The 50278-nt window shown below is 36.2% G+C and carries 47 protein-coding genes and 2 pseudogenes (1 of these 49 running past the window's edge); 17 read left to right on the top strand and 32 right to left on the bottom strand.

The window, feature by feature from the left end; translation table 11 throughout:
- Window positions 1–213: 213 nt before the first annotated feature.
- From CS063_RS12120 to CS063_RS12100, 5 genes are all read left to right on the top strand, one after another.
- The gene (locus CS063_RS12120) at window positions 214–1248 is read left to right on the top strand and encodes an L-threonylcarbamoyladenylate synthase (RefSeq protein ID WP_099449970.1); all 1035 of its coding nucleotides are present in this window, start codon (window positions 214–216) and stop codon (window positions 1246–1248) included.
- Between the two features lie 65 nt (window positions 1249–1313).
- Complete coding sequence (rpiB, locus tag CS063_RS12115) at window positions 1314–1742, top strand: ribose 5-phosphate isomerase B (protein ID WP_099449969.1); 429 nt, start codon at window positions 1314–1316, stop codon at window positions 1740–1742.
- A 53-nt stretch (window positions 1743–1795) separates the two neighbouring features.
- Window positions 1796–2425, top strand: coding sequence for a uracil phosphoribosyltransferase (upp, locus tag CS063_RS12110; protein WP_099449968.1), 630 nt, complete (start codon window positions 1796–1798; stop codon window positions 2423–2425).
- A gap of 189 nt (window positions 2426–2614) precedes the next feature.
- Entirely contained in the window at window positions 2615–3667 is a 1053-nt protein-coding gene (locus tag CS063_RS12105) for a glycosyltransferase family 4 protein (RefSeq protein ID WP_308415498.1), read from the top strand.
- A gap of 117 nt (window positions 3668–3784) precedes the next feature.
- Window positions 3785–4780 carry a zinc dependent phospholipase C family protein gene (locus tag CS063_RS12100; RefSeq protein ID WP_099449967.1) on the top strand — a complete coding sequence of 332 codons (996 nt, stop codon included), beginning with the start codon at window positions 3785–3787 and terminating at the stop codon, window positions 4778–4780.
- A gap of 311 nt (window positions 4781–5091) precedes the next feature.
- Here CS063_RS12100 and CS063_RS12090 read toward each other — a convergent pair whose 3' ends face one another.
- From CS063_RS12090 to CS063_RS12080, 3 genes are all read right to left on the bottom strand, one after another.
- Entirely contained in the window at window positions 5092–7380 is a 2289-nt protein-coding gene (locus tag CS063_RS12090; protein WP_099449965.1) for a hydratase, read from the bottom strand.
- Between the two features lie 353 nt (window positions 7381–7733).
- Window positions 7734–9221, bottom strand: a complete 1488-nt coding sequence (locus CS063_RS12085; RefSeq protein WP_099449964.1) for a GTP pyrophosphokinase — start codon at window positions 9219–9221, stop codon at window positions 7734–7736.
- 103 nt (window positions 9222–9324) lie between these two features.
- Window positions 9325–9588, bottom strand: coding sequence for an AbrB/MazE/SpoVT family DNA-binding domain-containing protein (locus tag CS063_RS12080; protein ID WP_099449963.1), 264 nt, complete (start codon window positions 9586–9588; stop codon window positions 9325–9327).
- A 325-nt stretch (window positions 9589–9913) separates the two neighbouring features.
- Here CS063_RS12080 and CS063_RS12075 point away from each other — a divergent pair, with 325 nt between their 5' ends.
- The 3 genes from CS063_RS12075 (at window position 9914) to CS063_RS12065 (ending at window position 11835) form a co-directional block, all read left to right on the top strand.
- The gene (locus tag CS063_RS12075; RefSeq protein ID WP_099449962.1) at window positions 9914–10492 is read left to right on the top strand and encodes a nucleoside recognition protein; all 579 of its coding nucleotides are present in this window, start codon (window positions 9914–9916) and stop codon (window positions 10490–10492) included.
- Between the two features lie 2 nt (window positions 10493–10494).
- Entirely contained in the window at window positions 10495–11028 is a 534-nt protein-coding gene (locus CS063_RS12070; protein WP_099449961.1) for a spore maturation protein, read from the top strand.
- Window positions 11029–11091: 63 nt separating this feature from the next.
- Entirely contained in the window at window positions 11092–11835 is a 744-nt protein-coding gene (locus CS063_RS12065) for an MORN repeat-containing protein (RefSeq protein WP_099449960.1), read from the top strand.
- 188 nt (window positions 11836–12023) lie between these two features.
- On the opposite strand, the gene CS063_RS12060 is transcribed toward CS063_RS12065, so the two are convergent.
- Together CS063_RS12060 and CS063_RS12055 are read right to left on the bottom strand one after the other, a co-directional pair.
- The gene (locus tag CS063_RS12060) at window positions 12024–13091 is read right to left on the bottom strand and encodes an HD-GYP domain-containing protein (protein ID WP_099449959.1); all 1068 of its coding nucleotides are present in this window, start codon (window positions 13089–13091) and stop codon (window positions 12024–12026) included.
- Between the two features lie 101 nt (window positions 13092–13192).
- Complete coding sequence (locus tag CS063_RS12055; RefSeq protein WP_099449958.1) at window positions 13193–14239, bottom strand: YkvI family membrane protein; 1047 nt, start codon at window positions 14237–14239, stop codon at window positions 13193–13195.
- Window positions 14240–14421: 182 nt separating this feature from the next.
- Here CS063_RS12055 and CS063_RS12050 point away from each other — a divergent pair, with 182 nt between their 5' ends.
- Window positions 14422–14646 carry a hypothetical protein gene (locus CS063_RS12050; protein ID WP_099449957.1) on the top strand — a complete coding sequence of 75 codons (225 nt, stop codon included), beginning with the start codon at window positions 14422–14424 and terminating at the stop codon, window positions 14644–14646.
- A 103-nt stretch (window positions 14647–14749) separates the two neighbouring features.
- Window positions 14750–15130 carry a hypothetical protein gene (locus tag CS063_RS12045; RefSeq protein WP_099449956.1) on the top strand — a complete coding sequence of 127 codons (381 nt, stop codon included), beginning with the start codon at window positions 14750–14752 and terminating at the stop codon, window positions 15128–15130.
- A gap of 69 nt (window positions 15131–15199) precedes the next feature.
- On the opposite strand, the gene CS063_RS12040 is transcribed toward CS063_RS12045, so the two are convergent.
- Complete coding sequence (locus tag CS063_RS12040; protein WP_099449955.1) at window positions 15200–16240, bottom strand: HD-GYP domain-containing protein; 1041 nt, start codon at window positions 16238–16240, stop codon at window positions 15200–15202.
- Between the two features lie 375 nt (window positions 16241–16615).
- Between CS063_RS12040 and asnB the strand changes: the two genes are divergently transcribed.
- The gene (gene asnB, locus CS063_RS12035; RefSeq protein WP_099449954.1) at window positions 16616–18457 is read left to right on the top strand and encodes an asparagine synthase (glutamine-hydrolyzing); all 1842 of its coding nucleotides are present in this window, start codon (window positions 16616–16618) and stop codon (window positions 18455–18457) included.
- 32 nt (window positions 18458–18489) lie between these two features.
- On the opposite strand, the gene CS063_RS12030 is transcribed toward asnB, so the two are convergent.
- The 13 genes and pseudogenes from CS063_RS12030 to CS063_RS11975 all read right to left on the bottom strand — a co-directional run bounded on the left by CS063_RS12030 (window position 18490) and on the right by CS063_RS11975 (window position 29469).
- Entirely contained in the window at window positions 18490–19749 is a 1260-nt protein-coding gene (locus CS063_RS12030; protein WP_099449953.1) for a UDP-N-acetylglucosamine 1-carboxyvinyltransferase, read from the bottom strand.
- 88 nt (window positions 19750–19837) lie between these two features.
- Entirely contained in the window at window positions 19838–20752 is a 915-nt protein-coding gene (locus tag CS063_RS12025; protein ID WP_099449952.1) for a hypothetical protein, read from the bottom strand.
- An 84-nt stretch (window positions 20753–20836) separates the two neighbouring features.
- Window positions 20837–22198 carry a hypothetical protein gene (locus CS063_RS12020; RefSeq protein WP_099449951.1) on the bottom strand — a complete coding sequence of 454 codons (1362 nt, stop codon included), beginning with the start codon at window positions 22196–22198 and terminating at the stop codon, window positions 20837–20839.
- A gap of 19 nt (window positions 22199–22217) precedes the next feature.
- Window positions 22218–22760, bottom strand: coding sequence for a hypothetical protein (locus CS063_RS12015; protein WP_099449950.1), 543 nt, complete (start codon window positions 22758–22760; stop codon window positions 22218–22220).
- A gap of 120 nt (window positions 22761–22880) precedes the next feature.
- Window positions 22881–23207: pseudogene (locus CS063_RS18230) on the bottom strand (sensor histidine kinase); the annotation flags it as partial.
- 165 nt (window positions 23208–23372) lie between these two features.
- Window positions 23373–24068, bottom strand: a pseudogene (locus CS063_RS18225) (histidine kinase dimerization/phospho-acceptor domain-containing protein); the annotation flags it as partial.
- Window positions 24069–24654: 586 nt separating this feature from the next.
- Window positions 24655–25347 (bottom strand): response regulator, encoded by a 693-nt coding sequence (locus CS063_RS12005; RefSeq protein WP_099449948.1) that lies wholly within the window; start codon window positions 25345–25347, stop codon window positions 24655–24657.
- A 31-nt stretch (window positions 25348–25378) separates the two neighbouring features.
- Window positions 25379–26164: a LysM peptidoglycan-binding domain-containing protein gene (locus CS063_RS12000; protein WP_099449947.1), complete on the bottom strand. Its 786-nt coding sequence runs from the start codon at window positions 26162–26164 to the stop codon at window positions 25379–25381.
- Window positions 26165–26250: 86 nt separating this feature from the next.
- On the bottom strand, window positions 26251–28191 hold the full coding sequence (locus tag CS063_RS11995; RefSeq protein ID WP_099449946.1) for an S-layer homology domain-containing protein: 1941 nt from the start codon (window positions 28189–28191) through the stop codon (window positions 26251–26253).
- A gap of 105 nt (window positions 28192–28296) precedes the next feature.
- Window positions 28297–28437 (bottom strand): YvrJ family protein, encoded by a 141-nt coding sequence (locus CS063_RS11990; protein WP_099449945.1) that lies wholly within the window; start codon window positions 28435–28437, stop codon window positions 28297–28299.
- Window positions 28438–28509: 72 nt separating this feature from the next.
- Entirely contained in the window at window positions 28510–28734 is a 225-nt protein-coding gene (locus tag CS063_RS11985) for a DUF2922 domain-containing protein (protein WP_099449944.1), read from the bottom strand.
- A gap of 35 nt (window positions 28735–28769) precedes the next feature.
- Entirely contained in the window at window positions 28770–28964 is a 195-nt protein-coding gene (locus tag CS063_RS11980; protein ID WP_099449943.1) for a DUF1659 domain-containing protein, read from the bottom strand.
- Between the two features lie 25 nt (window positions 28965–28989).
- Window positions 28990–29469, bottom strand: a complete 480-nt coding sequence (locus CS063_RS11975) for a sigma-70 family RNA polymerase sigma factor (protein WP_180270779.1) — start codon at window positions 29467–29469, stop codon at window positions 28990–28992.
- 264 nt (window positions 29470–29733) lie between these two features.
- Here CS063_RS11975 and CS063_RS11970 point away from each other — a divergent pair, with 264 nt between their 5' ends.
- Window positions 29734–30201 carry a hypothetical protein gene (locus CS063_RS11970; RefSeq protein ID WP_099449941.1) on the top strand — a complete coding sequence of 156 codons (468 nt, stop codon included), beginning with the start codon at window positions 29734–29736 and terminating at the stop codon, window positions 30199–30201.
- 301 nt (window positions 30202–30502) lie between these two features.
- Here the strand turns inward: CS063_RS11970 and CS063_RS11965 are convergent, their stop codons facing one another.
- Window positions 30503–30712, bottom strand: coding sequence for a hypothetical protein (locus CS063_RS11965; RefSeq protein ID WP_099449940.1), 210 nt, complete (start codon window positions 30710–30712; stop codon window positions 30503–30505).
- A 295-nt stretch (window positions 30713–31007) separates the two neighbouring features.
- Between CS063_RS11965 and CS063_RS11960 the strand changes: the two genes are divergently transcribed.
- The 5 genes from CS063_RS11960 to CS063_RS11940 all read left to right on the top strand — a co-directional run bounded on the left by CS063_RS11960 (window position 31008) and on the right by CS063_RS11940 (window position 40279).
- Window positions 31008–32882, top strand: a complete 1875-nt coding sequence (locus CS063_RS11960; protein ID WP_099449939.1) for a polysaccharide biosynthesis protein — start codon at window positions 31008–31010, stop codon at window positions 32880–32882.
- A gap of 195 nt (window positions 32883–33077) precedes the next feature.
- Window positions 33078–34535: a hypothetical protein gene (locus CS063_RS11955; RefSeq protein WP_099449938.1), complete on the top strand. Its 1458-nt coding sequence runs from the start codon at window positions 33078–33080 to the stop codon at window positions 34533–34535.
- Window positions 34532–35953, top strand: coding sequence for an NAD(P)/FAD-dependent oxidoreductase (locus tag CS063_RS11950; protein WP_099449937.1), 1422 nt, complete (start codon window positions 34532–34534; stop codon window positions 35951–35953). The genes CS063_RS11955 and CS063_RS11950 overlap by 4 nt, the downstream gene beginning before the upstream one ends.
- Window positions 35954–37402, top strand: a complete 1449-nt coding sequence (locus tag CS063_RS11945; protein WP_099449936.1) for an ArnT family glycosyltransferase — start codon at window positions 35954–35956, stop codon at window positions 37400–37402.
- 84 nt (window positions 37403–37486) lie between these two features.
- On the top strand, window positions 37487–40279 hold the full coding sequence (locus CS063_RS11940) for a stalk domain-containing protein (protein WP_099449935.1): 2793 nt from the start codon (window positions 37487–37489) through the stop codon (window positions 40277–40279).
- Between the two features lie 100 nt (window positions 40280–40379).
- Here the strand turns inward: CS063_RS11940 and CS063_RS11935 are convergent, their stop codons facing one another.
- The 12 genes from CS063_RS11935 to CS063_RS11880 form a co-directional block, all read right to left on the bottom strand.
- Window positions 40380–40817, bottom strand: coding sequence for a HEPN domain-containing protein (locus CS063_RS11935; RefSeq protein ID WP_180270778.1), 438 nt, complete (start codon window positions 40815–40817; stop codon window positions 40380–40382).
- Window positions 40804–41187 (bottom strand): nucleotidyltransferase domain-containing protein, encoded by a 384-nt coding sequence (locus tag CS063_RS11930; protein ID WP_099449933.1) that lies wholly within the window; start codon window positions 41185–41187, stop codon window positions 40804–40806. The genes CS063_RS11935 and CS063_RS11930 overlap by 14 nt, the downstream gene beginning before the upstream one ends.
- A gap of 11 nt (window positions 41188–41198) precedes the next feature.
- Window positions 41199–41519, bottom strand: a complete 321-nt coding sequence (locus CS063_RS11925) for a nucleotidyltransferase family protein (protein WP_180270777.1) — start codon at window positions 41517–41519, stop codon at window positions 41199–41201.
- Window positions 41520–41667: 148 nt separating this feature from the next.
- Entirely contained in the window at window positions 41668–42714 is a 1047-nt protein-coding gene (gene rfbB, locus CS063_RS11920; RefSeq protein WP_099449931.1) for a dTDP-glucose 4,6-dehydratase, read from the bottom strand.
- A gap of 6 nt (window positions 42715–42720) precedes the next feature.
- Window positions 42721–43593: a glucose-1-phosphate thymidylyltransferase RfbA gene (rfbA, locus tag CS063_RS11915; RefSeq protein ID WP_099449930.1), complete on the bottom strand. Its 873-nt coding sequence runs from the start codon at window positions 43591–43593 to the stop codon at window positions 42721–42723.
- A gap of 13 nt (window positions 43594–43606) precedes the next feature.
- A complete protein-coding gene (gene rffA / locus CS063_RS11910; protein ID WP_099449929.1) occupies window positions 43607–44743 on the bottom strand; it encodes a dTDP-4-amino-4,6-dideoxygalactose transaminase in 1137 nt (378 codons plus the stop codon).
- Between the two features lie 29 nt (window positions 44744–44772).
- Complete coding sequence (locus CS063_RS18220; RefSeq protein WP_099449928.1) at window positions 44773–45108, bottom strand: EamA family transporter; 336 nt, start codon at window positions 45106–45108, stop codon at window positions 44773–44775.
- Window positions 45101–45445: an EamA family transporter gene (locus tag CS063_RS11900; protein ID WP_099449927.1), complete on the bottom strand. Its 345-nt coding sequence runs from the start codon at window positions 45443–45445 to the stop codon at window positions 45101–45103. Before CS063_RS11900 ends, CS063_RS18220 begins: the two co-directional genes overlap by 8 nt.
- On the bottom strand, window positions 45442–46413 hold the full coding sequence (locus tag CS063_RS11895) for a glycosyltransferase family 2 protein (protein WP_099449926.1): 972 nt from the start codon (window positions 46411–46413) through the stop codon (window positions 45442–45444). The genes CS063_RS11900 and CS063_RS11895 overlap by 4 nt, the downstream gene beginning before the upstream one ends.
- A gap of 539 nt (window positions 46414–46952) precedes the next feature.
- Window positions 46953–47834, bottom strand: a complete 882-nt coding sequence (locus CS063_RS11890; protein ID WP_099449925.1) for a methionyl-tRNA formyltransferase — start codon at window positions 47832–47834, stop codon at window positions 46953–46955.
- A 254-nt stretch (window positions 47835–48088) separates the two neighbouring features.
- Window positions 48089–49303, bottom strand: coding sequence for a hypothetical protein (locus CS063_RS11885; protein ID WP_099449924.1), 1215 nt, complete (start codon window positions 49301–49303; stop codon window positions 48089–48091).
- A gap of 96 nt (window positions 49304–49399) precedes the next feature.
- Window positions 49400–50278, bottom strand: partial view of a glucosyltransferase domain-containing protein gene (locus tag CS063_RS11880; protein WP_099449923.1) — the end only. 969 nt of this gene lie beyond the right edge of the window; only the last 879 of its 1848 coding nucleotides appear in the window; its start codon lies beyond the right edge, outside the window; its stop codon occupies window positions 49400–49402.

Here is a 50278-nt window from a genome sequence, read left to right as displayed (position 1 = left end):
TCCTGTAGAATATAGGCTCAGTCTCTTGGCAGCATAAAATAATTGCGTAGCAGTTAAAAACTACTACGCAAAAAAGTCTAACTTATTGGGGTCACATCATTCAAATACTAGACTTTTTTTTATTGTTTTTTTAGGGATTTTGTTATCTTTAAGCTCTCTTTGTGTTATACTATAGGGTAGATTAACGACACGAACAACAAATAGGAGATGAACATGAATACGCTTATCTTTTCTTCCTCAGAAGATTTATCTCAAGCTGCTCACATTCTGAGGGCTGGTGGTTTAGTGGCTGTTCCTACAGAAACTGTTTATGGTTTAGCTGCTAATGCATTTGACTCTCAAGCAGTTACTCATATTTTTAAAGCAAAAGGGCGTCCGAATGACAATCCTCTTATTATACATATTGCTAGTCTTCATATGTTGGAGGATTTAGTAACAGAGATTTCTCCTGTGGCAAAGCAACTCATAGATGCTTTTTGGCCTGGACCTCTTACCCTTATTTTTAAAGCAAGTCCTAAAGTACCGAAAGCTGTGACCTGTGGTTTAGATACAGTAGCTATTCGCTTTCCTTCTCACCCCGTTATAAAAGAACTTATTAAAGCTTCTGGTCTTCCCTTGGCTGCTCCTAGTGCCAATACCTCCGGCAAGCCTAGCCCAACTAATGCAAGGCGTGTTATAGAGGATTTAGAAGGGAAAATTGAAGCCATCATTGACGGTGGAGAGTGTGAAGTAGGCCTCGAGTCCACAGTAGTAGATACAACCTGTTTACCCCCTACTATTTTAAGACCAGGTGGTATTACCTTGGAGATGCTTAAAGAAATCCTTCCTGATGTGACTGTTGATCCTGCTATTTTAAACTCACTTAAAATCAATGAGCTTCCCAAGGCACCAGGCATGAAATACACTCACTACTCCCCTAATGCAGAGGTCATTATTATAGAGGGTGAACTTAACAAGGTGATTCCAAGGATGCAACACCTTTGTCTCGAAGCGCAAAAGGCTGGCAAACGTGTAGGCATCTTGGCCACTGATGAAACAAAAGCACTTTTTAAGGCCGATGTGATTTTAAGTGTAGGGACAATGAGCCAATTAAGCACCATTGCTGCTCATCTTTTTGAAACACTTAGGCATTTTGATGATGAAAAAGTAGATATCATCTATTCCCTTTCCTTTCCTAAATCGGGCATGGGAGGGGCTATTATGAATCGTCTTGAGAAATCAGCAGGACATCATATCATAAAGGTTTAAATAGACAAGTGGTTAGTAAGGCTTTATAATAAGCTAGGTATAATTTATAATTTGGAGGATACACAATGATAGCTATTGCTAGTGACCATGGTGGTTTTGCACTAAAACAAGAGATTATTGCCTATTTAAAGGCACAAAATTTAGCATTTAAGGACTTCGGTTGTTATAATGAAGACGCTGTAGATTACCCAGACTATGCCAAGGCTGTAGCCCACTCTATTCTTGATGGAGAGTGTGAAAAGGGTATTTTAATTTGCGGTACAGGAATTGGTATTTCCATTGCTGCCAATAAAATAAAAGGGATTCGTTGCGCCCTTTGTCATGATGTTTTCTCAGCCGAAGCTACTCGTCTTCATAATGATGCCAATATCATTGCTATGGGTGGTCGTGTTATCGGGCCTTCTCATGCAGTAAAGGTTGTAGATACCTTCTTAAACACAGCCTTTTCAAATGATGAAAGGCATAAGAGAAGAATTACTAAAATCGAAGATTAACCCCTACCTTTTACACGAATAACAAATAACTATACACTAGGAGGATATGAAGTATGAGTAAAGTATTTATTATGGATCACCCACTTATTCAACACAAGGTTTCGCGTCTAAGATGTACCGACACAGGTTCTAAAGAATTCCGTGAACTTGTAAGAGAGATTGCACAGCTTATGTGCTATGAAGCAACACGTGATCTTCCACTTGAAGACTTTGAATTAGAAACTCCTGTTGCTAAAACAATTGGGAAACGTATTGCTGGTAAAAATTTAAGTATTGTACCTATTTTACGTGCTGGTCTTGGTATGGTAGATGGTATGCTTGATTTAGTACCAACTGCTAAAGTAGGACACATTGGTTTATATAGAGATCCTGAAACTCTTAAACCTGTTGAATACTACTGCAAGCTTCCTCAAGATGTAGCAGAAAGAGAATTCTTCGTACTCGATCCAATGCTTGCTACAGGTGGTTCTGCTGTGGCTGCTATCCAGTTCATCAAAGATAGAGGTGCTAAAAGCATTAACTTCCTTTGCTTAATTGCTGCACCAGAAGGTCTTAAAACACTTCAAGAAGCACATCCTGATGTCAATATTTATGTAGCTGCACTTGATGAAAAATTAAATGACCATGCCTATATTATTCCAGGTCTTGGTGATGCTGGTGATCGTTTATTCGGTACGAAATAACATATCAATAAACTACTTCACTTAAACAGCCTAGAGTCCTCTCTTTAAATGAGAGAGGCTTCTAGGCAACTTAACTATTATTATGTAATTTTTGACAACACTACTTACTTATTTATAGTATATTAATAGACTATGAGTATAAAATATAAGTATTAAGTAGTATTTTACATATCTTAAGGAGATGAAAATATGGGCGGCTATATGGCTCTATACCTCATTGCTTTTGTATTGGCATTTCTAATTGCATTTTTCACTACTCCTTTGGCAAAAAAAGTAGCCTTTAAAGTAGGTGCCATTGCTAAACCTCGCAAACGTGATATGCACAAAAAACCGATTCCTCGTATGGGAGGTATTGCTATCTTTTTAGGTTTCATGATTACTTATTTAGTAGTGATAAAGTATATGCCTATTATTGATACCAAACAAAACATAGGAATCATCGTTGGGTCTTTCATTATCTTTTTTCTAGGTTTCTTTGATGATATTTATGAGCTTAATGCTAAGTTAAAATTTTTAATTCAGATAGCAGCTGCTAGTATTGTTGCACTTTGTGGTATTCGTATTAATTTTATATCTATTCCTTTTTTAGGAGATAGTTTCTTTTCTACCACTGTGTTCTCTATACCTGCAACAGTTATTTGGATTGTAGGCATCACCAATGCTGTTAACTTAATTGATGGACTAGACGGACTTGCTGCAGGCGTTTCTTCCATTGCAGCACTTAGTCTTATGGCCCTATCCATTTCTACTGGTTATGTACCTGCCGTAGTTCTTACAGCTACTTTAGCAGGAGCTTGTATTGGATTTTTACCTTATAATTTTAATCCTGCTTCTATATTTATGGGAGATACAGGCTCTACTTTTTTAGGCTTTACTTTAGCAGTAACTTCTATATTAGGATTATTAAAAGGTTATACGATGGCAACGATTTTTATTGCTGTACTTGTTTTAGGGCTTCCTATCTTTGATACAGCCTTTGCCATTATCAGAAGATTCCTTGCTGGAAAGCCTATTATGTCACCTGATAGGGGACACTTACATCATCGTTTAGTCGATAAGGGTTATTCTCAAAAGCAAGCCGTTGTTACTTTATATGGCATAAGTGGCATACTCGGTTTATCTGCTATTGCTTTTTTTAATCGCAGTATTAAATTTGTTTTTATTGTCTTTTTGATGATGGGATTTTTGCTGTATTTTAATATGAAAGCCATGTCAAGTCATGATAAAAACAATGAAAATTAATTTAGCCAAAAACTCCTGTTAAAAGGGGTTTTTTTTTATTAAAAACTCACCCTATTTTTAAAAAACACATAGTGCTATACTGAAAATAGTTAGTTAAAAATAAAGGAGCTTTTTAGGATGCCAGATATTATTACTCATTACCTTTTTGGTTTAAATACTACTCAAAATCTCAAACATTCCCCCCTTCATACCATCATTAAAGAACACCCAGATTTATTTTTTATAGGACTTCAAGGACCTGACTTTATGTACTATGCGTTGCAAAGACAAAAGTTGGTTTACTCCCATATTGGTTTAAAAATGCATACTGAAAAAACAGGCGAATTCATTATTTCTGCTTTATCACACCTTAAAAGGTATGAAGTTACTTCTAAAGAGTTTAATGAGCTCCTAAGCTATATGAGTGGTTTTTTATGCCACTACATACTGGACTCTATGGCACATCCTTATATCTTTTATTTAGGAGGCTACTATCTAGAAGATACTCCTGAAACCAAAAAGTATGAAGGTCTTCACAAAAAAATAGAATTAGCTATTGATACGATTCTTCTGGAACAACGTCTTTCTAAAAAAGCGCATCAATTTAATATAAATAAATATATTTTATCACGTGCTCATTTACCTAGTTCTCTTCTCACTCTATATGATGAGACATTGTTTTTACTCTATGGTATTAATAACGGTGGAGCTATCTTCAAAAAGTCCTACGAAGACACAAGGCTTTACTATAGGCTCACTTCCGATAGCCTAGGAGCTAAAAAAACGCTTCTTTCTTCAACCCGTTTTCTTCTTCCTAAAGCTGTCGCAAATCATGTCCATTATTTTTCTTACTATAATTGTGTCGATCCTCTCATTGATTATCTTAATAGTAGTAAAAGGGTTTGGCTTCATCCTGTAACCGGTAACGTTTATACCTTTAGCTTTCACGATATTCTAAGAAATGCTACTAAAAAAAGTATTACCTTACTTCAGGCAACCTATGACTTTGTAAATTCCACTTTATCTTACCAAGAATTCAAAGAGCTTCTTCCTAATCTTTCTTACCTAACCGGTCTACCTACAACAGACACGCGCCCCATGAAATACGTTAGCACAGAGTGGAATCATTTATAACCAGAAAAGGAGGTATAGAACGAATGTTAAACATTCGCTCTATACCTCCTTTTCTTCCTCGTGCGGGAGGATATGGAATCCTCCCCTACCTTTTCTACCCCTTGCGGGAGGATATGGAATCCTCCCCTACCTTTCTCCCCTTTGCGGGGGGATATGGAATCCTCCCCTACCTTTCTCCCCTTTGCGGGGGGATATGGAATCCTCCCCTACCTTTTATCCCTCTTGCGGGAGGATATGGAATCCTCCCCTACCTTTTGCCTCCGTAGGGGACGATTCTATATCGTCCGCAAGGAGCCAAACTCATTATAAACCTATTCGTTTTTGTAGTAGTTAATAAGGCAACCTGCTAAAATGATTTGCCTTTCATCATCTGTTAAATCAGCAAGCATTAAGTTAAAACATTTGATTTCCTCACCTATTACATAGGCTTCAATGGTTGCTACTTTATTTTGAACGGCTGCTTTAATATTAGGGATAAACAAGAAATCTCCCTCTTTGAAAACCAATTCCTCTTCAAGCACAAAAGGTATCATTCCCCAGTTAATGAGGTTAGAACGGTAACGCTTTGTTGCATACTCTCTTGCAATATTAGCCCATCCACCAAGTACTTTTTGACAAGATGCTGCTTGTTCTCTTGCTGAACCATCTCCTGGCTTTACAGCAAAAAGGGTACTACCGATACCTGTTGTCATAGGATCAATATTTTCAAAACCCTTAATCCCTTTAATAGCTTCAAAGGCTGCCTTTACACGCTCATCTACAGCTGTTGGATCTTCTCCATTTAAACGAGCTGTTTCTGCTTTTTGGATTTCTTTTGCCTTGGCTACATAATCTGGTACACGACGTGAAAGTGTAAACTCTGCCAGTTTAAGCGGATTTGAACGATAGCTTGATGTTTCACCTGATGGGATTAACTCATCTGTTGTGGTCACTGCATCATGGATTTCTGCTACTACTTGAAGCACAAGATGATCTGTGAGGTATGACATTTGAGGCCAGTCTGTGATATTAGGTCCAAATTTAAGTGCTTCCTCTGGCTGAGGTTTGCCCACCCCATCATAGCAACGTGTTTTATAAATTTCACTATTAAAGTAATATTTAGGTTTTGTAAATGTGACATCAATATCTGTCGCTGCTGTAAGCACGCCTCCATTTAAAGAGGTTGCTGCAATACTACGTGCATCCATGAGAGCAACAGCAGCAAGTTGCCCATCACTTGGTTTAGAGCCTTCACGGTTAGGGAAGTTACGTGTTGAATGGCGAATGCTCAGACCATTATTAGGAGGTACATCCCCTGCACCAAAGCATGGCCCACAGAAAGCTGTACGGATGGTTGCACCTGCTGCCATGAGACTTGTAATAGCACCATTCTCTACAAGACTCATAAAGGTTGGTTGGCTAGAAGGGTATACGCTTAGTGCATATTCATTAGCTCCAATTGTATGACCCTTTAAAATATCTGCTGCATCACAAATATTATCAAAGGTACCACCTGCACATCCTGCAATGACACCTTGTTGCACTAGAAGTTTACCATTTTTGATTTTATCTCTTAAAGTAAAGTTCACCTTAGTAAACTGCTCCTTAGCTTGTTTTTCTACTGACGCTAAAATATCCTCTAAATTCGCATTTAATTCTTCGATCGTATAAGTATTACTTGGATGGAATGGAAGGGCAATCATTGGTTTTATTTGTGATAAGTCTACCAAAATAGCTCCATCATAGTAAGCTACTTTACCTGGCTTCAATTCTTTATAAGCTTCCTTGCGTCCATGTGCTTCGAAATATGCTTCTACTTTTTCATCTGTTTCCCAAATAGAAGAGAGACAAGTCGTTTCTGTGGTCATAACATCAATACCATTACGGTACTCTACGCCCAGATTAGCAATGCCATCTCCCACAAATTCCATTACTTTATTTTTAACATAACCATTCTTAAATACTTTTCCAATAATGGCAAGAGCAACGTCTTGTGGACCTACACCTTTTTGTACCTTGCCAGTAAGGTAAACAGCTACTACACCAGGACGATTCACATCATAGGTCTTGCAAAGTAATTGCTTAGCAAGCTCACCGCCACCTTCTCCAATTGCCATCGTTCCAAGTGCCCCATAACGTGTATGGCTATCCGAACCCAAAATCATCTTACCACAGCCGCTCATCATCTCACGCATATATTGGTGTATAACAGCTTGGTGTGCTGGCACATAGATGCCACCATATTTTTTAGCAGCTGAAAGACCAAACATGTGGTCATCTTCATTGATTGTCCCACCTACTGCACATAAGCTATTGTGACAGTTCGTTAGTACATAAGGAATTGGAAATTCTTTAAGTCCACTCGCTCTAGCCGTTTGGATAATCCCTACATATGTAATATCATGAGAAGCCATCGCATCAAATTTAATCTTAAGCTTATCCATATTATCCGAAGTATTGTGTGCCTCTAAAATACCATAAGCTATAGTCTCACGTATTGCTTCTTCTTTTTTAACCTCTTTCCCACACTTTTGAGCAATAGCTTTACTAGCCTCTCTATGATCCTCTACCAGTTCTCTGCCGTTAACTAGATATACCCCACCATCATAACATTTAATCACAACTTTCCCTCCTAATCATTTATAACCTTTTATATTTTTACCACTATTCTACACAGTTATATATTATAACATATTATTCTTTCTACTCCTATACAGCATTTACATTTTCCCCTCCCACCCCATCCACCATCCCACCATCCCCCTCGTAGGGGAGGATTCCATATCCTCCCGTTCTTTATATTCTATATCCCGTCCATAGAGCGGGCAGATATGGAATCTGCCCCTACGGAGATTATATTCGATGGGATGTGCGTGAGAATATGAAAATGGGCAAATATGGGGGTTTGGACAGATATGGGATATAAAAATGGGCAGATATGGAATCTGAAAACGGGCAGATATGGAATCTGCCCCTACGGGATTTTGTAGATGTATTTGAGGAGGCCTTTGGGGATGTCGATGGTTGAATGGCTACGCCTTACATGTTCTAGGAAATCTAAAACCTTATCAGGAGATATCTCCACATCAAATAAAGATAAAAGCCGCAATTCTAAAAGCTCTATATAAATACTTTTTTCTCTTTCCCATTGCTCAAAAGTAATGATATTTCTATACATGGTATCAATAATGCTGTTAATAATCTTTAATACTTGCTCTACATTGTTTTCATACAGGAGTTGCACTGAGTTAATCTGAACAAAAATTTGGGCATACCTCAGCATAAGCGTCTTAATCATCTCACTGGTTTCTTCTTGTGTGAAATTACTACTTATCTTATTAACGGTTATTCGGTCTATTAAATTATCCGTATAATAATGAACAAACGTTTCAAAATCACCCACATTATCTGAAGGTTCTATTTGAAAAAGAACCGTAAAAAATACACTCCACTGAAATTCCTCATTCATATTATTCTTTATATGAGAACCAATAATCTTCGACAGTTCATTTTTAAATACAGGCTCACGTTCAAAAATAATCTGCTTTTTAAAGTCAATATTTTTCTGCTCAATTTGCTTAATACGCTCAAGTCCTAAAAGAAGGTTTCCACTGTATTTATCTATCCCCTCTTTATGAGTGTCCCTGAGTACATATTTTACAATGGCTTCACAGGACTTTCTAAAATCCACTAGTACACCTATACTCTCTTTCATATGGCCTGCAAACACATCATAAATAATTTTAGAGATAAGCTTCTCTAGCTGCTCCTCACGTTCCTCAAACTGGGTTGTATCTTGCTTTTCGAACTGATTAGAAATAAGAAGGAGCTGCTGATCAATGGTTGCCAAACTGTTTTTGATGGACTTCATAATATCCTTATAGAAACGATCTGCAATAACATAATTATAGTTTTTATAAATAATCTTATGCTCGATTTCACTCCAAAACACATTAACCAGTGATTTAATTTGAAGCTCAAAATTAATAATGGCATGTTCCTTTATGTATTTTCCATCAATACGGTACATCTTAATGCCATTCTTCTGTTCTTTAGGCTGCTTACTTCCCAAATTTAAAAGGATATCAGGATTTTCAAGGCTAAAATAATAGTCTTCTAATTCCTCCGATTTCTCACTAAATTGCTTTTTAATAAACTTATACAGCTCTGCTTCATCTTGGTTAAAACGACACTCAATACGTATCCCAATAAGGTCTGGTAAATTTTCTAAGACCGTCTCTATAGTTGTATATTTCTGATAGTAATCATTACGAATTATTTTTTCCTTTAAGCTTTTTTTAGACTTCACACGGGTATTCATATTCACAAAACCCTTTTCTGCCGTGAAAAGAAGCTTCTCAAAAAACAACTCAATCTCTGTACTAATTTCTTCAAGCTCTTCTCTCATATCTTCTAGTTCAGCAAGGACTTCATCAATATAATGAAATAACTTTAGTTCCAACTGGTCTCATCCTTTCTCATTTCACTAGTATTATTCCCCTTTTAGTATATCATTATTTTGATGAATAAAAAATAAAAGACCTAAAAAGGTCTTTTAAGGTATATTATTCTGTGATTTTATATCCTGCCAATTTAGCTAACTCCACAATGGTTTTTTTAGCTACTTTTTTGCCTTTGTAATCTACTAAATCATCCATACTACCATTGAAAATATCAGCTGGTTCGTACTTTTTAAGGATAATTCTGTCGTCATCTACAAAGATTTCAAGCGCATCTTTTTCATTAATATCCAAATTTCTTCTTAATTCGATAGGTAAAACTACTCGCCCTAATTCGTCTACCTTTCTTACAATACCTGTTGATTTCACTAACATCCTCTCCCTTTACACTATTCTCTCAAATTTTTCCAAGTGCTAATACCAAAATACCATAATTAGAAATAAAAGTCAATTCATTGGTGTCAGTTTTTTAAACTATTTTAAATTATTATGTTATTTTATAATATAATATTGAGTTATTCAAAGGTTTGTGCACATTTTTTCAAAAATGCTTTCTAATGCTGTAGTTTGTTGTCATATTCTCTCTTTTTACCCATTGTAAATTTTGGAAAATATAGTAAGTGTTTTTTATATAAAAGTATATGTTTGTACCAATTCTGCATATATTTATAAAAACAAGCTATAAGGAGGCATTATGTTAAACTATATATGGAGCTTTATGATTATTTTTTCTATTTTTATTGCTGCTTTTTCCGGAGGTATGCAAGAAGTCACTACCTCTGCTTTAAACGCTTCTCAAGCTGCAGTTAAGCTTTGCATTGAAATGTGTGGCATTGTTTCTCTCTGGATGGGAGTTATGCGTATTGCTGAAAAAGCTAAGTTAATTGATGCTTTAGCCAGTAAAATGACTCCTCTTCTTGATTTTTTATTTCCCGACGTTCCCCGCTATCACCCTGCTCGTAAGTACATTGCTACCAATCTTATTGCCAATTTTTTAGGTCTAGGCTGGGCAGCTACTCCTCCTGGACTTAAGGCCATGACTGAGCTTCAAAAGCTCAACAAGGAAAAGCACCGAGCCAGTCATGCGATGTGTATGTTTCTCATTGTAAATATCTCTTGTGTGCAGCTAGTCGCTATCAATATGATTTCCTATCGTGCAAGCTACGGCTCAGCTAACCCAACTGAAATCATTGCTCCTTGTATCCTTGCCACACTTATGGCTTCTTCAGTCGCTATTTTATTTGCTAAACTTATGTATAGGAAGGAGCATTAGAAATGAATTTTTTAGTCGTGCTTTCTAACTGGCTCATCCCCGTTATTATCCTTGGGATTGTGGTCTATGGCCTCTTAAAAAATGTCAATGTCTATGAAGCCTTTATAGAAGGAGCAGCTGAAGGCCTAAAGGTTGTCCTTAATATCTTGCCTACTTTAATTGGTCTTATGATGGCTGTTGCTATGCTGCGTACCTCAGGTGCTTTAAATGGACTTTCTCAGCTTATTAAGCCCCTCTTAGCTTGGAGTCATTTTCCTTCTGAAGTGATCCCTGTTGCCTTAATGCGCTCTTTCTCCTCCTCTGCTGCCACAGGTCTTGTACTAGACCTTTTCAAAACACATGGGCCTGACTCTTTTATTGGACGTCTCGTTTCCATTATGTTTGGTTGTACAGAAACTATTTTTTATACCATGTCTGTCTACTTCATGACTGTTAAAATTAAAGATAGTCGCTATACTTTAGCAGGTGCTCTCATTGCCTCTTTGATAGGGATTATTGCGTCTTATCAGCTCACCTTATGGATTTTTGGTCTTTAATCGATTTCTTTTTTTCTTAAAAATGGTATAATAAGGTTAAGAAACATTTAGGGAGATACACAAATGATTGGAAAATTAAAAAGTTTACTATTTGGTGCAACTGACGAATATGATAATGAAGTTTGGTATCATAAAAATGGAAAAGTCATGTATGAAGGAAGTGTAAAGGGCGCTAATTTTCATGGTGCTGGTAAATATTATAACGATGAAGGTAAACTCTGTTATGAGGGTACCTTTTCTATGGGTGTGCCTCACGGTAAAGGGATTGCTTACCTAGATGATCATATGGTTTATGAAGGACAATTCTATAAAGGTCAACGTACTGGCACAGGTATCTGTCGTTTTGAAGATGGCTCTTATTACGAAGGTCATTTTTCAAATGGTATCATGGAAGGTAAAGGCACTTTACACGCCGCCGATGGAACCCTTTATACTGGAAACTTTCTAAATGATCGTATGCAGGGCAGTGGCATTGCCCACTATCCTAATGGAGATATTTATGAAGGTGAATTTCGTGATGGTGTAGAAACAGGGCTTGGCAAGCTTACTATTAAAGATGGCATTTATGAAGGTGAGGTTGTAGGAGGTATCCCTCATGGCAAAGGTGCATTTACTTGGGCTAATGGCACCCACTACCGAGGTGACTTTGTAGAAGGTGTTTTGACAGGTAAAGGCATTATTACCTACCCTAATGGTCATAAATATATTGGTGACTTTGTAAATGGTAAAAAACACGGCTATGGTACTTATCAAGATGAAAAAGGTCATCAATTTGAAGGTCAATTTGAAGAGGATTATATAATTTAAAAGGTTTTGGAATAAAAATGGAATTTTTTATGGATAATTTTAGATTTATCATGTATAATACAACTATCATCCTTAATATTAGTTAGGCATGCTAGATGTTAGGGTAGGAGTAGGCTTAGCTACTCTATTTCAAAGTAAAATACATAAAAAAAGGTGTGAGCTTCAAATAGAGCTACACCTTTTTTATATTACCTAAAAATTTCTACTATCTGTACTTCTGTATGTGGTTTTAAGTCAAGCGTATATGTACTACTCAAAACACTTCCATTTTTATCTGTTAGCACTTTTACAACAGGTCTAAGAGGCTCATCTGGATGGGTTTTGATTACTTCTACAACTTGATTCGTATTAAGTAGTAATTCAGACCCTACAGGATAACAGATAATATGCTTGATAAGTGCCTCTACTAGTTCCCCATTAAATAGGTTACCCTTAAATTGTTCGATGATAGAGGCTGCCTCATGAGGAAGCACACCTCTTTTATAGCTTCTGTGAGATGTAATAGCGTCATAAGTATCAGCAAGTCCAATAATCTGAGCTAGTTTTTCAATAGCAGCTCCTTTTAAACCTATAGGATAACCTGAGCCATCTATCCTCTCATGATGCTGCAGTACTGCATCTGCAATCTGTTTATCTATAACTCCCATATTTAGTAGCATCATATACCCTTGTGTTGTATGGGTTTTAACTACTTCAAACTCTTCCTTTGTGAGGCGTTGTGGCTTTTCTAATAAATGCTGTGGAATTCTAAACTTACCTACATCATGTAAAATAGCTGCTGCTCCTAAATAAACTGTTTCACTTTGACTCATTTTTATAGCTTTACTAATCATAATGCTATACAAACAGACATTAAAAAAATGTGCATACTTATAGGAGGTCTTCACCTTAATACCTGCTAAAATAAGTTCCCTACAATCATGAAAATAAACCTTGTCTATTATTGTCTCTACTATAGGAAAAATTTGTCCTAAAGTAACTTGTTTCCCCTCTATTATATCTTCAATAATTTGACTAATACTAAGATAGGTACTAATATAAAAGCGTTCCATCTCATTTCCGATAATTGTACTAATATTCCCTTTATCTACTTTTACATACAGTGTTTTTAAGCGCAATGCTCTTAAAGCCTGTAAATAGTTAGCTTTAAGCACTGTACCCTCTTTTAAAAACATTTTTCCTTGTTTAAGTACATCTTGTGCTGTAATCATTCCTTCCTTTAGTTCATTAATAGGAATCTTTACCCCAACATTCATCCCTATCCCTCCCCTATTCTAGACAAAGCTTTTATTTTTAATTATACTCACTTTGCCTTAGCCTAAACATATCTATTCTTGTCCAATGCCTTGTCAAATCTTTACCCCCTGCTTCTAAAATAAAAAAGAATACAGTAGATAAGAAAGACTAGACTTAAAACACCATACATAGGGTATAAGAATTCTACAAGTTTAGAAAAGCCAATAATAGAAAAAGGAGCTGCTACAGCTACTACTAGAAAAATCCCCATTTTATAATCTAGTTTAAACTGATTTTGCATAAAATAGCAAAGACTATAGACGTTAGATACTTGAGAAGAAAACATTTCTAGCCACATCACTCCTAATATACCTAATTGTAAAAAGTGATTAATTCCTTGTGCTACGCCAAGAAGTGGCACTTCATAACGTTTTGCATGAAAGGGGCTTACCATCATTAAAAAAACAATAAAGCTACTGATGAGTGTTAAAATAATGCTTCCCCATACAATGCCACTAACAATTTCCTTTGGCCTTTTAAGTTCCCTTGTGAGAGGTACAATCACACCAATAATCGTTAAAATATTAAAGCTTACATAAATGAATGTAGAAGTGAATAAATGCTGTTTTTGACGAGGTAGAAACTGTAAATAGCCATAGCTTAACTCCTCTGGATGAAGTTTTATATAACCTATAAATAAAGCACTCATCATGATAAAAAGAGTTGGGACAACTATACTATTTACCTCAAATAAGCCTTCTGTATTTCTTAATAAGAACAAACTGCTGCACCCTACCATAAGGCTAAAGCCTATCCATTTAGGTAATCCAAAATATTGATTTAAGATAGTCCCACTACCAGCTAATATAATAGATGTGCTACTTAGCAAGAAAAGTGTCAGTACACTATTAATAAACTTAGCTACGTACTTAGGGCAAACAAGATTTACAAATTCATCATAGGAACCTACATCATTCTCCTCCGTAATAACCACAATGATTTTGCCTAATAAAACATATAAGATCCCACACAAAAAAAGGCCTAAAAAGCCTCCTATGCCATAGGTAGCAAAAAATTGATTCAGTTCCCTTCCTGAACACACTCCAGCTCCTACTATACTCCCTACAAAAATAGTTGCAATCTGCATTTTCAAAACAAAACTCTTCATTGCTAACCCCCTTAACCCCTCTTGTTTGCTTTTGTTATTCTTGTCCTTATCCTATGTATATTCCTCTCTTTTTCATTTATGTTAAATCAATGTACTAAAAATAATGTCATTTCTTGACGAATTGCATATTATGAAGTGTGGGTAGCGCTACAAACAACAAAATTTAAAAGGGGGCTTTTTTTATGAGTTGTGGATGTAATGCAGGTTGTGGATGTAATGCAGGTTGTGGTTGTGGTTGCGGTTGTAATAATAATAATAATAATAATACTAATACCAGCCCTGCTCGCAGACGTCGTTGCAGAGAAGCTTTTGAATTACTCAATGATATCGCTGAAACGCTTAATGATTTTCTAGAAGACGACGATGATGATTGTAACTGTCGCTGCCGTAACTGGGGAAGATCTTAATCAACTCCTTTGGAGGTAGGTTGAATACCTACCTCCTTTTTTTGTATTTTAGATTGTGGTGGACAGATTCTATGCTGCATATACTGAAATAGGAGGTGAGTTTATGCACACACTGCTGCAAATTTCTGAACTAACAAAAGCTCCTTTGTCAGCTAATGAAATCATCGTTAAGCAAATTAAAATTACAAATATCTCTCATTCTTATATCAATGACTTAAAGCTTCTTTTACCTTGCGAAACTAGTTCCATCGTAGAAAGTGCTATTATTAGAGAGCGAGGTTCCTTATCCTTTGAAGGCAACATAACAGCCTTGGAAATGGGAAATCTTGCACCTTCAGAAACTGCTTATTTTGAATACAGCTTTAAGGCTACTCCTGAGTCCTCTTCTCTTTCTCCTCATATTCTTTTATCTTACATTGATGAGGATACAGGTCAGAAGGCCACCAACCAGCTTAACCTTTTATTAGACCCTACTGATGAATAGAGCTAAGCTTTCTTGCATTAAAAACGGGATGATTTACAAAGAGTTTCTTTGTAAATCATCCCGTTTATTTTATAATACCTTCATAACTTCTATTTGTGACTGCTCATATAGATTAACATATTTATCTCCTATCTTTACGATAGGCCTGTGCAAGGAATGGGGTTGTATAAATACAACCTGCCCTACCTCATCCGTACTTAAAAGTACAGACGAACCTATATAATAATTCACTACATTCGTGCAAAATTCCATCAACATCGTGATATCATATTTTTTAATATGCTCGCACTTAAAAAGACGTATAATTTCAAAAATATTTTGTTCCTTCCGCAGTCTTTCGTATTCATCAGCAAGTCCTATAATCTTACCAATCACTCCGATACGCTCATCTGTCAAATGCAAAGGATAGCCACTCCCATCGCAACGCTCATGATGGGTAAGCACACCCCTTAATACTTCATTGTCAAGTTCCTTATAGGGAAGTAGTTTTTCATAGCCGTAAATAGGATGACGCCTCTCTTCTAACCGCTTTGTAACAAGGGATTGTTCCTTTGCATAACTTTTTTGCGTGGACTCCTTCTCACTTAGTTTACCTATATCATGTAAAAGGGCTGCTAAGGCTACCTCTTGTAAGGTTTGCTTATTACACGCAATCCACCTACCTATTAGTAGGGAAATAAAAGCTACATTTACACTATGTGTATAAATATCCTTATCCATTTTTTTTACAAGGTTTACACAGGCTAAAAGACTAAAATTACATTCAAATTCTTCTACTATACATTTAGCTAGCCCTTCTACTTCTTCTATTTTTATCTCAAGGTTAGTTTCTTCATTACCTATAATATCTTTTAATAAATCAATATATTTTTTATGACGCGCTACAATTTCTTCATCGACCTGCCAAAGCTGCTTTTGTGTTTCAGCTGCTACCCATATCTCTGTATGCTTAAAACGTCCTATATGCTCAATGGTTTCTTCTGTTAACCTTTGATGCCTTGCAATGAGGGTATTGCCTGTATCCATATCCACTACAGGTTGGAGTAGTATCATACCAGGGCTACATTTTGTCACAGGTATTATGATTTTATGAGTGTCTATATTCTGCATTTTCTCCTCCCTACCTCTCTAGATATTTATAGGCTATAAGTAGAATTTCTTACTTATGCCTCTACTTTCTATTGTAAGTTATTTCGCTTATTTTTCAATAGATTTCTAAAAAATTTATACAATATTTACCTATAAATAAAATCAATTGAATTTTATTTTAATCACTTAGATAAACTATTTTTATTTTATAAAATAAATTTTATTCCAATAAAATATTCACAAATCACTTAATCTATGCATAGTATAGTATCATGATTATTTAAATAAACGTTTATAGACAATGAGGTCTAAAGTTCTACTTATGTAGAGCTTTAGACCTTTTTATCTTAATAATTTTTTATGGGTCTTGTTTATTCAAAAAAGAAGGTGATTAAAATGTGTGGTTTTGCTGGTATCGTTGATTTTTCTCATAGACTTGATAATCAAAAATCTATCCTAGAGGCCATGGTAGATACCTTAAAGTTCCGTGGTCCTGATAGTGTGGGCTATTTAGCTTATCCCCCTATCCTTTTTGGTCACAGAAGATTAATCGTTGTCGACCCCGAAGGCGGCAAACAACCTATGACAAAAACCTTAAACGGCTTCCGTTACACACTTATCTATAACGGTGAGCTTTATAATACGGAAGATTTACGAAAGGAGCTTGTAGCCTTAGGCTTTCAATTTGACAGCTACTCCGATACAGAGGTGCTTCTTACGGCTTATCTATGCTGGGGCATAGATTGCCTTAGTAAGCTAAATGGTATTTTTGCGTTTGCTATCTATGATGAGGCGCTAAGGCGTGTGCTTTTAGTGAGGGACCCTCTTGGAGTCAAGCCTCTTTTTTATAGTATAAAAGGCTCTACCTTCATCTTTGGCTCAGAAATCAAAACTCTTCTGGCTCATCCTCAGGTGGAACCCACCATTGATCAAACCTCTCTTACTGATCTTTTTGGTCTTGGCCCTGCTGTTAAGCCTGGAAATAGCATTTTTAGAGAAATTAGCGAAGTCCCTCCTGCTCATTTCCTACTCATTACACCAGAAGGCATTCAAAGTAAAGAATACTGGACTCTTCAGGCGGAAGAAAATACCGAAACCCTCTCTGAAGCTACTGAACATTTACGTTATCTCTTAACAGATGCCATTGAAAGACAGCTAGTAGGCGATGTGCCTCTTTGCACCTTCCTCTCTGGTGGTTTAGACTCCTCTGCCATTTCTGCCATAGCTGCTACTGCTTATAAAAAAAAGAATAAAATACTTACTACCTACTCTTTAGACTACGAAGAAAATGATAAATATTTTAAAGCCAATCTCTATCAGCCCACTTCTGATGTGTTTTGGGCAAATCAAATGGCTCACTTTTTAGGTAGTCACCATCACACCTACACCATCCCCCAAGAAGCCCTCGCTCTTACCTTAAAGGATGCCGTTAGAGCAAGAGACCTTCCTGGCATGGCAGATATTGATTCTTCCCTTTTTCTTTTTTGTAAGGAAATTCGCAAAGACTTTGTCATTGCTCTCTCTGGTGAATGTGCCGACGAATTGCTAGGAGGTTATCCTTGGTTTACACGCCCTGAACTCATGAATCTAAACACCTTCCCGTGGTCTAACTTTATCGAGGACCGTAAAGCAATACTTTCTCCAGCCTTTCATAATCTCCCTCTCACAGAATGTGTTCGGAGTGCTTATGAAGAAAGTCTTCGTAAAGTACCTCATCTTGACGGAGAAGATAAGGCGACTTACCGGATGCGTGAGCTTTTCTATCTTAATTTAAAGTGGTTCATGGTAAACCTTTTAAATCGTAAGGATCGCATGAGTATGTTTAATAGCTTAGAAGTCCGCGTACCCTTTGCAGATTATCGCCTAGTAGAGTACGCCTTTAACCTCCCTAATAACTATAAATTTTTAAACGGTAGGGAAAAAGGACTCCTTCGTAAAGCGTTAGAAGGCGTCCTACCTGAGGAAATTATCTATCGCAAAAAAAGTCCTTATCCTAAAACCCATCATCCTGCCTATACCCATTTAGTTTGCCGTATGCTAGATGACATCTTATCAAACCCCAATGCTCCCATCCTTGATTATATCCATATACCCTTTATCAAGGAGCTTACAGCTACCCAAGGAGCAGCTTATAAAAATCCTTGGTTTGGTCAGTTAATGACAGGTCCCCAGCTGATCGCCTATCTTGTACAGCTTAATATATGGCTAGAAACCTATCACGTGAGGCTCGTCCCTTAATATCCAAAATACTATACAAAAAAAGCTGATAATTATTTATCAGCTCTTCTTTTAATTTGTGCACCTAGTGCTGTTAACTTTTCTTCTATGGCTTCATAGCCTCTATCAATATATTTGACGTTTTTAATAGTGGTCTCTCCTTTTGCACGAAGAGCCGCAATCACAAGGGCAGCTCCAGCTCGTAAATCAGTAGCTGTAACCTTTGCACCCGTAAGCTTTGCCTCGCCTTCTACAACTGCCATACGTCCATCTACCTTGATGTGGGCACCTATACGCTTAAGCTGATCAATGTATTGGAAACGGTTGTCCCAAACACCCTCAATCACCGTACTCGTTCCTTGGGCTATACTAAGTAGTGCTACCATCTGTGGCTGCAAGTCTGTAGGAAATCCTGGATGAGGAAGTGTCTTTACATTGGTCGCCTTAAGCTCCCTTGGTGCCACTACGCGTACATAGTCATCTCCCTCCTCAATGTGAATCCCCATCTCTATCATCTTAAGACTTACAGAATACATGTGTTCTGGGATGATATTACGTACGTAAACATCCCCACCCGTCATAGCAGCAGCCATCATATAGGTCCCTGCTTCTATCTGATCAGGAATAGTTGCATATTTACCTCCCATTAAACGTTCCACACCTTTAATACGAATCACATCGGTACCTGCACCTTTCACCTCTGCACCCATCATATTGAGGAAGTTCGCCACATCTACTACATGAGGCTCCTTTGCTGCATTCTCAATAATAGTGGTGCCTTCTGCCAAAACAGCAGCCAGCATAATATTAATGGTGGCACCTACACTCACTACGTCTAAATAAATCTTTGTACCTACTAAACGCCCTGCATAAGCTTTAATGATGCCATTTTCTATAATGACTTTAGCTCCTAAAGCTTCAAACCCTTTGATATGCTGGTCAATGGGTCTCACACCAAAGTTGCAGCCCCCTGGCATACATACTTCTGCTTTTTTAAATCTACCTAAAAGTGCTCCTAAAAGATAATAGGAAGCTCTAATATTTCCTATATACTCTTTAGTTGCTTCATGACTATATAGGGTGGATGCATCTACTTTAAGTGTATGGTTGTCCATAAAGCTTGTAATGGCTCCAAGGTCTTCCATAGCATCCTTAATCTTTACAACATCATCTATATAAGGTAAATTTTCAATTTCACATTCCCCATCTACTAAAAGTGCTGCTGGCAGTATAGCAACCGCTGCATTTTTAGCTCCATTTATGGTCACTTCTCCCACTAGGCGATTACCACCTCGTATACATAACTCGCTCAACCTTAACACCTCTTAAGTTTTTTTTCATTCTCATAACATTGAATTACACAAAGCTTATTATAACATTATTTCCGGTAAATAAAAAGTTTTATTTAATGGATTTATTAGTATAAGCATTAACAAATAGTGGTTCCTTTAAACCCTCAATGGTAATCTTATATGTAGGTATAATTTCTTCTGCCAAAATACGCATACCTTCTGTTGTTAAAGTATAGTAGCCTAGTGAAATATCTGTAATATAAATAGGGTTGTCCTTGTTAAAGGCAATAGGAATTTCTTCTTCTATGCCAAACAAAACTAAATCAATCGGGTAAATATTTTTTTTCGTTTGTACCTCCTTATTAGCATCTACCTGTGCTACATGAATGATCGCCTCCTCTATGCCACGATCCGTTACCCAAAACCTTAAGTAGCTGTTAAAAAGAGGTAAATGCTCAAATCTGGCATAATAAGTAAGCTCTATCCCACCTTCCTTTTCCTTTACCTCTCTTTCTCCTTGATTAAAGGTTTTACTAAAACTTAGGCGCTTGATAAAGCCATCACACAAAATCTGTGCCTGTCCTACTGTTATCTTTTCATACTGCTTCTGCTTGTTGTGAGATGTATAAATGATGTCTTCACCTTTAAACCTTAAGGTCTCATTACCTTTTGAGTAAACTCTATTTTTCTTACCCTTTAAAGAGCTAGACTCTTGTGTATGCGCCTCTGTAGAAATTGTCATTTCTCCTAGGGCACTATTTAATATGCCTTTAGCAAGATGATTACTCTCCTCCGCACTCATCTCTTTTACAAGTATAGTCCCTGCTTTCTTAGGTGTATAGGCTCTAGGTAGTTGCGTTTTTAAAATAATTCCTTTACTCTCGCAAATGGCCTGTATGTTTTCTATACGCTTTGCAGATAACACATAGGCATTTACATGCTTTGAAATATTAATTACGCATAAGATCAAATTAAATAAAACAAATAATTGTAATAGCCTATTAAGTACCTTTGCTCCATTCATTTTTTTCTCCTTCTACTTCTTCCTCTCTTCAATATAACAAAAAAAATTAGTAAAGTGAAGTTTTTCAGCTTTACTAATTTTTTTCTAAGGATAATAGCGCCCATTGCCATAGGTTACTACCCAATCCATCTTTAAATTGCCTTCTAACTGATTAACTATATAGTTACATTCCAAGTTTGTTAGCTGCATGTTGTTCTCTTTCATTTGCCCACCTAAGGTGTACATCAAATCAATGATTTCACCATACCCTCTCGTCACACTACTCCCCTTGGCTTCTGCTCTCTCAGATGGCTGTATATCTAGTAGAATCCACTTCCCTTTTATCACCTGATTGCTTCTTAATGTTAACTCTATGACACTATTGATCTCCAGTTCCTTTCTAGCTTCCTCTCGAAACTGGAGATTAAACCCATTGTATTTGTAGTTAAAGCGATAAATATAGTCTTCTCCTTCTTGCCATGCCTGAGCAAGGTAAATCCCTTTTTTGAGATATTCCGGAATCCCACTACAGTCATTGATAAAACTCTCCACCTTTTGTAGCCGCTCTAGCTTCGTAAGCTTATTAGGCTCGTTAGGTGCTAAAATGTTAAACTCCATGGTGCCTATCGGATTATATTTTACAATGGCCCTTAGATTTTCACTAAAAAGGATGGTACCATCCTCCTTCTTATCAATTTGCTTAAGAAGTGGATTGGTAAAAAAAGAAGTCACATATTCTTCTAATTGTTCAAGTTTTTCCTTCTCCTCCATTTTCTCAAGGTTATTTGAGATAGTGAGCTGTTCATAATAAAGAGGAGAGGCCTTACTGATTAAAGGCAGAAATACATTATTCGTTAAGTACTGCTTCCTATCAGAGGTACTACTTGGCTGATAAACAGTCCAGTCACTGACTGCTGCTTGCTCACTTAAAGTTGCTATCATCTTCTTATGCCCCTCTAAGGTTTGGTGCAAAACCATCTTGCTGATTTCATTAGTTGCACTATTTATCAAATAAACATTGACCTTATTTTCACTACTTGTACTTATATCTACAAAAAGGCAATCCGTTATAATACTTTTATCATACTTTTCTAATGGATTTCCTACTAATTCTTCTAAAGTGAGAGCTACAGCGTATTCATACACAATCCCTTGCATGCGCATGAGCATCTCATAAGTCATATCTACATTTTTTTCAATTTTAAGACTTGCCTTCTCATTTCTAATCCCACTAAAAAGTTCATGCATGAGATAATGATATTCCCTGTTGTTCTCACTGATTTTATAGGCTAAGCCAAGATTAGCCCATATTCCTTTAGGGCGCATTCCTACTTCATCCCTGCTTATATTTTTTATTTCTAAAAAATTAGGGCTTGACATATCGCCAAGCCACAACATTGAAATCTGTATGATACATAATAGACTAAGTGCTATTAATCCTATAATCTTTACAACACTTGCTTTCATCTGATCCATCACCATTCTATCATTTTAAGGGGGTTAATGCATTTATTTCTGGCTTAGACAACTCAAGCATCTTACTTTTGTCCTTCTCTGTAAACTTTTCAATAACAAAAGTCATTGTACCATTTATTTTTTTGTCTTTCACATGTGTATAAGTAAGGTTAATTTCATTTTTTCCATCAAAAAGTTCAATAAGTTGGTTAAAGCTTTTCGTACTTCCAATGGGTACTACCTTGTATTCCTTTGTATCTAAAATAAGTACAGTATCCTCTTTATCCGTACTTATACTATTCACTTTAATAACAATGTTTGTACCTTCCTTTGCACCACCTTCTAAATTAAGTTGTGTCTCAAAAGTAGTAGGATAGTACTTGTTAGCATCTAAGGTAATGCGGATGTAGGAGTCTTCGCTTGTTAGATTGACTGTTTTTTTATCTCCATTTGTTTCCTCTACTAGTTTCATATTAGAACCTGACACGACTGTATCATTGGCATAAATAGCTTGAGCATAGAGACCTATACAGATAAATGCAAGTAATAAAAAAGTCTTATTCATTCTTTTCATAGTCTGCGAATCCCCCTTTCTCTTGATTTTAATAGTTTACACTCACATTATAGCTTATAAATATTACAAACACGTTACATGGCAATAACTTTTTTTTTTACATTACCTTCTCTAAAGCCTTTAAATAAAGGGTTTGAAGTACAAACTCACACTTGTCCCTTTGCCTAACTCACTATTCATCTCAATACGACCTCCATGTAGCTCCACAAGCTCCTTGGCAATGGCTAGCCCAAGACCTGTCCCCCCCATCTTGCGTGAACGGGCTTTATCCACTCGATAAAACCTCTCAAATATACGTCCTAAATCCTCTTGGGGGATCCCAATACCTGTATCTGCAATTTCAAGTTTAATCTCCTTACCTGCTTCAAGTCGTATCTGAATAGTACCTGGATCGATACTATATTTTATGGCATTAGAGAGAATATTGTGCAATATTTGCTTGATGCGAATGCCATCTCCTAAGAGGAGATAAGACTGCTTTTCATCTACCTCGTAAATAAGCTGATGACCTTTCTTTTTGATATGGATTTTTTGTGCTTCAATAGTGTCTTCAAGTAATCGTTTAAGGTTCACACGCTTAAAGTTAAGTTGAATCTGCCTGTTATCAATACGTGATAATTCCAGAAGGTCTTGTACAAGGGTAGTCATTCGGTCTGTTTCCTTATTCATCACATCTAAGAAGTTCATGGCAACTTCCTTTTCATCGATGGCTCCATCTAATAAGGTTTCTGTATAGCTTTTAAGTGTGGTAAGAGGTGTACGCAGCTCATGGGATACATTGGCCACAAACTCCTTCCTCATCTGCTCTAGCTTTTCTTGCTTGGTGACATCCTGCATGACCACAACAAGTCCCTCTGCTTCTTCCTTGGCATTGGCATAAGGTGCAAAGTGCATAGTGAGGTAGCGGTCATTAATTTGAAGCAGTTTCTCTAGCTTAACAGGCTCTTTGCCCTCTACTATCTCATCAAAGGATACCTCTACTCCTAACTTGGAAAAAATAAAGTCAAAGCGGTGGTCCATATTGAGCACCCCTACTAGCTCATAGCATACTGAATTGGCATGGATAAGCACCCCTGTTCGGTTAAAAGCCATTACACCATCTGCCATATGCTCAAATATTTTTTCTAACTTATTCTTTTCATTAATAATCGTTTCCATCGTACTACTTAATTGACTTGCCATGTAGTTAAAGCTCTGAGTGAGCTCACCAATTTCATCCTTTGACTCGATGGGAATGCGTTTAATGTCATCACCTGCTGCTAATTTTCTTGCATTTAAGGTGAGTTTCTTAATAGGTGATGTAATCATACGGGAGAAAGAAATACCAAAAAGTCCTGTAATCACCATCGCTACTAAAGATCCCATACCGATGGTTTGCATCACGCTTACCATATTGTTATAAACCTCTTTTGTACTAGCTGTTACATAAATAATAGCTTTTAATTCATTAGTCTTTGCATCTAAAATAGGACTTGCATAGTCCATATAGTTTTTTTGAAGACTAGTAGTACTAAAGGGTACTCGCTTCTCTGCTGAAGGCTTTTTATTGGTAATAGCATCAATGACTACGGGTGACCTTACAAAATCTCCCACTGCCCACTCTACACCTGTGGCATGCTCTACCTGCCCATTGGGCTTAAGGAGGTAAAAGCTGTTTTCATTGATGATATTACTCATCTTGTCACGGATATCTTCTGAACTTACTGTATTATCTGCCTGCCAATTAAGGCGGATCTCTATCTCCTGTGCCAGCTGCTCAAGGCTAGCTTGTATACTCCTATAGTCCCTCTCCTCAATGTTATAGACAATAAAGGTTCCGCTTACCATCATAATCATCAAGATAATACTTAGATAAATCATCACTATTTTAATTTGTATGGTTGTACGCATTGATTTATCCTCTAAAGTAGTAGCCGATTCCCCGCTTAGTCAGCACATAGCTTGCCTTTGAGGCATCATCTTCTATCTTTTCTCTAAGGCGTCTTACGGTTACATCTACTGTTCTTACATCACCATAATATTCATAGCCCCATACCTTTTCTAGAAGCTGCTCTCTTGAAAATACCTTCCCCTTTTCTAACCACAAAAATTTAAGAAGCTCAAACTCTCTAAGAGTTAACTCAATAATTCCTCCCCTTTTCGAAACCTCATACTTGGAAAGATCCATGGCAAGATCCCCCTCTATGAGCTGGCCAATCTCCTCTTCTGGCTCTTTACTCGCATTGATGACTATACGTCTTAAATTCGCCTTTACCCGCGCAATGAGCTCACGCATCCCAAAGGGCTTTGTAATATAATCATCCGCTCCCAGTTCAAGTCCCACTACCTTATCTATCTCTTCTGCTTTAGCTGTTAGCATGATGATAGGTGTGGTCTTGGTTTGTCTCACAATCCTGCATACCTCAAGTCCATCACGTTTAGGCATCATAATATCTAGCATGATAAGATCTGGATTTTGACGCTCAATGAGTTCTAAGCCCTCTTCTCCATCATAGGCAGTAAAAACGGTATACCCTTCTTTTTCTAAGTTATATTTAATAATATCTGAAATGGCTTTTTCATCTTCTATAACAGCAATCTTTTGCATACTTTATTCCCCTTCCTTGTTGTTCATCCATCTATTCCTTTTGACTGACTACCTTAAGTGGCAGCAAGGGTTCGTGTACCTTTGCCTTAAAGGTTTGTCCTAGCTGAAGCACTGTATTTTCTTGCAACCCCTCATTCTCTGCTAGAAGTGCTTCTATAGAAATACCTAAGCTAGAGGCAATCGACCACAGAGAATCACCCTTTTGCACTTCATAGCTTACTGTCTTAGGCGTTGTTACCAAACACTTCTCCACGAGCTTATCCATCTTCGTTAAACTGGTTTCTTTCGCAAAAATATCTTTCAGTTCCACCTTTTTAGCAAACTCTACTTCAACTTCCTTTTTACCATAATACTTTACTTTAAGCTCTTCCTTAAGCTCTTCTAAGGCTTCAGAGGAAGGCAGTATACCAATGCTCTTTCCCTCTACCACAACTTCTTTAAAGCCTATAAGCACATTGAGATTTTCTCTCATAGCCGTCACTAAATAGTTGGGATTCACATAGTCATTCTTTTTCGCACGATAACGCCTAAGAACAGGCTCCTCCTCAAAGCTTATCTCTGCATGATACTTCGTCTTAAGCTGGGCTTCTACCGTTTCCTTTGCCTTTTCTATGATAGCTTTCTCTTTAACAGCACCGATGACCTTACCATTGATACTGACTTCATAGGCATTGGGTCTAAACCCTAAATAAACCCCTATGAGTAGAGCAATTAAAAGTGCGATACTTAGTATCTTTTGATCTTTCCTCTTTTGTTTGCCTTTTTTTCTCGTCCCTTGTAGGGTAATCACCTTATGACTCTTTTTAGCTACGGACATGCAAACCTCCCCCTCTACATAGTTTAAGGAGTGCCTCAAACTCCAAGAGCCTTCGCCTTAGATTTTTAGCACTCCCTTTTGTTTGATTATTCAAGTACAACTATTTTTTCTGGACTTGCATCATCTAAATACCTAAAGGTAATTAAAACATCTTTTCCTTCTTTTAATTCACTTCTATGAGATTCTTTCCCTTCAATCACAACACTAGTTGTAATGGGCATACGAATACGTTTTAATACATTACTGCTACTTGTAAGAGGATCATAGTTAACAAGTACATCCATATACTCATTACCACTTCCTATATCTTGAATCACCCCGATATATTTAATAGCAGAGCTGGTATCTCTTTGCACCACTAATGAAATGATTTCTTTGCTATCTACATAGAGCTCCACTGTTTGTCCCAGTCTTACATCTCTAAGGGCAATGTACTCTCTAAGGTTATTATCATAAAACTCACTTTCTGCATTAACAGTATAAACAGCCTGCTTATTATTACTATCCAGTGTCACCTGTGACACACCTCCCAGGTAAATCGCACTGACTGTACCTTCTACTGTCTGCCTCTTACCTGTCGCTTCTAATGTTTTAATCTCACCCTCTTCTTTAGTAATCTTAAGGGTATCGCCAATACGTATATCATAAAGGTCTACTTTATTTCCATTTCTTCTTACTACAGCACTATTTGCCACAACCCACTCAAGGGTTTTTCCATTCTGGCTGACTGTAAACACATGACCTAAGCCTGTCACCTTACGTGCGATGAGTTCACCTTCTGTCACAGAATTTGAAATGCTAATACTCCCTTTTAGCGCTTCTAGCTTCACAATATAACCATTTTGCACAGTAGCTACTGCACTGTCCTCTGAATATAGTTCTTGCAGACTTACACTTTTGCCATCTAAGGTAATAACTGCATTCTCTGCTACAATAAAAGTTTTAGAGCTGCCGTCTGCTAATGTAAGAGTAATATCTCCATAAGTCCCCACTCTGGCAACCTTACCTTTATAAGTAGTTGAAGAGGTATCTATAGAAGGCACATTACTCTCTTTAAACTGCATAGACTGGATGTAGGTTGTATCATTAAGGGTTTCTAATGTAACAGTTGCCTCTTTGTTTAAGGTCGTATTAATAAGTGTATTTAAATCAATCACCTTACCTGATGCATCTGTTACAGTTGTTTCTTTTTTAATCGTTCCCCAAGTGCTTTTACCATCTGCTGTTGTATATTTTACAAAAAGCTCATTGGTTGTTTTATTCATGATCTTTTCTACTGTAATACTTTGAGTGTTACTTGGCAGCACTACTTCTGTTTGTTCAAGCTTTTCTTTGTAGGCTAAAACGTCACTCACCATCTTAGCACATAAAGCACGTGTTACTTGAAGGTTCCCACCAAAGGCACCTGTTTCGTCTCCTGTAACGAGACCAATAGCTTTTAAATAAGCTACATGAGGGCGATTGGCTTCAAGGATGACCTTTTCATCACTAAATCCCGTTGTCTTACTGGTTGCATAGGCTTCCTTAGCTGTAAGCTCTTTACCCAAAATACGTACAGCATAAACAGCTAAATCTTGCTTCGTTGCTACTCTCTTCACTTCTGTCCCTGTTGTTGCCTTTACTACAAACTTAGTAAGGTCTGCTTCTGTTATGTATCCTCTACCTAATAAATAGGCAATTTGCTTATCATAGAGCTTATTCCAGCTTGTATATTTAGAGCTATACTTCTCAATGGTCGCCTTTTGACGTTCATAGTTTGCAGCAATAGCTGCCTGATCCTCTGCTTTTGTAAAGCCTGATGCCTTCGCTAGTACATCACTTAACTCAAAATAATCCATTGTCTTAGAAGGTAATATCTCACCCTTACTATTTGGGAGCATAATCCCTCTTTCCTGCATATTCTGAAGAGCACTATATGCCCAATTCGTTGTTTTTATATCGGTAAAAGTCGCTCCAAAAGTACTCACTGTAAGCATGGTAACTGCGCTTAGGGTAGCTACCACTTTAACGAAATGTTTCTTATTCATCCTCGTTTAATCCCTCCTTAATATCTCTTCTGTTTCTTCTCTTTTGTTTAGGTATGCGGGCCTCGTTTTACTTCTATTTTAAGGCATACGCTTTAAAAATACAACCTATTCTTTATCCAGCACATCCGTTAGCTTAACAATACTATCCGTTAATTTCTCCATCCTACCTTCTAGCCTCACTAAAAGATAAACGGACAAAGCGATAGGAAACCCCACATTACTTATTTGGACGAGTAATTCTTCCATTTTGTTCCTCCTTTTCACCTCAAAGAAAAAGAGCTGCTAGATGTCTATCTACCAGCTCCTTCCTAACCTTCATTAAAGTGTAATTTCTTCAACCTCCTGAATCACGTATTTAGCTCCAGCCTTAACTGCTGCTAAATCGCCATCTCCATAAGCTCCACTTCCAATCACTGCATCCATTGCCGCACCAACTGTTGCCCCATCTAAATCAGCCTTTGGTACATTAATGGTTAAACGAGCTTCTTTTCCCTTTGTGGTTTGAAAAGCAAGAACCAATACCTTTTTTGTAATCTCAGCCATGTTTTCACCTCCTTTCCTTCCTTACTTCCCTTCTCTTAACCTTCAATGAGCGTAGACTCAACCACTTTAGAAACAGTTTCTACGCCTTCCTGTGTTAGCCCGCCTACTGCATGTCCTAGTGTGAAAAGTGCCTCATCATCTGCGGTCTTTTGACAGTTAGAGATCGTTTGAGTCCCCTTTGCTAACTTCAAGACTACTTTAACGCCTTTAACATCTGCTGCTACTGCCATCTGCCTCACCTCCTTCTTTGCTTATTCACCTTTCTATATGTGTTTGCCAGCACAAAGTGGCTAACTTTTTTGCTATTTTTCTTTTTTTGTTTTTAAGGGTGCTATAAGGAAGGTGCAGCTCTTTGGCAAGCTCTGTTAGCTTCCTACCTTCTAGATAATGCCTCTTTATAATAGCTCTTTCAGTTCTGCCTAGATCCCCTAGCTTTTCAAGCAATCCTTCTATCCCTATACGCATGACTACTTCCCCTTCCACATCCACTCCTTCATCCTTTTTTTCTAAAACCATTCGATCTATCTCATCATTTAAGCTAGTATACTCTCTTTTCTTACGGTTTTCATTGGCTCGCCAACCATAAAGCTGGATCTTGTAGTAGCTTTCAAAGGGTACACCTAACCCCTCTTCAAAACGCTCTAAGCATTTGACAAGGAGGAGATAGCATTCCTGCTCTAAATCTTCCTTTTCATATCCCCATAAAAGTGTTTCTCTCATAAACTTTTTCTGCAAGGGACGCAGCCTCTCGTGCCATAAAAGGGATTTTTCTCTTTCTTCTTTCGTCATCTTGAACCTTTCCGGTTGCAACCTTTTCTTTTGATTTGCGCAAGTTCAAGATAACATCTGCTGCCTTTTTTATGAAATGTCGCCTTTCTTTAAGTTAAAGCAGAATGTTTATAAGTATTAGGAAATATTTAGAAATTCTTATTATAATATTGCAAATATTTGAAATACCTTTTATAATAGAACATATGTTCGATTAAGGAGGTATTTTTTATGCTGTATTTACATTTTGTTGCCCTTATTCCTTTTTATGATGAGCGAGGTCAGAATTCTACCTGTGTTCTTTTTAAAGATGGTTCAAAGGAATACTTTAGCTGCTCCATTAAAGCTTATATCACTAAGCTACTCTATCAGCTTCACTTAGACCCACGTGCTATTCGTTTTTGGACCAGTCAGGTATTAGGTGCTAAGCTCAACACCCCACTTATCATTGATGAAACACACATTTTGCTTCCTGTAAAATTCCGTAAGCCTGTCACTAAGCAAGATGGGTGTTTTGGCTATGTTAATAATGTCTTCATTCAAACACTGGAAGATTACTGCCTTACACTTTCTACAGGCCAAACCCTTGCTCACCTCTCCACAAAGTCTTATTTACTAAAAAAACAAAAAGACGCAGCTTTCCTAAGCTACGCCTACACCGATTATAAAAAACAATATGAATTTATGTGGAAAGACTAAGTTAAAGGAGTCCCCTGCCCCGTCTCCTTCTCTTTTAAGGACTCATTTAATGAGATGGCATGCTCCTTTTCTTAGTTTTCCTTTCTCCGCTCATCCTTTAACTTTCTTTACTGTTTATGACAACCCTCTTGTGCCTTTGATCACCTTTCCTTATCGCCTCTTTCTAAATACGTTTTATTGGAGGTCCTCAGTCTGCAGCCTGAGGACTTTTTCATGTCTTTCTTTTTTTATGCCTTTTATGTAGCTTTCTAATCTATGTAAAGTCGATTCTTTTTCCTTCTACTTCTTTTTACATTAGTCATTAACTTGTGTCTAGTACCTGAACCTCTCCCCCGTTATAACAATAGCCTCCCACAGGTTGCCTTTCCTGCCTTCTCGCCTTTACCTTATAAGTATAAGAAGGCACCTGTCTTTTTTGTTTTTCCTTTTTAAAAGCTCCTACTACTAAACTTACAAACATGCCCACCAAGGGTAGTACAAAAAACATCACACAAAAAAACATCTCCATCATCTTGATCCATCCCCCTAAAAATTTTTTCTCTACCTGACATCCTGTTTATTGGAAATTTTATCCATTTGAGTTGGTAATCTAGTTATACCCTATTTGGGGCGTGTAAGCAACTCCTTTTTCACCAAATGCAGCATCACATTTTTGCCATTAATCCCTTTAATACCAAAGCTTTGCCTTCACCTTATCACTTGAAGCACCTTAAGTCTTAGTTCTTCTTTTCTACTCGACGGCTACTCCTCTCTATGCTATACTTATAAAGAATTTTCTAGAATTTGTTAAGGAGATGACTTTCCCCATGAAGCGTTATAAGCTATTACTTATATTACTTGATGCACTTTTAATCGACCTTGCCTTTTTTTTAGCGCTTTGTCTTCGGGTTGACTTTAAGATTCCCCCGAACTTTATCATTGCTTTTCGCAATAATATGCTTGTCATTCCCTTTATCCAAATAGGCGTTTATATGCTCTTTAATATTTACTCTATCCTCTGGCAGTACACCAGTACAAAGGAGCTCTTTCGTCTAGTCATTGCCGTCATCATTGGCTCTACAGGTGCCCTTTCCTTTGGTACCATGATTGGCCATTTGCTACCTCGTTCGGTTTACATCATTTATCTCCTTATTATTCTTATTTTTATGGCAGGCTCACGGATCAGTATCCGTATGCTCTATCGCTTATTAAAGGATGAAACCCTTTCACTGCGCAGCCTTTTTGGCAAAGAGGAAGCTTCTCTTAAAAAACGCCTCATGATTGTAGGTGCAGGTGAAGCAAGCTCCATCCTTATTAAAGAGCTTCAAAAAGAGTTTTATGGTGAAAATGACATCATCCTAGCAGTGGATGATGACCGGCGTAAGCACCACGCCAATATTCATGGTGTACCTGTTCGTGGTACACTCCCCCAAATCCCAGAGCTCGCTCAAAAATGGCAAATTGATAAAATCCTCATTGCCATTCCCTCTGCTTCAAAAAAACGTATCGCGGAAATCATTAAAATCTGTAATACAACTTCTTGTCAGCTAGAGCTAGTTCCGCCACTTTCCCAAACCATTGATGCCAGCTTTGGCCTCAAGAACTTACGCCGTGTTAGCATCGAGGACCTTTTAGGACGGGAGGAAATAAACCTTGATAATACTCAGCTTCAAACCTACATACACAGCCACACTGTCCTCGTTACAGGCGCGGGAGGCTCCATCGGCTCTGAGCTCTGCCGTCAAATCATTGACTTACAGCCTAAAAAACTTATTATCTTTGATATTTATGAAAATAACGCCTATGACCTTCAAAATGAACTTCTCCAAAAAGGAGTTTCCAAAGAGCTTTTAGAAGTCATTATCGGCTCTGTAAGAGACAAGGACAAATTACGCTACGTTTTTGCTAAACATCAGCCAGAGCTCATCTTTCATGCTGCCGCCCATAAACATGTTCCGCTTATGGAAAGTAGTCCTGAGGAAGCTATTAAAAATAACGTTTTTGGCACACTGAATACCGCTCTACTCGCCAAAGAATACCAAGTTAAGAAGTTTATCCTCATTTCCACAGACAAGGCTGTTAACCCTACTAACGTGATGGGGGCTAGCAAACGGATTTGTGAAATGATTATTCAGGCCCTCAAAGGTTCTTCGACTGAGTTTGCAGCTGTTCGCTTTGGAAATGTTTTAGGCAGCAATGGGAGTGTCATCCCCCTCTTTAAAAAACAGCTTGAAGCAGGCGGTCCATTAACTGTCACCCATCCGGATATCATTCGCTATTTCATGACCATTCCTGAAGCCGTTCGCCTTATCCTGGAGGCTTTAACCTTTGCCAAAGGTGGTGAAATCTTTATCCTAGATATGGGAGAACCCATTAAGATCATGGACCTTGCCAAAAACTTCATCAAGCTCTCTGGCCTTGAGTTAGGGAAAGACATAGATATCAAAATCACAGGGCTTCGTCCGGGTGAGAAGCTCTTTGAAGAGCTCCTTTTAAACGAAGAAGGACTCCAAACCACCAGCTGCGACAAAATCTATATTGGGCAGCCCATGGAGCTTTCCTTTGAAGTCCTTTTAGAAAAGCTTGAAGTCCTTCAAGCAAGCCTTTACGATGAAGAAACCCTTAAAGCTGCTATTAAAGATCTTGTCCCTACCTATACCTACACCCCTCAAATAACTCACCACCAAACTCAGGTAATCTAAAAAATGCCAAACTTGGAGTATTTCACTCTCAAGTTTGGCATTTTACGACTATCAACAACTTTAAAATCATTTCACAATCTTTTATCCTTAATATTCCAAATTATTTTATAAAAATATACAAAAACAAATACGTTTAGATTATAATATGTATATTGTATGCTGTTGTAGCAAGAATGATATAGGCAGGAGGCTGCTATGCAAAAGGATGTACAATCAACAATCGCATATAGCATTTTAATGATAGGGTCTACTTTGTTTATGCTTCTTTTTGCCTACAACACAAGCCCTCTTTTTGAGTATTTGGGGGTAGATAGCAGTATGTATCTGGTGATGGGTAAGGCAATGGCACAAGGAAAAATACTTTATTCAGATCTTTTTGACCATAAAGGGCCCATTCTCTTTATGTTTAATATGCTTCCGCAGCTTTTAATGGATGGAACAATAGGCGTATGGCTTACAGAGCTTTTCCTAATCATCCTTTCTACTATCATCCTTTATAAAATGGCATCTCAATCTATTAACAGCATCTTATCTCTTTGCATACCACTTGTCTATCTATGGGTAACGGTCACCTTATTCAACGGTGGAAATTATACCGAGGAATACAGTAATTTCTTTTGCCTCATTTCACTTTTCGTTTTTGACAAGTGGCTAAAGGACAAAAAGCTAACGTCTTCCATGTCCTATGGTCTTGGTTTGTGCTTCGGTTTAGTCTTTTTCATACGCCCCAATAATGTGGCACTTATTGTAACCATTATCCTTTTTATTGGCATGGATCTGCTTAGGAAAAGCCCAGATAAAATCAAAAGTGCTTTCATTTTTGGTTCTTTAGGAATGATGAGCGTGACACTTCCACTCATTCTCTATCATTTAAGCGTAGGAACACTGTATGAGATGTTTGATGCCACTTTTTTACATAATATCAAATATTGCCAAGTTGGAGCAGAACGTTTTCGTCTTATTCCAAATGGAAACAGTCAGCAACTTTTATGCTTTTTTATTGCTTTGGGAATCCATCTCATTGCGATGTGCACCTGTTATTCAAGTGACGAAATAAAAATCGGTAACTTTATCTTACTTAGTTCTATAGTCATTGCGTTTGCACTATTGATAGGCAGGCATCCTTATATGTATTATTGGACGCTTCTAGCACCTTTAACCGCCTATTCTGCCCTATTTATCATCAAGTATGGCATAAGAAGCAAGAAAAAGTCTCTGTCTACGGCTATCTTAGCCTTGATTTTTGTATTGGTGTGTATAAATAGCTTTCTAGGTACAAAAATAATAGAGAAAAAAAGTTATATTACTGAATATAAACGAAGCACACACGCAATGTATAATCTCATACCAGATGATGAGAAAAACGATTGCTTTGCTTATAATATGCCTGCAATGTTTATCTATGAAGTGAGCTTAAATACCCCTTGCAAGTATTTTACCATGCAGACTTGGATGGCTAAAATTAATCCAGATATTGCAAAATATTGTACAGATTATGTAAGGAAAAATAAACCAAGCTGGGTTTTATCGTACTTTGATTTCCAAACGGACACTACCAACCCTGAGCTTTCAGAAATCCTAAGGACAGGCTACACCGAAGTATTTAACAACGACTGTGGCTATCTATACAGAAAGGTAAAGAGCGTACCATGAAAAAAATCACCATTGTCGGTGCAGGTCCGGCTGGGCTTACTGCTGCTTATGAAATCCTAAAAAGAACCCCTCAATACGAGGTTACGATTCTCGAACAAACAGATAGAATAGGGGGCATCGCCTGTACCGTCTGCCACAACGGAAATTATATGGATTTAGGTGGCCATCGCTTTTATTCCAAATGTGACAGCATCACTAAATGGTGGCATGCTATTCCTGGCGTGACTCTACTAAAAAAGGAACGTAAATCTGAAATATATTATAACAAAAAATTTTTAGATTACCCTATTAAAGCAAATTTAAAAAGCTTACGTGCACTTGGTATAAAAGAGCTTGTATTGATTTTTGTCCATTACTTAAAGGCACAGATGATCAAAAAAGAGGAAAATTCTCTTGAGGACTTTTATATAAATCGCTTTGGAAAAAGGCTCTATAAACTTTTCTTTAAAAACTATACCGAAAAGGTCTGGGGAATAGCTCCGGATAAAATCTCTCCCGATTGGGGCAGTCAACGCGTCAAAGGGTTAAGTATTTTTGAGGTGATAAAAGATAGTCTCAAGTCTTGCCTGCACCTAAAAGATAACTCGAATACGCAAACCTCTCTTATTGAGGCATTTTACTATCCCTCGTATGGCCCGGGCGAGTTATGGAGTGCTGTTGCCGAGGAAATCATTCAAATGGGTGGGCACATTAAGAAGAACTGTGCTGTCTACAAGGTACAGATAGAGAAAAAACAAATTACAGAAGTTTCCTATCGATGGGATGGCAAAGAAATTTCAGAGCCTACAGATATTCTTATCTCTTCCATGCCTATTAAAAATTTGATTTCAGGTATGGAAAATGTTCCTGATGCTATAAGAAAACTAGCGAATGGTTTAGTTTATCGTGATTTTATAACGGTGGGTATGCTCATTAAAAACATGCCTATAAAAACGGATAACTGCTGGATCTATATGCAGGATAAAAGTGTCCAAATGGGAAGAGTTCAGATTTTCAATAATTGGTCTTCCAGCCTTGTGAAAGAGCCTAACGAAACAGTATGGCTTGGACTTGAATATTTTTGTAACAAGGAGGATGCACTTTGGAACAAATCCGATAAAGAAATAGCAGATTTCGCAGCAGATGAGCTTATACACACGGGGATGCTTTCAGACAAGAGTGCCATAATAGATACCCATATTGAAAGAATTGAAAAGGCATACCCTGCTTATTTTGGAACCTATAAGCACATGCAAGAAATCAGAGGATTTTTAGATAGCTTTGAAAACCTATACTGTATAGGAAGAAATGGGCAACACCGCTATAATAATATGGATCACTCCATGCTGACCGCTTTTGAATGTGTCAATCATATTCTAGATGATGTTAAATGCAAGGATGCTATTTGGAAGGTCAATACTGAAAAGGAATATAATTAAATGGTTCATTTACTCTTTAAAAAACAAAATAATTTAATAAGATTTTTTACCTTGAGCCTATCCATTCTTCTGGTATATGTTGGGGTGCATCTCCTTCACCTTGAAAGTAGCGTGCAAGGCATGATGCTATTTCTCATTATTTCAGTAGCCTTAATGGGTGGCTACAACCTCTGCCAAAAATTTGACCAAGACATGCTGGCAAGATACATTCTTTTCATTGGCTTTGTGATGCGAATAGGCTATATGCTCTATACCCCCTGTACCGTAAGACCCCACGATTTAAAAGCTCTTTCTATAGATTCTAATGGAAATGCGGCGTACATACTGACTATCCTTAATGGGCATTTACCGATAAGTAATGAGGGACAATTTTATCATCCCCCACTTTATTATGTTTTAAGTGGAATGGTTATTTCTGTGCTTAAGCCTCTTTTGAGTTTAACGAATGAAACTGACCTCATCGACTGCGCAAAGCTTGTGTCATGTACCTTCTCGTGTGCAACCCTTTACTGTGTCCCATCACTTTGTGCCGAGCTTAAAATAAATAAGCCTATTCCTCTTTCACTGGTTGCCTTTTTACCTAACTTCTATCTTATGGGGGGACGGGTCAATAACGACGCTCTAGCAGTATTTTTTATGACCCTGGTTTTGCTTTTTAGTATCAGGTGGTCTAAAAATCAAAGCCTAAAAAATACACTGATACTCGCTCTATCCTTCGGACTTGGAATGATGTCCAAACTATCGGTTGGGGTATTCGCCATTCCCACAGGTCTTTTGATGCTGTATGTTGTTGTTAAAAGTATAAAAAAACATAATCTGCTGAAAACACTTCAAAGCTTGTGTCTGTTTGCCGTAGTCAGTATCCCTCTTGGACTTGCTTATCCCCTACGGAACTGGATTCTCTTTAACCAACCCTTTCATTACGTGCTGGATGTGGGGAGTGCTGGATTTGCATCACAACATTATTCCTTGGCACAGAGGTTTTTTTCATTTCCGATAACCAAGCTATTTCATCCTGTCTATAACAATGTCTCTACGGATTATAACATCTGGATGTATCTCTTAAAGGGGGGATTGTTTGGTGAATTTCAGTTTAATAGTGTCTCTGTAGTCCCTGCCATCCTGCTTTTTATCTATGCACTTATTAGCTTTTTTATGATTGTATCTCTCATTAGCTCCTTAAAAGAAAAAGAAGAAAGAATCCTCTATCTTGTGTTGGCAGCAGGGGTACTTATGGTATCCTATATCGTTTTTAATATAAAGTACCCCTATGGCTGCACCATGGATTTTAGGTATATCGCACCTGTATTTGTTATCAACACGCTTCTTTTCGGAAGCTTTATTGACAAGAATAAAGATAAAAAGTATGGCACAGCGTTTTATCGTCTATCCATTGGAAGCATTTTTATTTTTTCACTTTTATCCATCTATATGTTCTGTGTGATTTAGAAAAAGGACCCCTATCCGTAGACTTATATTTTACCAAAAGGTAAATTAAGTAGATTACAAAATCATTTAAAAGGAGGAAATTCAATGAAACACTTTTCAAAACAAACAGCGTGGCTACTTGCATTTGTACTTCTCTTCACAAGCTTCGTCTCAACAAGCCTTCCCATTTATGCATCCGATACACCCGTCGTTATCGGTGAAAATACCAATGAAGTCATGGTTGCCGGAACAGAGGTGGAATTAGACCGTTGGGATTGGGGCAATATATGCATTACCTATTATGAATCGGCTGATTCGGATACTGTTCTGTATGAGCAATCTTATGCCAGTACAATTGGCTTAGATGCTATTGCCATAAAACCCTATGCATGGCATGTAACATTTGTAGAAAAAGTGCAAGACAACTCAGGAACTTCACGCCCTACTAATTATTATTTCAAAGCATACCCCGATACTTCTCTAGAAAATGTGCCTGTCAACACAGACATCACCTTACCAGTGGATACAACACTAACCACTACAGGTCCGGCCATCAATATCAGTGTTTATGTGGGAGACACCAAGCTAACGGATTATCACGAGACATCTTCTTCTTTTACACTTCTAGATGCATCCTCACTTCGTTCATATGTAGGTGAAGCACAGTTTGATTCCGCTTTACAAGGCGCAGGCTACAACTTACCTGATTTGACCAAACTTTTTTATACTGCTGAGCTGACAGACAAAAGTACAAGTCCGTATAGCCTGAAACTTACTCTTGTTCCGACTGTGGAGGTAACCTTTGATGCAAACACAGGTAAACTTGACTCAGATGGAATAACAAGGTATGCAACACCGAAGGCTACAATTGACAGTACAAAGCTCCCGATAGCTTCCAAGGATGGCGTTGATTTTTATGGTTGGAAAAATGACGACCAGTATGTATATCTTGCAAATGTAGCAAATGTTTCATCTGTTACACCAAGAGTTAGCACTGCAAGTACACTCAAAGCTATGTATAAGGAGAAAAAACCTGCCTTTCAACTCGATCTAACCAACAAAAAGGTAACCCATCTTTTATCTAGCAGAACTTACGCATATCCCTTATTTAATTGGGATACTCGGAATTATACAACAGTAGTTACAGATGTTAACGGTGAGCTCCCCTACGAAGCATTATCTTCCTTCGAATCTTATGCAGAGCTTCGTTTAAATTCTGATGACACTAACATCTCTTTAAATTCAGATTATGTTTCACTTAGACACAATCCCCCCACTATTCCAGTATGTGAATATACGCAAACCACCGCAAGGGTTATCAATGCAAATGATTTGGTAGATTGTGAATTCGCTATCGCCTTAGCAAGTGATAGTAATCCTTCAAGTTGGGCAACTTCCTCTACCTTTACTGGGCTGACACCAGAAACAGAGTATAAAATCTATGTCAAGCACAAGGCAGACGAAAATGGGTTTGAAAGTAGTCCAGCTGAATCAGTAGCTTTCACAACTTTAGCCGTAAAAACTGTTTCCAATGATGCTCCAAACGGTGTGACTATCCAAGAGATCCCCGTTCAAACCCACACCAACAGTGCCATAGAACCGTTACCCATGATAAAAGATGGCGACAAAACACTTGTTCAAGGAACCGATTACACCGTAGCTTATACAAATAATATCAATGTAGGAACAGCTACTGCAACCATCACCTTTATAAATAGCTACAGTGGTACGATGACAAAGAACTTTGAAATAGCATACTTGAAGCATGCTATTTCCTTTGATGGAAACGGAGGTACAGGAGCCATGCCAAATGTATCTATAAGAAATGGGCAATCCTATACCCTTCCTCCTTGCACCTTTACGCCGCCAGCCAACAAAGTTTTTAAAGCTTGGAATATTGGTGGCACAGACTATGCAGTAGGCGCTAATTATATCGTTACTGCTGCTACAACCGTTCAAGCTATTTGGATGGATTTAGAGAAAGTAAAAACTCCTGTCATTTCACCTAACGGTGGTACCTTCTCTAGTTCACAAGCTGTTACTCTTGTAAGTGGAACTACAGATGCAATCATTTACTATACAACAAATGGCACAGAACCTACAGCAGCAAGCACAGTATACTCTACTCCTTTTACAATCACTAGCTCACTAACAGTAAAGGCTATTGCCGTTAAAGGTGGTATGGTTAACAGTGACATTGCTTCTGCAAGCTTTACAAAAAGCTCATCAAGTAGTGGAGGAAGCTCATCTTCAGGTTCATCTTCAAGTTCAAGTCCAACATTTACTGTGAAGTTTAATACAGATGGTGGAAGCACTCTTGATAGCCTAAGTATAAAGGAAGGTGCAACAGTCGGAGAAATCCCAGCACCTACAAAAGAGGGTTATGTATTTGACGGTTGGTATTCGGATAAGGAGCTTACTAGAGCTTATGATGTCCATGCAAAAATAACAGCATCCACTACACTCTACGCAAAGTGGACAGAAGCTAAACCCCAACCTATAGATCATTCTAAAAATGAACTTATTTTAACGATAGGCAAAAAGGATGCCAACGTTTTTGGTATAGCTAAAACAAATGATTTTGCTCCCATTGTTAAAAATAACAGAACCTTGCTTCCTGCAAGATTTATAGCAGAAAGCCTCGGTGCCGAAGTTACTTGGAACATAAAAAAACAAGAAGCTACCATTAAAGGCAAAAATAAAAAAGGGGAAGATGTCATCATCCTTCTTTACATGGACTCAGACATTGCCTATGTAAATGGCAAAAAAATAAAGCTAGACAGCCCTGCTTTCATCCTAAATGGCAGAATGCTTACACCTCTCAGATTTGTAGCCGAACAACTCGGCGCTCATGTTTTATGGATTCCAGAAGACGAGAAAATTGTTATTACAAAATAAAACTCAATACTACCTTTCTCCACGACAAAAAGCACCCAATGGGTGCTTTCTGTTTTCTTTATCGCAGGTTCCATTTTCACCAACTCTCACCTTTATATCTTTAACCCCTTATTTGTTCAAAGAGTGACCTAGCTTCCTTACTAGTAAGTATTTTTTCTACCTCTTTAAGTATATTTTCTACTATCCTCATAGCTTCTAAACCATCCTCTAAGGTGACAACAATAAAGTCATCCCCTGGGTATCTGGCATCAAAATAAAAGTCACCTAACCATTTGCAATCTTTGGCATTTAACTTGGCATCAGGAAATTTTTCTAGTATCTTTGCAACGATAGTACGTAAGTTATGGGTTCGCATAAGCCCAATGCACTGACTATCCTCTACAAATTCAACTTCAATAACAGCCTTTAGTAGTTTTTCTGCCGCTTGAGCAAATATAACTGCCGGCCAATTATACTCCTTTTGGGTTTGATCCTTCATGCTGTCCTTTGCATACAGATAATCATTAATCCCCCTACCTAAAAAGCTATTTTGTTGCATGGTATTCTCCTCCATCCCCTTCTTGATTATAAATGATAATCCCATCTTTTCTCACTTGTTTGATGAATAGGCTATCAGACTGCTCAAAAATAGGTTCACTATAAAATACTACATCCGTTCTAACCTGATCCAGTTCTTCCTCAAGCTCACTTGCTATATCTCCTCTTATTTGCCTTTGGATACTCTCTTTGGTTATAAGCAGAATATCAAGATCACTCGTTACTTTGCAATCTCCTCTTGCACAACTCCCAAAGAGAATAATTTGTTTAATTTCTATATCTTTATAACTTAACAAATAGGTCATGTCCTGCCTAAGCTTTTTAGCAAAACGCTCTGGTAGCTGTAACTCTGATAATTGCATTGTACGCATAGCTATCCCCCTCACTTCTTCCAAATAATCTTACGGTCTCTTAATACATTTTTGCAAAACACACTATCTGTTTCATAAAAGGCCTTGTACGAGCTGATTAATAAATCGATACCCCTGTCATATGCTTCCTCATATATTTCACCTTTCTGAGTCCCCTTTGGCATTTCTTCATATAAAACATATAAGTCAATATCACTGGAAGCTTTGAAATCTCCTCTTGCTAAACTTCCATATAAACCGATTTCTAAGGGTAACGTCTCTAAAAGAATAGGTAAAAATGCTTGTATTTTTTGCCACTTTAAATCATAAAGCTTTTCTTTTATTTTTACCACCTTAGCACCCCCTATCTCCTTAAACTACCTTTAGTATAGCCTACTATCTCTTATTTAATCAATGCTGTAATTTTTCTCTCTACCAAAAAGGAGGTATCACATTTTTCTTAATGTTCACCCCCTTCTATCCTTCATTTTTCTTTTTAACTTATTGATACATTTTAGTATAGTATTCCTGATACTCACCAGACGTAATTTTTTGCGTCCACGCTTGGTTTGCAATGTACCATTTGATAGTCTCTACTATGCCTTGTTCAAAAGTGTACGAAGGCTTCCAGCCTAATCGGTTTGTGATTTTGGTGTTATCTATGGCATAACGCCTATCATGACCTGGGCGGTCTTTTACATACTCAATGAGGTCTTCTGATTTCCCTAGTTCCTTGAGGATGAGCCTTACAATCTCTCTATTAGTCTTCTCATTATTTCCACCAATATTATACACTTCACCTAATTCACCTTTGTGGAGAACGGTAGCAATAGCGAGGCAGTGATCCTTTACGTGAAGCCAGTCACGAATTTGCATCCCATCTCCATAAATAGGAAGAGACTTATTATTTAATGCATTATTAATCATGAGTGGGATAAGCTTTTCCGGAAACTGATAAGGACCATAATTATTAGAGCATCTGGTGATATTAACAGGCATCCCAAAGGTCTCATAATAGGCTCTTACCATCAAATCTGCACTCGCCTTTGAAGCAGAGTAGGGACTATTGGGCGCAAGAGGCGTCGTTTCCATAAACATCCCTTCTTTACCTAAAGTACCATACACTTCATCTGTAGACACTTGAAGGAACTTTACCCCTTCTTTAAATTCACGTGAATACTTATCCTCAGGATGCACCTTCCAATACTTCTTCGCTGTATCAAGAAGTGCCTGTGTCCCTACTACATTGGTCATCAAAAACACCTCTGGATTTTCAATGCTGCGGTCCACATGGGACTCTGCTGCAAAATTCACTACTGTATCAATGGCATAATCCTTAAAAAGTTTGTCTAGAAGCTTTCTATCTCCAATATCCCCTTTCACAAAAGTATATCTAGGATGGTCTTTCACCTCTTTTAAGTTCTCTAGATTACCCGCATAGGTTAAAGCATCCAAATTAATGATGCGATACTCATAGGTCTCTAACATCAGTTTCACAAAGTTAGATCCAATAAATCCAGCCCCACCGGTCACTAATATATTTTTCATATTTGCCTACTCCCTTTCTTGTGCTATACGCATTAAATATTTACCATAATCCGTCTTTAGCATAGGATTTGCTAACTCTATAAGCTGTTGTTTGTTTATGTACCCTTTACGATAAGCAATCTCTTCTAAGCAAGCTATGTAGAGTCCCTGTCTTTTTTGCACAGTTCGGACAAAATTTCCAGCTTCTATAAGCCCTTCATAGGTCCCTGTATCTAGCCATGCCATACCACGCCCAAAAAGTTCAACTTTTAACTTTCCTCTTTGAAGATATTCATTATTTACTGCTGTAATTTCTAGTTCTCCACGAACTGAAGGTTCTATTGTTTTTGCAATTTGAACAACTTCATTATCATAGAAATAAAGACCTGGAATAGCATAATTTGACTTAGGGCTTTGAGGTTTTTCTTCTAATGATAAAACATTTCCTTCTCTATCAAATTCTACTACACCAAATTCTGTTGGATTACTTACATAGTATCCAAATACTTTTGCCCCTTCATCTAAAGTAGCTGCTGTTTCTAATACTGTTCCAAATCCTCTACCATAAAAAATATTATCTCCTAGTACTAAGGCTACACTATCTTTTTGTATAAATTTCTCACCAATAATAAATGCCTCTGCTAAACCATTAGGTTGCTCTTGAACTGCATAGTTTATATTTAAACCTAACTCCTCACCTGTCCCTAACAACTCCTCATATATTGGTAGATCACGAGGTGTAGAAATAATTAAAATCTCCCTTATGCCTGCTAGCATCAAGGTAGATAAAGGATAATAAATCATTGGTTTATCATATATGGGTAGTATTTGCTTAGAAACAGATTTTGTAATAGGATATAGTCTTGTTCCCGACCCACCTGCTAATATTATACCTTTCATTATGTACCTCCTCTTAATATATGTTTGTAAAAAATTTCCTTATAGTATTAGTAATATATAATATATCTTCCTCTTTTAATCCATAGTACATAGGTAAACGTAGTAATCTATCACTTTCTTTGGTAGTATAATTATCTATACCATTAAATCTTCCAAATTTCATTCCTGCTGGCGCTGAATGAAGGGGCACATAATGAAATGTTGCTACTACTCCCTTCTCTTTCAAATACTCTATAAGCATATTCCTTGTCTCTAAATTTTTAACTTTTATATAGTACATATGTGCATTATGTATACATCCCTTTGGTATAAAAGGTCTTTCAATCAATTTGTCCCTCTCTAAGTCCTCTAATTGTGTATGATAGAGTTGCCAACTCCTTAATCTATTTTCATTTATATTCTCTGCCTCTTCTAGCTGTGCCCATAAATACGCAGCATTTAATTCGCTAGGTAAATAAGAGGATCCAAAGTCAACCCAAGTATATTTATCTATTTGGCCTCTAAAAAACTTACTTCTATTCGTTCCTTTTTCCCTAATAATTTCTGCTCTTTCTATATACTTAGAATTTTTTATAAGGATTGTTCCCCCTTCTCCCATAGAATAATTTTTAGTTTCATGGAAACTATAGCAGCCAAAATCTCCTATTGTCCCTAATGCCTTACCTTTATACGTAGACATTACACCTTGAGCAGCATCTTCTACTACTAGTAGATTATACTTTGTAGCTATTTCCATAATCTTGTTCATTTCACACGCAATGCCCGCATAGTGAACAGGTACAATAGCCTTTGTTCTATCTGTAATAGCTGCTTCAATTAAATTCTCATCTATATTCATCGTGTCAGGACGAATATCTACAAATACAATCTTAGCACCTCTCATTACAAAAGCATCTGCTGTAGAAACAAAGGTAAAAGAAGGCATAATCACTTCATCGCCTTCTCTAATATCTGCAAGTATAGCTGCCATTTCTAATGCATGAGTACAGGAAGTAGTAAGTAGCGCCTTAGATGTGTTAAATCTATTCTCTATCCATATATTACACTTTTTTGTAAAACTACCATCTCCACAAATCTTATTATTCTGAATAGCTTGCTGTATGTACTCTAATTCTTTCCCCACATGAGGGGGAATATTAAAATTAATCATTTTCTTCCCTCTTTCAATAGTTGCTTTTATTACATGCTATAAATCAAAATACCTACTATTATCATTAGATTACCTATTAACCTGTTTTTACCTATTTTCTCCTTTAATATTAAACACGACAAAATCAATATGTACACATAACCTATACTCTCAATAACGGCCGCCATTTTATATTCTACTTTACTTAGTGCCAAGGTAGTTAATAACATGGATACCAAAAAAAGCGAATATGAAAAGATTACTATTGGGTTTATGATTTCAAAAATAGGTGATTTATGTTGTTTATTAGCACTGATTTTCAACAATATCTGTGAAAATGATGCTATAAATACTGATACTAAAAATAATATGATATAACTATTCATCTTTTTTTGTCACCACCATTACACCTATTATTATCAATATTGTACCTATTATGTTATTTATTTTTATAGTTTCTCTAAAAATAATATTTGCAAATACCATCCCCCATATTATAGTCACTCCTTTAAATGCAAAAGCTATCGTTAAGTCTATACCTTTTATAGAAAACTGCCAAAGAATAGAGTATATTGCCATCACCATAATTTGAACTCCAAATAGGAATAAAAACTCTTTACTAAATATTTCCGTACTAACTGCATTAATTTTCCCTACTACACTTACCATACTATAGATAAAAAATGCTAAATTTAGTAATAAATATTTTTTTAGCTTACTCATATTGCTTTCCTTATTTCATCATTCTCTATAACTTCTTCACTATTTATTACTTCTTTAATTACATACTGTGGTGATTTATTAATACATATAAATATACGTCCTATATACTCTCCTAAAAGTCCTATACTTAATAATTGTATTGATCCAAATAGTATCATCGTGAGCATAATAGATGTATATCCCATCTGAATAGTAGGCTCAAATATTTTTCTTAAAAATAATACAATAGAAAACACCATACTTATTATAAATAGTATCGCTCCAACTAAGCTTGCAATCCTTAATGGTTTAACTGAAAAATTAGTAAAACCATTTAACCATAATGCTAGTAAACTCTTAAGTGTATATCCGGATTCCCCATTTATACGTTCTCTATGTACTACTTTAACATTAGTTATATTTATAGTCGTTCTTAAAACTAATCCCATCATATAAGGATAAGCATTATCATATTTTATCATTTCTTTAATAACATATGCACGGCAAGCAAAATAGCTGGATAAATATAGTTCTTTAGGCTTATTAATTAGTATTCTGGCCATAAAATCATTAATTCTACTTCCTATATTTCTAAACAAAGAGTGCCTCTTTTCTTGATACTGAGCATAAACTACATCGTAGCCTTCTTCTATTGCATTTATTAGTTCAAATACTTGATTAGCAGGTGTTTGCCCATCATCATCTAAACAAACTACATATTCACCCGTTATAAATCTAAAACCTGCCATTAAAGCACTATGCTGTCCAAAATTTTTAGCTAAATTAATTCCTTTCACCTTTTTATTAATATGACAAATTTCTTTAATCTTATCAAGTGTATCATCAGGTGAGGCATCATTTACTAAAATAATTTCATAATCATATTTATTTTTATAATTTTTGCTAAATAAACTACTTATCTCACTTACTACTGAACATATTGTTTGAGATGATCTATAACAAGGTATAACAAATGATATTAACTTCATGTAATTCTCCTTTCTTAATGTATAAATTAATTACTCTAAACAAGCTGAATACTACTAATGAATTCTCAACAATTAATTAGTAAATAATGCTTTACCTATCATCTAACACATATCACTTATTTATAGGTTTTACCAATAGCCTCAGGCTACTTCTACTATCTTTGTATTACTTGATTAGTCCTTTTTATGAATATTTATATTATGTCGAAAGGTACAACCTTTTAACTAATTATTCATCGATAATAACGTATATTGAGAAATATATGTCTTTTGATAGTTAATAGATATACTTAGTGCCTAGTAACTTATTTATCCTGTAAAAAATAATTTATTCATAGGTTTATTGTTTGTAAAACAACTTGATTATATCAATGGAATAGGATTACTTTTTATTTCTCAAGATTATTCCATAATTTATTGAAGCTTATTTTCCATGTTTGTATCTACTTAATTTAAGTAATAATTTAATTTTATCCCATTTAATCCACTTTTCTTATAATAATCACTATCTATCATTCAATATTATAATTAAATTCATTTTATATAAATCTTGTCCTAAAACGTACTTCACCTAAAATATCTTCCTTAGATACTTTTTCATGAGCATGTATAATTTTTATTAATCCTTTGCCACATACAACTATTGGCCTACTATCTTCCATAAATATTATTTTCCCCGGTGTTCTATTTTCAATTACTACATCTGGGTATATCTCCACTTCCGTTATTACTATTATTCTATCATTCATTCTAGTGTGAGCACCTTTATACGGACTCCCTACTGCATCTACAAAATTCCTAATTTTATGTGAATCCCATTCCCAATCTATATAATAATCCTGCTCATCTCTCCACAAACTATATGTTGCTTGTTCTTCATCCTGTGCATAAGCTATTAATTTGGCTTCTTTAATTTCTTCTATCAGCTCTACTACTATATCTGCATACAGGATACTAATGCTTGCTATTGCATCCTTTATTTTTATAGGATATGTAACTGATATAGCTCTTTGCATTATAATGTTGCCTCTATCATATTTATCACTTGCATATAGTGCTGTTACTCCAATGTATTCCTCTCCATTTATCAGACAACTTACTAATGGATTAAAACCTCTATACCTTGGCAAAAGAGAGTCATGTAGTACAATTAACTTATTATTATCCATCCCATTAATCATCCATCTCCATCCTATGGCAAAAACATATCCATCAAATAATCCACCTTGATAATTTTTCCAATAATAATTTATACCATTTTCTTCACACAAATTCTTTATTTCCAACGAATAATCATTTTCTATTTCTACATCTTGACCAATTGCTACAAATTCTATATTTATATTCTTTACTCTCGTTAATACTGCTTTTAATACTGTATACCCTTTTTCATTCAACAAGTAAAATCCTATATTTTTCATAGCATACCTCCTAATAATATATATGATTAATACTAAATCCTATAAAATTTCTTTTATACTCTAAAAAAATATTAGCTTTACTACTAGTATTGCCCCTAAATTAGTTTAAATTTGATTAATTGCTTTATCGTATATCTTTTTAGTATTCACTTAATATCCTTAGAAAAGGCATTACCTAAAAGATCATGTATCATAACCATAATATTAGAAAAATTAAGGTCATACCTATTATCCTTACCACTCCTCTTTATAACCTAGAAACACTGTGTCATAGGTCTAACTAAAAGTTGAAAATAGTACCATATTCCCCATAAAAAGTGTGATGCAAGTAATACATATCCTATAAATATATATATATATATCCTTGTTATTATTTTAGAATTTGTACTATATTCTTTGTTATATTTGATAAATTTAAAAATCGAATATAAAAACAAAATTCCAATCCCTAAATTCATTCCCCACATAAAATTGCCTGAATATCTTCCTGTATGCTCCGCTAATAATGCAAATTCTAATAATGCGACAATATAAAAAATAAATGGTATATAATTTATATTCTTACTTTGTTGCTTAGAACTCTTAAGAAATATCGTGAAAAGTGGAAAAGTTATTGTGATTAAAATCGAAATTATTATGTTAGGAGAATAGTAATTCCATACATCTAGGGGTGCAATTTCTATTCCCCCTCTAGTTCTAGTTGATGAAAAGAACAGAAAAAACACATCATAAAATATAACTAATGTTGCGGGTATAAATACAACTCCATCTTTAATATAGAATATAATATTTCTTTTTGTTCTTATCCAATCAATTAAATATACAATTACTATAGTTGGTGCAAAAACTTGAAAAAATGAAGGTTTTATAAATACACTAATAAAACTAAGTAATCCTACAATTATGTTTAAAAAACTTCTTTTGGATATATTTTTACCTCTAAAAAATATTTTTTCATTTTCATCCATATTAAAATAATAAATAAATAAAAATAATGCTGATATAGCTATAAATTTAACAGAATTATTAGTAGGATTATGCCATGTATTAAATGTTCCTTGTCCTAAATAATAGTTTGAGCTAAAAGATGGAAAATATAAGGGACCAAAAAAGGTCATAAAAATAACAACTAAGCATCTACCCCATTCACCTAAACTATCTTTTAAAAAAAGTCTAGTTATTAAATATATAGAAATTGCACACAGAATAGAAAAAAATACATCTGCATATGCTGCTGATATGTTTTTTTCAATACATAAAACTTTATTAAAAAAACCCCATACAAAATAATATATTGGCGTAGCTGTTTTATATGTACCTTCAAACATTTTTTCTGCGTATTCAATATGTTTAAATATATCTCCATGTGCACTAGAAATAAATTTAATAGACAAGTTATACACCATAAATGCAATAAAACTTAAGGTTGCAGGTAATGCAATTTTTTCATTAAAATTTTCTTCTTTCATTATTTCTCCTTGTCCTATATTAATATAAATATATAAAATAATAATTAGTTATAATCATAATACTAGATTGTATATATTGTCTTTTGTTTTCAATAATTATTCTTGTAGAATTATATCACCATTTAGTATTTTAAATGTTGCACTATTTATTGTTTTTGTTGTTCTCTTTTCTGCAGATTTTACAAAACAAGTCATGTAGTATTCTCCATCTTCTAACTTTGCAATATATTTCAATGAATCATCATACCATTTATCTAACTCAGGAACTCTAAGTCCATCTTTATAAACATACCATGCTGTAGTAATACTTTTGTCTACTAGTGAGTCATTTATAATTTCAAGAGAAAGTTCTATTTCATCTTCTTCATTTTTAATAATATCAATTCTATAATCATATAAATTAACTACTAATACTCCATCTATTATTTTTATACCTTCTGCTGAAGGATATGTCCCCATTTCTTTATATTCATCGCTTAATAAAACTAAATTCACTTGCTCATCTGATGCATGAACTAAATCTACACCTAAATAATTCTCCATAAGTGAAACTGTCTTTAAAGATGGATATGCAGCTAATCCTGAATATTTTAGATAAATTCCTGTATCGTTTATAATTTTAGGAAAAAATGGACTATCATTAATTCCCATATAAGATATGTTTTTATCTGACAAAATAGCAATAGGCATTTTATTTGTAAATCCTGGATATTGCTCAATCCTAGTAAATAATCTATTTTCAAAAAGCATAGTATATTCATTTACTGCTTCTTGTTTTAGATAATTAGTACTTGTTAGTGAATAATTTATAAATATAGTAACAACTAGTATGCAGAATATTCCCCAATGAAGAATTTTATCCAAAATAGTCTTTATGTTAGTCTCAAGAAATGCTATAGGCAAAACAAGGCAATATACCATTTGATAAATAGAAACCACATACGTGCCTGCTTGAGGTGCAATTATATCTAAAAT

The sequence above is a fragment of the Sporanaerobium hydrogeniformans genome (genome assembly GCF_002735925.1).
In the GTDB taxonomy this organism is placed as follows: domain Bacteria; phylum Bacillota; class Clostridia; order Lachnospirales; family Cellulosilyticaceae; genus Sporanaerobium; species Sporanaerobium hydrogeniformans.
Note: the sequence above shows the minus strand (reverse complement) of the source record. Positions and strands in the feature narration are given on the sequence as shown.

Excerpts from the sequence above, each read along its gene's own strand:
- rpiB (WP_099449969.1), top strand. The coding sequence starts at position 1,314 with ATGATAGCTATTGCTAGTGACCATGGTGGTTTTGCACTAAAACAAGAG.
- CS063_RS11940 (WP_099449935.1), top strand. The coding sequence starts at position 37,487 with ATGAAACACTTTTCAAAACAAACAGCGTGGCTACTTGCATTTGTACTT.
- CS063_RS11960 (WP_099449939.1), top strand. The coding sequence starts at position 31,008 with ATGAAGCGTTATAAGCTATTACTTATATTACTTGATGCACTTTTAATC.
- CS063_RS12105 (WP_308415498.1), top strand. The coding sequence starts at position 2,615 with ATGGGCGGCTATATGGCTCTATACCTCATTGCTTTTGTATTGGCATTT.
- CS063_RS11995 (WP_099449946.1), bottom strand. The coding sequence starts at position 28,191 with ATGAATAAGAAACATTTCGTTAAAGTGGTAGCTACCCTAAGCGCAGTT.
- CS063_RS12015 (WP_099449950.1), bottom strand. The coding sequence starts at position 22,760 with ATGAAAAGAATGAATAAGACTTTTTTATTACTTGCATTTATCTGTATA.
- CS063_RS12070 (WP_099449961.1), top strand. The coding sequence starts at position 10,495 with ATGAATTTTTTAGTCGTGCTTTCTAACTGGCTCATCCCCGTTATTATC.
- CS063_RS12055 (WP_099449958.1), bottom strand. The coding sequence starts at position 14,239 with ATGAAGAGTTTTGTTTTGAAAATGCAGATTGCAACTATTTTTGTAGGG.
- CS063_RS11955 (WP_099449938.1), top strand. The coding sequence starts at position 33,078 with ATGCAAAAGGATGTACAATCAACAATCGCATATAGCATTTTAATGATA.
- CS063_RS11950 (WP_099449937.1), top strand. The coding sequence starts at position 34,532 with ATGAAAAAAATCACCATTGTCGGTGCAGGTCCGGCTGGGCTTACTGCT.
- rffA (WP_099449929.1), bottom strand. The coding sequence starts at position 44,743 with ATGATTAATTTTAATATTCCCCCTCATGTGGGGAAAGAATTAGAGTAC.
- CS063_RS11945 (WP_099449936.1), top strand. The coding sequence starts at position 35,954 with ATGGTTCATTTACTCTTTAAAAAACAAAATAATTTAATAAGATTTTTT.
- asnB (WP_099449954.1), top strand. The coding sequence starts at position 16,616 with ATGTGTGGTTTTGCTGGTATCGTTGATTTTTCTCATAGACTTGATAAT.
- CS063_RS12045 (WP_099449956.1), top strand. The coding sequence starts at position 14,750 with ATGCACACACTGCTGCAAATTTCTGAACTAACAAAAGCTCCTTTGTCA.
- CS063_RS11985 (WP_099449944.1), bottom strand. The coding sequence starts at position 28,734 with ATGGCTGAGATTACAAAAAAGGTATTGGTTCTTGCTTTTCAAACCACA.
- CS063_RS11930 (WP_099449933.1), bottom strand. The coding sequence starts at position 41,187 with ATGCGTACAATGCAATTATCAGAGTTACAGCTACCAGAGCGTTTTGCT.
- CS063_RS11900 (WP_099449927.1), bottom strand. The coding sequence starts at position 45,445 with ATGAGTAAGCTAAAAAAATATTTATTACTAAATTTAGCATTTTTTATC.
- CS063_RS12065 (WP_099449960.1), top strand. The coding sequence starts at position 11,092 with ATGATTGGAAAATTAAAAAGTTTACTATTTGGTGCAACTGACGAATAT.
- CS063_RS12005 (WP_099449948.1), bottom strand. The coding sequence starts at position 25,347 with ATGCAAAAGATTGCTGTTATAGAAGATGAAAAAGCCATTTCAGATATT.
- CS063_RS12050 (WP_099449957.1), top strand. The coding sequence starts at position 14,422 with ATGAGTTGTGGATGTAATGCAGGTTGTGGATGTAATGCAGGTTGTGGT.
- upp (WP_099449968.1), top strand. The coding sequence starts at position 1,796 with ATGAGTAAAGTATTTATTATGGATCACCCACTTATTCAACACAAGGTT.
- CS063_RS11990 (WP_099449945.1), bottom strand. The coding sequence starts at position 28,437 with ATGGAAGAATTACTCGTCCAAATAAGTAATGTGGGGTTTCCTATCGCT.
- CS063_RS11980 (WP_099449943.1), bottom strand. The coding sequence starts at position 28,964 with ATGGCAGTAGCAGCAGATGTTAAAGGCGTTAAAGTAGTCTTGAAGTTA.
- CS063_RS12040 (WP_099449955.1), bottom strand. The coding sequence starts at position 16,240 with ATGCAGAATATAGACACTCATAAAATCATAATACCTGTGACAAAATGT.
- rfbA (WP_099449930.1), bottom strand. The coding sequence starts at position 43,593 with ATGAAAGGTATAATATTAGCAGGTGGGTCGGGAACAAGACTATATCCT.
- CS063_RS11890 (WP_099449925.1), bottom strand. The coding sequence starts at position 47,834 with ATGAAAAATATAGGATTTTACTTGTTGAATGAAAAAGGGTATACAGTA.
- CS063_RS12120 (WP_099449970.1), top strand. The coding sequence starts at position 214 with ATGAATACGCTTATCTTTTCTTCCTCAGAAGATTTATCTCAAGCTGCT.
- CS063_RS12075 (WP_099449962.1), top strand. The coding sequence starts at position 9,914 with ATGTTAAACTATATATGGAGCTTTATGATTATTTTTTCTATTTTTATT.
- CS063_RS18220 (WP_099449928.1), bottom strand. The coding sequence starts at position 45,108 with ATGAATAGTTATATCATATTATTTTTAGTATCAGTATTTATAGCATCA.
- CS063_RS11965 (WP_099449940.1), bottom strand. The coding sequence starts at position 30,712 with ATGATGGAGATGTTTTTTTGTGTGATGTTTTTTGTACTACCCTTGGTG.
- CS063_RS12100 (WP_099449967.1), top strand. The coding sequence starts at position 3,785 with ATGCCAGATATTATTACTCATTACCTTTTTGGTTTAAATACTACTCAA.
- CS063_RS11885 (WP_099449924.1), bottom strand. The coding sequence starts at position 49,303 with ATGAAAGAAGAAAATTTTAATGAAAAAATTGCATTACCTGCAACCTTA.
- CS063_RS12060 (WP_099449959.1), bottom strand. The coding sequence starts at position 13,091 with ATGAATGTTGGGGTAAAGATTCCTATTAATGAACTAAAGGAAGGAATG.
- CS063_RS12000 (WP_099449947.1), bottom strand. The coding sequence starts at position 26,164 with ATGTCCGTAGCTAAAAAGAGTCATAAGGTGATTACCCTACAAGGGACG.
- rfbB (WP_099449931.1), bottom strand. The coding sequence starts at position 42,714 with ATGAAAAATATATTAGTGACCGGTGGGGCTGGATTTATTGGATCTAAC.
- CS063_RS12020 (WP_099449951.1), bottom strand. The coding sequence starts at position 22,198 with ATGAAAGCAAGTGTTGTAAAGATTATAGGATTAATAGCACTTAGTCTA.
- CS063_RS11895 (WP_099449926.1), bottom strand. The coding sequence starts at position 46,413 with ATGAAGTTAATATCATTTGTTATACCTTGTTATAGATCATCTCAAACA.
- CS063_RS11935 (WP_180270778.1), bottom strand. The coding sequence starts at position 40,817 with ATGCAACAAAATAGCTTTTTAGGTAGGGGGATTAATGATTATCTGTAT.
- CS063_RS12025 (WP_099449952.1), bottom strand. The coding sequence starts at position 20,752 with ATGAATGGAGCAAAGGTACTTAATAGGCTATTACAATTATTTGTTTTA.
- CS063_RS11970 (WP_099449941.1), top strand. The coding sequence starts at position 29,734 with ATGCTGTATTTACATTTTGTTGCCCTTATTCCTTTTTATGATGAGCGA.